The sequence below is a fragment of the Parcubacteria group bacterium CG10_big_fil_rev_8_21_14_0_10_36_14 genome (assembly GCA_002772895.1).
Lineage (GTDB): Bacteria > Patescibacteriota > Patescibacteriia.
In genome coordinates this window covers 1-57,671 of the sequence record PFCS01000050.1, presented here as the reverse complement: position 1 = coordinate 57,671, position 57,671 = coordinate 1, and the positions used below count along the sequence as shown (strand labels likewise).

Below are 57,671 nucleotides of genomic sequence, written 5' to 3'. Positions count from 1 at the left end.
CTGGACAATTGGATAGAATCCAGAAGAAAAAATGCAAGATTATATAGAGAGAATCTATCGGGCTTGCCAGTGGAAATAATTAAAGAAGAAGAATACAATAAGCATAATTATCATTTATTTGTGATTTTGACGGAAAAAAGAGATGAGCTTGTGGATTATTTAAAAAAGCATGATGTTTTTTCCGGAATTCATTATCCAATACCGGTACATTTGCAAGAAGCTTATGCAGATTTTGGTTGGAAGAATGGCGATTATCCGGTTTCGGAAGGGCTTGCGAAGAAGATTTTGTCTTTGCCGATGTATCCTGAACTTAGAGAAGAACAGATAAAATATGTTGCCGGACTTTTAAAAGAATTATATCAAAAGTAACTCATGGATTTGCAAGTAGAAAAAAATCATTATTTTAATAGACGCTATAACCATAAGGCACGATGGCTTTCTTATTGGTATCAGATAGATTTAGCATTAGAGATAGACGCAAGGTCTGTTTTGGAAGTTGGCATTGGTAATGGGATTGTAAAGGATTATTTAAAAAAAGCCGGCAAATCGGTTTTGGCTCTGGATATAGACAAAGGACTTGAACCGGATTTTGTCGGGTCGGTAGAAAAAATACCAATGGAAGGAGAAACGGTTGATTGCGTGCTGGCGGCTGAGGTTTTGGAACATTTGCCGTTTGAAAAATTTGACGCTTGCCTTAAAGAAATGGCAAGGGTTTCCAAAAAATGGGCGATTATTTCTCTTCCTGATGCAAGGAGAACACTTTGTAATTTTTATTTGAAAAAACCGTTTTTACCGCCGTTAAAATTATTTTTAAAAATGCCGGCAATGAAAGCGCATAAATTTGACGGTCAGCACTATTGGGAGCCGGGTAGAAGAAGATATCCGTTAAAGCGGGTAGAGAGTCGGATAAAAGCGACAGGCTGGAAAATAGAAAAAAGTTTTACGCCATATGATGTGCCGACAAAACATTTTTATCTTTTAAAAAAATAATCTATTTTTTTATGTCGGGAATAAAAGAACTTAGAAAGATTTGCCAAAAATCAGAATACGCGCCTTCATGGCAAACACAAAGCATTGAGGGTAGGATAAACAGGATTTTTTCTATTTATTTTACCCATGTTTTTATCCATACACCTATTACACCAAATCAGATTACAGCGCTTGGAACTATTTTTTATTTGTCAGGAGTGTCACTATTTATTTTTGGAAGAGTGAATTTTTATATAATTGGACTTATTTTGATGTTCATATCATTCATATTGGATGCTTGTGACGGCGAAGTTGCGCGCTATAAAAAATCCGCTCAAGGAGGAAATATAGGTGGCGCTTATGTAGAGCCGGTAAGTCATGACATAATGTATGCCTTTTATTTTTTGCCGATAGGTATCGGCCAGTCATTGATTCTTGGAAACCGTCTGCCTTTAATAGCCACCCTTATAGCGACTGTATCAAAGCTTTTATTTCGGCTTGCGGAGTTTAGGTATGACGCAATGCAGAGGATTGTCGCGGAAAAACAAGGCAAGACTTACGGTTGGCTCCAGTATAAAAAGGCACCCACAAACATATTTTATTTAATATACAGAAATTTTTTTACCGGCACGGGAATGTTTTTTGTGCTTATTATAGCCGTTCTCATAGGGCATATAGACTGGTATTTATATTTTTACGCATCGGGATTTTTTATGATATGGATATATAAAATGTTGAGGCAATGGAAACGAATAAGAAAATTATAATATAATCAAAATGAAGATTTTTTATATCGCTAATGTCAGGATGCCGACCGAAAAGGCGCATGGCGGACAAATTATGAAAATGTGCGAGGCCTGGGGCAAAAAGCACCAGGTTGTTTTGTGGTCGCCTTGGCGGATTAATTATATTAAAAAAAATCCATTTGATTTTTATGGTGTAGAAAAGAATTTTAAAATTAAAAAAATATTTTCTTTGGATTTTTTGCCGATGCAATGGCTTTTTGGTAGAGCTGCCTTTTATTTTCAGAATATTTCTTTTGCGATTTTTGTTTCTTTAAGATTGGCTTTTTCTCAAGCTGATTTATTTTTTAGCCGTGATTTTTGGTCAAGCTTTTTTCTATCTTTATTTGGAAAAAAAGTAGTGTATGAAATACACGATTCTCCAAATCAGCATCAAATAACAAGATTTGCATTTAAAAAAATTTATAAATTTATCACAACTAACGCTTTTAAAAAGCAGGAGTTGATAAATAGCTTTGGCATTAATGAAGGAAAAATATTAGTAGCAACAAATCGAGTTGATTTTGATTTTTTCAATATTAAAGAAAATAAAGCTGAAGCCAGAAAGATATTGAATTTACCAGAAGATAAAAAAATAGTTTTATATACAGGACACCTGTATTCTTGGAAGGGGGCGGAAACACTTGGGAAGGCGGCAAGAAAAATGAGCAGAGATGTTTTGACTGTCTTTGTTGGTGGCACAAGGGAAGATGAAAAAAAATTTCGTGAAGATTTTGGTAACGATGATGCTACTTTGATATTAGGGCACCAAGAATATAAAAAGATACCTTATTTTTTAAGAGCGTCAGATGTTTTAGTTTTGCCAAATACTGCCAGAGAACGTATTTCTTTACGCGAGACTTCACCTCTAAAACTTTTTGAATATATGGCTTCTGGTAAACCGGTGATTGCGTCTGATTTACCATCCATAAGGGAGGTGGTGAGTGAAAAAGAGGTTGTTTTTTTTGAACCGGACAATCCAGATGATTTGAGTAATAAGATAGAAGAAGTATTATCAAATTATGAAAAGTATTCAGGCTCGGTAAGAGATACTGAGACATTCGCAAAATGGTTTTCTTGGGATAATAGAGCGGAAAATATTTTAAAATTTGTGGAAAATTAGACAAATATTGACTTTTTGCCCTTTTTCCTCTATTATATTATAATAATAATTTTTTCGAATTATGAAGAAAATCCTATTTATAGCTGGAGCCAGACCTAATTTTATGAAGATATCTGCCCTTACAAGGGCGGCTTCTTTATATGCGGATAAGTTGCAAATAGGAATAATACATACGGGACAGCATTATGATGACGAACTTTCGGAAGTATTTTTTAGAGAGTTCAAAATGCCAAGACCTTTGGCAAACTTGGGCATAGGCTCTGGATCGAGAAGGGAGCAGATCGGTAAGACCTTAAAAATGCTTTCTTTATATATCAGAGCATTAAAACCGGATTTGATAGTTGTTGTCGGAGATGTTAATTCTACTTTAGCAGGAGCCTTGGCTGGAGCCAGTGAAAATGTTCCAGTCGCCCACGTTGAAGCAGGACTCCGTAGTTTTAATTGGAAAATGCCGGAAGAAGCAAATAGAGTTATGACAGACCATCTGTCAGATTTTCTTTTTGTAACCGAAAATAGCGCTGTTAATAATTTGAAAGCAGAGGGCATTACAGAGGATAAAGTATTTTTTAGTGGTAACGTGATGATTGATACACTTTTACATTTTGGTGATTTATCTGAGAGGTCTGATGCTCTTGTGAAAAATTCTTTAACTCCGAAAGGTTATGCTTTGTTAACTTTGCATCGCACGGAAAACGTAAGCGATGGTAAACATCTGGCAGAATTACTTTTTGCTATCAATGAAATAAATAAAAGTATACCCGTTATTTGTCCGCTTCATCCTAGAACAGAAAAAGCGTTAAAAGATTTTAATTTGACTGCAAATTTTACTATTCTAGGACCTCAACCATATTTGGATTTCATAAATTTACAAAAAAATGCCGAATTCGTTTTAACTGATTCCGGCGGAATACAGGAAGAGACGACTATTTTTAATGTGCCATGTATTACTTTACGCGAAGAAACAGAAAGACCGGTAACTTGCGAACTTGGAACAAATGAAGTTGTGGGAAGAGATAAAGAAAAAATATTTGAAGCTGTGGGAAGAGTTTTGAATGGTGAGTGGAAAAAAAGAGAAGGAGAAATAATGGGCTGGGATGGTAATGCAAGCAAAAGGATAATGGGCATATTAGCCGAACATCTTAATATATGAAACTTTTATTTATAACCACAAAGATACATGAGCGAGATGATGATTTTGCATTCGCTTCTCTTTGGGTGAAAGAGTTTATACGCCAAGGCTTTGACATAAGTGTTATTTGTCATGAGAAAGAGGTTTATACTGACAATTTTCCAGTTTATTCTTTAGGCCGTGAAAAAGGATTTAGTAAGTTTAAGTCAATGCTGATATTTTTAAAACTTATTTTAAGCCTTGATTATGATAGGGTATTTGTTCATATGAATCCAAAATGGATTGTACCCGGTGCTTTATTTTGGCGGATAAAAAATACCCCTGTTTATTTATGGTACACCCATTATACAATGCATTTTCCTTTACGAGTTAGTCATTGGCTTTGTAAACGTCTTTTTTGCGCAACAAAAAATAGTATGCCTCAGTATGAAGGAGATCCTAAAAAGATAGTTACTGGACATGGGATAGACATGCGTTTTTGGGATTTTAATGCTACGCCTCAGAACGAGAGAAGGGCAAAGACAGAACTCTTATCGATACACAGGGTATGTCGCTCAAAACGTCTCGACTTGGTAATAAAAGCGCTAAAATTTTTACCTGATGAATACACCCTAACAGTTTATGGTCGTGAATTAGAGGATAACTATGCAAAAGAAATAAAGGATTTAATTAAAGAATTAAATCTTGTAGATAGGGTAAAACTGATGGGTTCTGTGCCAATGCCCGAACTTTTAAAAATATATCCTCAATATCAGATTATGGTAAATATGGCTTTAGAAACTATTGATAAAACAATGATAGAGGCGATGCTTGCCGGACTGCAAGTAGTAACAACGTCAAACAATGCCAGAGCGATTGGATTACCGGATTTTCCAAAAGAAGAAACGCCGGAAGCGATTGCAGAATATATAAAAAATATTAATTTTTTATCGATAGAAGAATCGCGCAAAATTGTTAAAGAAAATCATTCTTTAGAGTCGCTTGTTAAAAAAATGGGAGAATATATAAAAGCAGGAAATTAATATGGAAGATTTTAAAATAAAATTAGAAAAATCGTATCATGATTTATCGCCTCTTTCTAAAAGATGGAAAAAAGAGGAGAAGGAGCACTTGAATACACTGTCTTTATTCAAGGAAAGGATGGGTAGTTTTGAAAATAAAAAAATATTAGAAGTTGGAAGTGGTCTCGGTATCTTGGTACATACCTTAAATTTATTAGGAGCAAAAACAAGTGGGATTGATAAGTACATTTTGGAAGAATGGGGGATAGAGGGCGTAGAAGACTTGTGGCAAAAGTTTGGATTGGATATAAAAGTGGAAGATCTTTTTGATTGTAGTTTAGAAGAGGGAACTTATGATGCGATTATTTCTGAAAACGTTATAGAACATTTAGGCTATAGTCAAAAAAGATTTTTAGAAAAAATATATAAAACTCTTAAGCCGGGCGGGATCTTGGTTTTATCAACTCCTAATTTGGCGACTTTTTTAAAACAAGCAAGATTTTTGTTTGGAAAAAGCGTATATTGGGATTTTGATGATTTTTTCGTGAACGGTCAGCCGTATGGACATACTAGAGAATTTACTGCGGATGAATTAAAGAAAATGGCAAAGATTGTTGGATTTAAAGACATGGAAGTCCATATGCATAATACTTATTTTAAAAAACAATGGATGTTTAATTTTAAAAAATTTCCAAAATTTTTAAGTTGGTTATTGTCAGAGATTTTTCAATCGAGAAGAGACACTCTATATTTAATTACAAAGAAATAAGGCGCGTGGAATAGGTGGAGTTTCAAGAGAATTTTTGTAAAATCATAAATTATGAAAAAAATAACTTGTGCGATTTGTAACGATAGTAGTTCGGAGCTTATTTACAATAAGGGTATTTTTAAAAGAGGGGAAAAGCTTGTGAAGTTTAATAATGTTATTTGCAAAGAGTGTGGCTTAGTTTATATAAATCCGAGAAAGGCGCCGAATGATGTAATGGGTTTTTCTAAAGAAAATTATGTTGCCAGTTGTTTCGCGTTAGATACTGAAGAAAAGATAGAAGAATATATGCAACACGTATTGGAAAAGAATAAGGGTGAAAATATTAATTTGACTTTTTTATCAAAATTTTTAAAACCAGAATATAATGTATTGGAAATCGGTTCCGGTTTTGGTTTATTTTTGAAAGACATTAAAAATAGCTATGGTTGCAAAACTAAGGGGATAGAGCCGGCTACTTCAGCCTGTTACGCGATAGCCAAGTATGGTCTTGATATTTATCATGGCACTTTTGAGGAATTTTATGATAAAGAAAGAGGCGCGGAAAAATTTGATATTATCTTAATGCATCATGTTTTTGAACATTTTTCTGAGCCAGTCCAAATATTAAAAAAGATTAGTACTTTTTTAAATCTGAATGGATTTTTATATATAGAAGTTCCGAATATTCTAAATTTTGAGCGGCGAGTAAGGCATTTTTTCGATTTTTGGCATTATTACAATTATTCGCCAGCTACATTAAGTAGGGTTTTAAAAAATGGTGGGTTTAAAATAATTAGTAGGAATGTTAAAAAACCCTCTCGTATTCAAGTAATTGCTACTAGAATAGAAAGTAATATTTTAGAATTAAATTTAGAAAACGAGAATTCTTATAAAGAAATTAAAAAATATATTAGAAAAAGGATAATTTCTGATTCTTTTTATGTAATTCCCGCATACACTAAAAAAATTTTAAAATTTATTTCACAAAGAATATTACAGAAGAAGTAAACTATTCTATTTGTGTTTAAAATAATATAAAGGTAGTTTTTAAAAAATTGAATCTTAATAAAGTCGGAAATTTTTTCGGCAAGGAGAGATATTTTATATTTAATTGCAAAAAAATAAAATGTGTGGAATAAACGGTTTTAATTGGCGCGACGAAGACTTGATAAAAAAGATGAATACAAAAATTACTCACCGCGGACCTGACGGCGGGGGTATTTTTTTGGATGAAAATATTTCTTTAGGACATAGGCGGTTAGCTATTATTGATTTGAGTGATAAGGCCAGTCAGCCAATGAAGAGCGCTGATGGAAGATTTGTTATTACCTATAACGGCGAGTTATATAATTTTAAAGAAATAAAAAAAGAATTATTAGAATTTAATTTTAAATCTGATTCCGATACGGAGGTTGTTCTATACAGTTTTATAAAATGGGGGGAAGATGCGCTGAAAAAATTTAATGGAATTTTTTCTTTTGCTATTTGGGATAAGCAAAAGAAAGAGCTTTTTTTGGCGCGTGATCAATCTGGCGTAAAGCCACTATATTACTGGCATAACAATAGAAAATTTATTTTTTCATCAGAAGTAAAAGCAATTTTGGAATATGAAAATGTAAGGAAAGATTTAAATATTGATGCATTGAACAAATACTTGCGTTTTTTATATTGCTTAGGTCCAGAAACGATGTGGCAAGGAATTATGAAATTACAGCCCGGACATTTCGCAATTGTAAAGGATAATAATTTAAAAATAGAAAGTTATTACGATTTAGAAGAGGGGACATATCTAAAAGAGAGTGAGGCTGATCTACGGATATTGATTAGAGAACAAGTGGAACGTGCAGTAGAACGTCAGCTTATTTCTGATAGGCCGGTTGGACTTTTTCTTTCAGGCGGGCTTGATTCAAGTATTATTTGCGCGGCAATGACAAAGAGCGCAAAGGGACCGATAAAAACATTTTCAGTTGGATTTGAAACAGAGATTGAAAAAGAAAAATTTAATGCGGATTTTAACTTAGCGAAAAAAACTGCCGAGTATTTTAATACAGCGCATACTCCAATTACTATTACGGCAAAAGACGTTAAGGATAATTTTGAAAATTGTATTATTGCTATGGATGAACCGGTCTCCAATCATATCCAAGTAGCAACTTATATTCTTGCGAAAGAAGCAAAAAATCAGGTCGCAGTTGTTTTAGGGGGAGACGGGGGAGATGAAACTTTTGGGGGTTATGATAGGTATTATTATAACTATTTTATAGAAAGAGCGCGAATGTTTTTCCCGTTGTTAATGAATAAAAAAATTGTTCAATCTATCGGAGGAATTTTTGGTAAAGAAGAGTTGGCAAAAAAGTTATCTAGTGAACACGGATTGGACCGTTTTTGGCTTTTTATGGCGCAGAAAGAAGATGTTATATCAAGATTTTTAAATAATGATTTCAATAATGCTTATTCTGTAAGGAATGCTTATACCAGGTATTTTGAAAAAAGTGTAAAAGATAACGTTAATCAAATGATATTGACTGATTTAAAAACTTGGCTTCCGGATGAGTCACTTATTCGTAGTGATAAACTGACAATGGCTCACGGACTTGAAGAAAGAGTGCCTTTTTTAGATAAAGAACTTGTGGAGCTAGCTTTTAGGATACCGTCAAAATATAAATTAAATAGTAGATATCAAGGAAAAAAATGTTTAAAAAATGCCTTTGCGGATATTCTGCCGGAGTTTGTTTTAGAAGAGAGGAAGCGAGGATTTTTCTCGCCTGCGGCAAAGTGGTTGCGTACTGATTTGAAACCGATGGTCTGTGAGATTCTTTCTCCCGGTTATTCTTCAAAAACTGCAGAGTTATTTAATTGGGAGGTAATAAATGATATACTAAATAATCATATTGATAAAAAAGAGTATGGATTGAATACTATATGGTCGCTTATGACATTTCAAGTCTGGGCTAGAAATTATCTATAAAAAATATGCAGCAAAATATTTATATAAAATGTCCGCTTTGCGGAGAAGATAATACTGAGACGATTTATACGAAGGGAAATCTAAGTAAAGGTTTAATTAATGTTATCTGCAAGAATTGTTCGCTTGTCTATATAAATCCACGCCCCTCGGAGGAGGAATATTTAGAATTCCATAAAGAAGAATTTCTACGCGATAGCCATGGCTTGAAAGATGTATCGCAGTTTGCGGAAAAACAAGAAAGCAATTTGCGCTTAAAGGGAAAAGTATATGATTTTTTGGAAGAGTATCTAAAAGAGGGAGATAATGTTTTGGACATCGGATGTGGGTTTGGGACGCTTCTCCATATAATACAAGAGAAGAAACATTGTAATATTTGGGGTATAGAGCTTTCGCAACTTGATGTTGAAGCCGGAAAAAAATATTATAATTTAAACCTCTTGAATATCAATTTTGATGATTTTGCCAGCCAACCGGAAAACAAAAACAAGTTTGATTTTATTGCCATGCACCATACCTTTGAGCATTTCCCCGATCCTTTAGAAAAGCTGGAATTCATCAAAAGCATATTAAAAGATTCCGGAAAAGTTTATATTGGCGTGCCTAATATACTGAACGTCAAAAAGCGGCCTGATGTATTTTTTCAAATAGGTCACCCTTTCAGCTATTCTTTATATACTATCGGTAAGGTTTTAGAAAAGTCTGGATTTAAAATTATAAAATTCAGCAATCGTGCGGCTTTTCCTGGCGGAATGGAAATGATAATATCTTCTAGCCCTGCCGAAAAAGGCATTGTATTTAAAAAAGACGATTATCGTAAAGTGGTAGAATATGTGAAAGAAATTGAAAATAAATTTTCCCTTTTTAGGAGGTTGCGGGATAGGCTTTTTTTCTGGTTGCCGGCTAGATTGAGGCTAAAGCTTTCTAGGGCGATAAACAGATTGCTTAAAAAAATATAATTTTTGCTAAATTTGGCTAAAATATCTTAGCAATTCTTTACATTTTTTGATAAATCGGGTAATATTGATATTATAATTAATATTGATACTATAATATAGTATTTATGCGTAGATATGCTTGATAATTTTTATAATAAAGCATCGAAAAAATATTCTATTTCCCATGCGCTTTGCAGGGTGTGGGAATATACTGAAATGGTTGGTAAGGATTTTTCTTATCCGATGCTTGATTTAGGCTGTGGCGATGGCAGTTTTTTGAAAATGATTTTAGAGGGCAAAGAACAGGAAGACAAAGGTGTGCTCAGGGAAATTTATGGACTGGACATATCTGAGAGTGCATGCCGAGGAGCGGAGAAATCCGGTATATATAAGGAAGTAAAATGTGTCCCTTCGCATAAAATGCTTTTTCCAGACAACCGTTTTAGTATGGCGATATCAAATTGCGTCATAGAACATATTCCCGCGGTGGAAGAAACAGTAAGAGAGGCGTACAGGGTGTTGGCTCCGAGAGGCGTGTTCTTTTTTACCACACACTCTAATTTTTATATGACGGATTTATTTTATCCAAAAATTTTTAACAAGCTAGGGCTTGGTTTTTTGGCTAAGGCTTATATGAATTCTGTAAATAAGATTTTTAAGCATTATAACCTGTTTACAAAAGAAAGATGGGAAGAGCTTTTAAAATCAGCCGGTTTTGAAGTGGTGGAAATAAAATATACTCATTCGCCAAAGCATATGAAGTGGTATGACGTTTTAATGCCACTTTCAGCCCTTCAACAATTTTTTATAAAAACAATCGGATATGTTCCGTTTAGCTCTTCAAACAAAAGCATGCTAAAGGCAATAATTAAAAGGACAAAGCAGCACGAAGCTGGACTTAACAATGGCACTAATTATACGATTACAGCAAAAAAGTTATGAGTAAAATATTAATTACCGGCGGAGCGGGATTTATTGGTTCAAATGCTGCTAAAAAATTTATACTTGACGGACACGACGTCGTCATTTTTGATAACCTTTGTCGAGTAGGGGTTGAAAAAAATCTTGAATGGTTAAAAACTTTTGGGCAATTTAAATTTATTAAAGGCGATGTTCGAAATTTTGAAGAACTAAGTCATCTTTTTTCTGATTATCGGTTTGATGTAGTTCTACATTTAGCCGCTCAAGTAGCAGTTACTTCATCAGTTTTGAATCCGCGAGAAGATTTTGAAAGTAATGCACTAGGCGCCTTTAATCTTCTTGAAGCAGTAAGGATTTCAGCTCAGAATCCAGTTATTATATATTCTTCAACAAATAAGGTTTATGGTGGAATGGAAAATGAAAAGATTGAGTTAAGCGGTGATGCTTACAAACTCACTGATTATCCAAGGGGTATAAAAGAGGAGTATCCTTTAGATTTTCATTCGCCTTATGGATGTTCAAAGGGCTCGGCAGATCAATATTTTAGAGATTATTCCAGAATATTTAATTTACGGACAGTTGTTTTTAGGCAGTCCTGTATTTATGGTTATCGTCAATTTGGCAAAGAAGATCAAGGCTGGGTCGCTTGGTTTATTATTGTGGCTATGACCGATCAACCAATGATGATATATGGCGATGGTTTTCAGGTACGAGATATATTATTTGTTGATGATCTAATCAGGGCATATGATATGGCGATCAAAAATATTAATATAACTGCAGGACAAATTTATAACATTGGCGGAGGAGTGGAAAATTCGTTATCTTTAGTTAGCTTTGTTAGACTACTGGAAGAAAAAATGGGGACAAAACTGAATTTTGGTCATGGAGAAATGCGTATTGGTGATCAGAAGATTTTTATAAGTGACAATTCTAAACTTAAATTGAATTTGGGATGGGAACCGATAACTAATTATGAGGATGGAATTGATATTTTATATAAGTGGATTAAAGATAATATACATTTTTTTAAAAAATAGCAACCGAATTAGACATTTTGTTGCCATATTGTCAAGGTGCGAGTGAAAAATTTAATTTTGATTATTTAGTATGAAAAAAATATTTATAATTATCCCTGCCTATAATGAGGACGAGAATGTCGTTGATTTATTGTCTAGCATTAAGAATATAAAATTAATTTTTGATAAAAAAGTAATTTTAGTTGACGATGGAAGCACGGATAAAACAAAAGAACTAGCAATGAATTTTAAAAATCAGATGGATTTAGAAATTCTTGTTCACGCTAAAAATTTGGGCGTACCAAGGACTTTTTTTGATGGTATTACGGCGGCTTGTGTTAATGCGGAGGACGACGATATCGTTTTGATTATGGAAGCGGATAATACGAGTAAGCTTTCCTTAATGCCTGAGATGATAGAAAAAATAAATTTAGGAAGCGATATAGTTATAGGTTCCCGCTACATAGCGGGCGGAAGTTATAAAAACTTTCCGTTGTACCGCACCATTGGTAGCAATGTAGTAAATAGTATTGTCAAGTTATTGGTCCACTTGCCAAATGTGACGGACTATTCTATTTTTTATCGCGCGTATCGGGCAGAAATTCTAAAAAAAGCATTGGCATTTTATGGGAATAATTTTATTACTACAAATTCTTTTGCGGCCAATTTAGAGATTTTATTAAAATTAAGAAAATTTGTTAAGAAAATTGATGAATGCCCTCTTGTTTATAATTACGGATTAAAAAAAGGGAAGAGTAAGATGAATTTAATTAAAACTCTAAAAGAGTACGGAATGGTAATAAATAAATTTAAAAAGTAATGATTTTTTATGAAAGAGCAGAAAATTTTATTTGTTAAACCCTTTAGCACTCTTGGTTATGCAATAACTCCGCCTCTTTCTTTGGGCTATCTTGCTTCATATTTAAGAAAAGATGGATGGAGTAATATTGAAATTCTTGATTGTACCCTAAAACAAGTATCGCCAGAAAAATTTAAAGAATATGTTTTGGAAAAAAAGCCGGATGTCATAGGGGTTACGGTGTATTCAAACAATATAAAAATAGTAAAAGAGCAAATTAATGTAGCAAAAGAAGCTAATCCAGAAGTCCTTGTGGTAATTGGTGGTCCGCATGCTTCAGCTATAGATTCAAAAGAATTGATGGGCTACTTTGATAAAATTGACTTTGCTTTTAAGGGTGAAGGAGAAAAAGGTCTAAAGATGCTCCTTGAAAAATTATTTCAAAATAAAGACATACCCCTAAGCCATATTCCCGGACTTGTTTATAGAAGCGAAGGGGAAGTTTTTTTTAATCCCGTTTATTTTGAAGAAGACCTAGATAGTCTTCCGTTTCCGGCGTGGGACTTTATGCCACCCGGTGAATATCCCGAGGCACCAGCCGGAAGTTTCTTTAAACAGCTCCCTATCGGCTATTTGGTAACTTCGCGAGGATGCCCTTATAATTGTACTTTTTGCGCCTCAAAGTCGGTGGTTGGTAGAAATATGAGGATGAGAAGCGCGGATAATATTATAGAGGAAATGAAATGGGCGATAGAAAAATATGGTATCAAGGAATTTCATATTATGGATGATAATTTTACAGCCCATAGGGCGCGTGCAGTAGAGGTACTTGAGAAAATAGTGGCTAATAATTTTAATATTTCGCTTTTTGGTGCAAATGGTCTTCGCTTGGACACGCTGGATGACGAGCTTTTGAAATTAATGAAAAAAGCTGGGTTTTATGCAATTCATGTAGGAATTGAGTCTGGTTCCCAGAGGATTATGGACCATATGAATAAGCACATAAAAAAAGAAATGGTTGAAGAAAGAATAAAAGCCATTAGAAAAATGGGATTTAGGACTGGTGGTGCTTTTATAATCGGTTATCCCGAGGAAAATGAGGATGATTTGAGGCAAACTTATGAATTTTCTAGAAAGCTTATGCTGGATAGGGCTGGGTTTAATTTTTATCTTCCACTCCCAGGATCGGAAATGTATACATGGCTCAAAGAAAGTGGGCGGATTGATGGCGTTGATTGGGACAAGATACGCTTTGATAATATTACTGTTTGTCCAAAGGGTATTAGTAGAGAAACTTTAAAAAAATGGCATAGGAAGATTTTTTTGGGGTTTTGGTTAAGGCCAAGAATTGTTTTTAACGTTTTACGGGATTTAAGATCGCCCGCGCATTTGAAGCTTATATTAAAGCGAGTTTTTAATTATTTGCGCCCAACAAAGTAGAGCAGTATGGATAAAAAAAAGAAAAAGACATTACTTATAGTAGCAGTATTATTATCCGCCATAGTTGCGGGTTGTATTTTTGATTTAACTAAAGCGTCAGCTTTTTTCAAATTGAAAGAATATGGTTTACCTTATAGTGATTTTGTGCCAGGAGCGCCTGATCCAATCACTTTTATTGCTCCGCAAATAAGGGATCTTTTGGATGGGCATTGGCTGGGGTCTGACGGCGCAACATATGAGTATATGCACGCGCCTGCGCTTTGGAGTACATATTATAATGCATGGCTTCTTTTTCCTCTGGTTGCTCTATTTGGCTCCCTGCAGTATCTTTATTTGGTGGGATATTTTATTGTGGGTTTTTTTACCTTTTTAATTTTTTATTTGATTATAAAAAATATAACCGGCAACCGATATTTTAGCATTTTTTCTTCTCTTGTTTTTACTTCAGCCGCAAATATTTTTTATCTGATATTTCCCATTACATTGGAGCAGATAAAGATTTCTGTAAGAACGCTGACTTTTTTGGGTAGCCCGCCAATCCACATCCTTACGAATAAATATGACAGCGTATCGGTATTGCCGGGGCTTATTCCTTTTTCTCTAACCTTTCTTTTTACATATTTAGCCATAACAAAAGGAAAGAAGTTGTATATAGCCTTAGCCGGAATATTTAGTGGTTTGCTCGTTTATTTTTTTCCAACAAGCGCTATGTACATTTGGACTGCTTTGGGGATAATGATGATATTATTTTTATTATTTAAAGACCATTTGGTGGCAAAAAGAATTTTTTGGATTTTAATGCTGGCCATGCTGATTTCATCGCTATTTTTCTTTAATTTCTTTGCTCTTAAGTCCCTTCCGTGGTCAACGGACATATTCTTGCGTTTAGGGGGCGAATTTGGCAGGACGCTCCGCTTGGGACGGCATGTTTTCGAATATCTACTGTATGTTGCTTTTGCTTTGCTTATTTGGAAAACAATAAAAGAAAAAAAGACTGCCATATATTTAATAGGCTTTGCATTGGCGCCAATATTCCTGCTTAATATCCAGCTTTTTGGAGGATATTCGCCTTTTGCTACAAATTGGTATTACCATCAATTTTATTACGGATTTGCTTTGGCTTGGATAGCCTTTGCCTATACTTTATATAAGTGGTTGGAAGCGAAATATCCGACGAGGCGAAAGATTGTGACCGGATGTTTTATTTTGTTGGCGCTTATAATAACAGCACGCGCAGTTCATGTAAATATATATAGGGGGATAATGGATTATCCGGCTCATACTATCCCTAAAAATATTAGTAATTCGCTGGAATGGATGGATAAAAATATAGAAAAAGATGCGGTCGTTGTTTCTCCGTCGCTTTTTATAAATTTTTTGGTGCCCGTATATACTTCTGGCAAAGTAATGTACGGAGACCCAATGATGTTTCCTGGATCTTCCGAAGAGCTTTATGACCGGTGGATTATTGTCCATAAGCTGTTTAATGTTTCGCAAGATGTTTTTGATGGGATAATAAATAAAGATTCGCTGTATTTATTTGGAGATTATTTTAGTGATACAAGAATTGGTAGCCAATTCAAAAAAGATCCAGAATATGAGAAAACAGCAGAAAAGCTTATTGCGGAAAAGCTTGGCGACATATCGAAATTGTATATGGCGTATCCGCGCAATATCCATTATTTGATCAATAAATATAAGATTGATTATTTGTATTTTGGTGCCTATAAAAGTGAAGGCATTTATGATTTTATAAAAAATAGCAGTCTGGAAGGCGAAGACTGGTTAATAAAAGTATATGATTCAGATGATATTAAGATATATAAAGTTATTAAATAACAAATTAAGAAGCCCTGTATTTAGAAAGATATTTTTCAGGTGCCTTTTTGTGGCCAATCTGATTGTTTTGGTTGTGCTTGTATCTCTTTTTTATGATTATGGCATTAAAAAAAGATATCTTTTTAGCATACTTCCAGCACCTTATTCAAAATGGGCCGATAAAATTGTGCGCAAGATCCAAGATGCGCCGTATTTGATTTATTCTTTTAAGAAACCAGACCTGCCTGTTTACGATTTGATAATAGACGAGAAAGATTGGAAGAAAATAAATGATTCGTTGCCAACCGAAGAAGGTGCGATGTTTGTTGAGGAAAATCAAAAGTATATAAATGCCAAGTTTTCATATGGGGGTAAGAGTTATAATGTTGAGGTAAGATATAGAGGCAATTCTGATTTTCATTGGAGATATGATAAAAAATCATGGCGCATAAGATTTAGTGATTCTGCGATTTTTGAAGGGACGAGTGCGATAAATCTTATTGTGGGCGGTGATTTACTTGAACCGTTCAATAACTATAGAGCGGAAAAGATTGGATTAAAGGTGTTGGACAGCGATTTTGTGTTGCTTAGGATAAATGGCAAGGCATATGGAGTTTATTATAAGATAAATCAATGGAGCAAAGAGTTTCTGGAAACAAACAAACTTTCTGGAGATACTGATTTTTTTACGGAAAGGTATATAAATGAAAAATATATTTTTGAAGATCCTTATTATTGGGATAAAAGAGTTGCTGATCCGGGCGAGAGACCGGATAATTACGTGGCAATTGCTCGCCTTACATATTTAGTAAACCAGGCAGACCAAGAAGAATTTCATGACAATATTTTTAATATTGTAGATAAGAAAAGTTTTATGGAGTGGTATTTGCACACACTTTTAATTGGTGGAAATCATGAGGACTGGAGACATAACATGAACTTGTATTATGATAATACAAATGGAAAATTTAAATTTTTTACTTGGCAATCAGAGGGAAATGACCTGGCTTCAATCGGTTCTCCTTATCTTTTCTTTAATCCTCTTATAACGCGCGTTTTAGAATCTCCAGATTTTGCCACTGAAATAAACCAAAGGGCTTGGGATTATGTTAGCGACAAAGATAATCTTAAAGATGATTTAAAGTTTATAGATGATTTATACAACAGCGTCCGCATTGAATTTTTTAAGGATTCGAAAAAGAATTTTTCAAATAGCACTTTTATCAAGGGTTATAAGGAAACAAGGAGCTTGATAGAAAGTAATTTTAATTTCATAAAAGAATATCTTAAAAAATCGGAAGCCTTTACAAAGGTTATCTATAACAAAAATTCATTCTTAAACTATGAAATTGCAGAGGCTGATATAACGGTAAACAGCGCGGTGGATATGACGATAAAAGAAATAAAAATAAGCGGGCTTGTTCCTGGTTTTCTGGTAAGCGCTTATTATGACAGCGATATGGATGGAAAATTAACCTCGGCCGATATTCTTTTAGAAAAAGACACTGTTAACAAGGACGGAGAAGCTAAATTTGGAGAACAGAAAATAGTGCTATCTTCCAAACTTGTTCCTCCTGCTGATAAGTATGACGATGAATATGTAAGAACAGGCTTTATTCTACAGCCTGTAACCCATAAAATATTTTTTACCGCAGGCATTGGAACCGGATTTTATTCGGATGATTTTGCGGTTGACATGGAGCTGGATAATTCTTTAACCGGTAAAAAAGTGGGTTCGGAAGTAATTTATATAGATAATAGTAATTTTAATAATTTAGATGATATCAACCTATCTCTTAATGAGTTTATATCTAAAAATCCTTCGTTTAAAGCTACGGGAAATGGAGACGCATATGTTTCGGCGGGTACGTATTATATTAATAAAACGCTAATAGTCCCGAAGGGGATTCATCTAAAAATAGAGCCGGGTGCAATTTTTTATATGGCAAAAGGAGTATCAATCGGTTCTTATAGCCCAGTTATTGCTAAAGGAAGTAAGGACTATCCGATTAAATTTTTATCGGCGAACTCCAACGATTATTGGGGAAATTTTGGCATAGTGGATGTGCCGGAGAAGAGTGAATTTGAATATGTTGAATTTGAATATGGCGGGGATACTCGCGTAAATGGAATTCATTTTTCCGGTGCCCTGGCAAGCCACAGTTCGGATATCTCAATAAAAAATTGTCAATTTAAATATGCCGGCGGGGATGACGGATTGAATGTTAAAAATGCAAAAGTAGAAATAGTGGACTCTTATTTTTATAAAAATGGATTTGACGGTTTGGACGGCGATTTTATAAGTGGTAAGATCTATGACAACATTTTTGATGGTAACGGTAATGACGGAATTGATATTTCCGGTTCCAGCGTGGAAATATCGAATAATGAAGTAAAAAGTTCAGGCGATAAATGCATCAGTTTGGGAGAAAACTCTAATCCGGATATTTTTAGTAATAAGCTTAATGGATGCGTTATGGGTATTGCTGTGAAAGACTTGTCTGAACCAAAAATATATGACAATATAATTTCCGGCAACCAGACGGGAATATCCGTCTATCAGAAGAAAGAATTTTTTGGCGGAGGATTTCCAAAGCTTGGAAAGAATACTTTTGAAAATAATGGTCAGGATATAGCGACTGACGTTTTGTCTAAAATTACAAACTTATGAAAATTTTAATTAGTGAACCCGGCGATTACAGTAAGGAGGCGCTTGCAATTTATCAAGAGGTGGGAGATGTTTTTGCAGAAAAGAAATTATCGCGAGGTGAATTACTGGCAGGCGTAAAAGACGCTGATATTTTAGTTATCCGTTTAGAACATAAAATTGATAAAGAGATTTTAGATGCAGCGGAAGATTTAAAAATTATTGCTTGTCCGACAACCGGGCTGGACCATATTGATATGAAAGAGGCAGGGAAGCATGGCGTGCAAGTTGCAAGCTTAAAGGGGGAGACGGAATTTTTAAATACAATAACAGCTACTGCAGAATTGTCTTGGGGACTGTTCTTGGCTTTAATCCGGCATATACCTGATGCATATGAGTCGGTGAAAAAAGAAAATTGGGACCGTGATAGTTTTAAGGGTATAGAGCTGCGTGGTAAAACTTTAGGAATAATTGGTTTTGGACGGCTAGGAAAAATTATTGCTCAATATGGAAATGCGTTTTTTATGAATGTTGTTGCCTATGATCCGTATGTTAACCAAGAGGAAATTGAGCGTGGCGCGGCAGAGTCAGCAATTTTTGAAGAGCTTCTGTCGCGGGCTGATTTTATTAGCGTGCATGTGCCTTTGGATGAAGAGACGGTTGATTTAATAGGTGAACGGGAATTTAAGATGATGAAAGAAAGCGCATATCTAGTAAACACTTCGCGGGGAAAAATTATAAATGAAAGCGCGCTTTTAAATGCCTTAAAGGCCAAGAAAATTGCCGGAGCAGGGCTTGATGTTATGGCAGAAGAAACCGCTGGTGGAGAATTTTTAAAAGGTAATTTGCTTCTTGAATATACTAAGTCGCATAATAATCTAATAATTGTTCCGCACATCGGTGGTGCAACTTATGACTCAATGAAAAATACGGAAATTTTCATTGCTGAGAAAGTGAAAAAAATATTATAAAACATCCTGCGATATCGCAGGATGTTTTAATTAATATAGTTTTTTATCAAGTGAAAGCCCTTTTCTTTATTAAATTGTTTTTGTATCTGGACGTTATGGTTTGCTAGAATTTCGGCAATACGCTTGGCGCTCTGTCCGTCGCCGAAAAAATAATCGGGATTATATTTTCCGTATGCCAGCTGTCCTTTTATGGCGTTTTCTATTTCTTCTCTACTATATCCTGTATTTACAACGTTGATACATTTCTCGCGTCCTTGCTGACGGGTGCCGATATTTACTGCGGGTGTACCGAAAAATCCGCCTTCCATTATTGCTGATGATGAGTTACCGACAATGCAGGAGGCGTTTTTTATTAAGCTCAAATAATCTTCATTGGCAAAGCTTCTGTAAAAGTGGATTAGTGATTCCGGATTTTTTTCTCTAAATACTCTAATTCCTTTTGAAAGCATATCTGTACCGGCGTCAGGATTTGGCCAAAGCATGATTGTTTGTATATTTATATTTCTCAACGCTTCAAGAGTAGTAATAATTTGTTTATATGCATCTTGATATTCGGTAGTTACTGGATGTTGATAGCAAAGAATATATGGTTTAGAAAAATCTATTGGGGATCCTGTACCTCGACTAATATCTATAAACTTTTCAATATTTATTTTTTCAGAGATTGTTTTTGCAATATCCAAAGAAGGGTTTCCGACTATAAATATATTATTTGGATCTTCGCCCATGCTGGCAATTCTTTCTGCCGCCGGTTTATGCGCAGCGAAATGAATATGCGCCAGTTTTGTAACCGCATGGCGCACAGATTCGTCAATTGTGCCGGTTATTTCTCCGCCCAAAGTATGTGCTAAGGTGATGTTCATATATGCGGCGGCAATAGCGGCTGGCAGAATTTCAAATCGGTCTGCATTAACTAAAAAAATATCAGGATTAAGTTGTTCTAGGATAGTTGGCAAATTCATAAGCCCTAAACCGGCAGATTGGGCCATTGTTGTTGGTGTGCCACCTTCAATAATCATGTTGAATTTAGCTGAAATTTTAAAGCCGTCTCGCTCAATATAATCAATGTCATTTCCAAATCTGTAAAGCAACATTGATGAGCCGACTATTAATTGCAATTCTAAGTCCGGATGTTCTTGAATTGCTCTTAACACCGGTTTTAGGCGGCCATAATTGGCTCGGTTGATGATTAAAACGGCAATTTTTCGCTTATTTTGCATAATTTTTGATGTTATTATATAATATAAATTTACACCTATATAAATTTCTTGTCAAATTGGTCAGATTAGTGTATTTTATAAGAATATCATATGAATACTACATTATTATAATATGTTCAAAAATAAGACAATTTTAGCTGTAATTACAGCACGTGGAGGGTCTAAAGGAATACCACGGAAAAATATAAAAGAGTTGGCGGGAAAACCGCTTATTGCCTATACGATAGAGGCGGCTAAAAATAGCAAATGTTTGGATTATTTTTTGGTTTCAACCGACGATAGTGAGATTGCTGGAATTTCGCGCGAATATGGTGCGCTTGTGCCATTTATGAGACCTGATGAATTGGCGACCGACAATGCAAAAAGCATTCCTGTAATTCAGCACGTTGTAAAATGGCTCCAAGAAAATGAAGATAGAACCTTTGATTATGTAATGATTTTACAGCCTACAAGTCCACTTCGCACAGCAGAAGATATTGACATGTCAATAGAAAAAATAGTTGAAACGGACGCGGATTCTGTTATGGGAATGAAAAAAATGGAAGATATGTCGATTGCAAAATTGAAGGTTTTAGATGGCGATAAAATTTTTCCTTTAATGGAAGACGAAGGAAACAAAAGCGCATCTCGTCAATCATTAAAAAACGTTTATAAAAGAAATTGCGCTATTTATTTGACGCGAACAGATTTAATAATGCGAGGAGATTTATTTGGTAAGGACAGTCGTGCTTATATTATGTCAGAAGAGCGTTCTGTTGATATAAACGCACCAATTGATTTTGAGTTCGCGGAATTTTTAATGCAACAAAAAAAATAAAATGAATGATATATCACGATGTCCATTGTGTGACGACCGAAATTTCAAAATTATAAGCACATGGGGTATTTTAGAAAAAGGCGCATCACCCATTAAGTTTAACAATGTAATTTGCAAGAAGTGCGGGTTGGTATTTTTAAATCCACAACCCAGCATGGAAGAATATGCGGATATCTATAATGAATATGAAAGAAACTGTTATGGCCTTCAATATTTAGATAAAATTAGTAAGTTACTTGATTTTAAAGATAACGAAAAAGGCAGAACGGTATACGAATTTATAAAAGATTATTTAGGAGAGGAGAGGACGGTTTTGGATATAGGGTGCACTACTGGGCAGATTTCACATTATTTAAAAAAGAATGGTGGATGTACAGTACAAGCAATAGATCCTTCAAAATTATTTTCAGAAGTCGTAAGTAAAAAATTAGATATAAATGTTTTCAATGGACTTTTTGACGATTATTATAAGCTGAGTCAAGATAAATTTAATATTTTGATATTGCATCATGTTTTTGAACATTTTGTCGATCCTTTAGAAAAGTTAAAGCAATTTAGAGGCCTGTTATCAGAAAAAGGAGTTGTATATATAGAGATACCTAATGTATCATCTTTTAAAAAACCAGTTAATGCATTCTTTAATTATATGCATCCTTTTAGTTATTCTCCGAAAACTTTCAAATATTTAGTATCTAAAAATAATTTTAAAATAATTAAAATAAATAAAAATAAAAGATACCGTTTGCAAGTACTAATTGCGCCACAGGATGCGAACTATCCAGATGTTGGAGAAGACGCTTTTTGGGAACCGGGCAGTTATCGTCAAGTATATTTTTACATTAAACAAAGAAAATTAATTGATTTATTCAAGCAAATAAAAAAGAAGATTTATGGACATTAGAGAAAAAATAATATCCGGAACAATGGTGCTTAGTGCGGCAAATGTTTTGATGCGCATTTTTTCTTTTTTTACCATCCTTATTGTCGTAAGGGTTGTAAGTGTTCATGACTATGGAATTTTTACGCTAATTATGTCTTTGGCCGGGCTTTTGGGTGCTTGGTCAAATATGGGTATAGATAGCCTTGTCTTATCTGATGTTTCCAGAAATTTTGGCGAAAATAATCTCTCAAGAGCAAAAAGTTTGCTTTATAATTTTTGGATATTAAGGGCAGGGCTACTTTTTATAATGCTATTGGTATTATTTATCATTAAGGCGTATTTAAAATCGGATTATAGCATGATAGCCGAACAATATTTTTGGCTGGTGGTGTTATTGACATTGGCGCAATATATGCGCGGTATATCTTCTCTACTTATACAAATTAATGAAAGATTCAAGCTTTTATCAATAACTAATATATCGGAAGTTGTTGTAAAATTTATTTTTATTATCATTTTTTTATTGTTTGGAAAATTAAATATTATTACACTGATTCTTTGTTATATTTTTGGGACCTTTTTTGCCGCAATTATTAGTTTGCCACAATTTAAGAAAACTTTATTGTTATTTAGAGATATTCCAATGGAAAAAATGAGGTTTATATATGAAATTTTTAGAGCTCATGGTAAATGGCAGATTGCAAATAACGTTATTTCCAGTTCTACAAATACAATAAAATTTTGGTTGGTAAAAGTTATAATTTCTACCGAGGCGGTCGGCTATCTGGCACTTGCGCAAAATTTATATTCAGTTCTCGCCTCGCTTATTCCGCTTGGGACAGTAATCTTTCCGATTATTGCCAGAAAGTTGCACGATGTAGTCGTTTTAAAAAAAATATTGCAAAAGGCTACAAAATATTCTTTAGTTTTGTATATTTTGATGATAATTAGCTCCTATGTTGTCATCTCTCCTCTTATACCGTATGTTTTTCCAAAATATATTATTGCAATACCGCTTTTTAATCTTTTGGTTTTACGTCTTTTATTTAATGCTTTTTCAATATCGCAAACGCCTATTTTATTTGCTTATCGTGAACAAAAATTTATGTTTTTATGTGCGGTGATATCTTTCTTGTTAACTTTTATTTTGTCACCCGTTCTTATGTTACGATTTGGTATTATTGGTACAATAATAGAAGCAATTATAACAATATTTATTGTTTCAATAATACGGGAAATATATCTAAGAAAAAAATACGGACTGAAAACTATAGGATGGAAATCGTTTTTTTCAGTTGACGAAACGGATAAAGTAATAATTATGGAAATGATAAATAGATTTTTTATAATTTTTAGGAAAAAACCATTGTCAATAAGCAAACATTAATTTTAAATAGTATGCTTGACGTTTCATTGTCGGGATTTAGATACGGAAAATTTATTTTTGATGAATTTAATTTTAAAAAAATTCAAAGCTTAAAAGATAATTTTGATTGTCTTCATATTGTATGCTATGAAAGGGGGCCGTCGTTGACTGGATTCGAAATGCAAGAAAAACAAGATGCGATTATCAGTTTAAAACAAGGGTTGGGAGATATTTTTAAGAGTTTTAATTCTACAACTCGAAATGAAATTAGAAAAACACAAAATATAGAGGGGCTATCTTTTGTGAGAGAAGATGAAAATATGGAAGAGGCTTATAATTTAAGTAAGGAGTTTGATTTAATTCGCGGTTGGGCGCCTGAACCGAAAGAACAATTTGGGAAAACTAAACTTTTTTCAGCTTATTTTGATGGACAGACAATCTCGGGCATAACATGTTATGATGATAATAATTTTTTAAGAATTGAAAAAATATTTTCAAGGCGATTAGAAAATGAAAAAAACATAAAAAATGCAATAGTTGGGTATGCCACAAGAAGGTTAGTGTATGAAATCTGTGAATATGCTAAAGAAAAAGGATATGTGCATTTCGATTTAGGTGGTATAAGTATTAAAGAAAAGAATAAAATGGGGATTGCTAAATTTAAAATGTGTTTTGGTGCCAAAATAAAAGACGTTGGCCTTTATAAATACGAAACGACAGGATTTACTTGTTTTCGTGATGAATGCAGGAAAAATGAAATAGATATTGCTTAAAATATGCAAACAAAAAAAACAATTTTTATAACTATTTCACGCGGTTCTATCGCAAAGAATTTTTTACATAACGAGTTTTATGAGATTCTTAAAAAAGAGGGCTGGAAAATTATAATTTTGAGCCCTGCTTTTAGTGACGAAGTCTTTAGGAAGGAGTTTGGCGAAGAAAATATTTTTTTTGAACCGCTTTATAACCATAAATGGAATCTACGTGATTATTTTTTTGCCGGTCTCAATAAGGCCTTAGTTTACAATGAGAGTACTGTTCTGCGTGATAAATATGGCATTATGGACAAAAGCGAAACTAGCGCCATGCGTAGAATATTAAAAAGAATTTTTTTTAAGCCCCTTTCCAAATTTGGATTTATTAAAGAGGTAATTCGCTATATTGATTTTCTTTTTTGTCCCGGTAAGGAGTATTACGTTTTTTTTCAGAAATACAGTCCGGATATAGTTTTTTCTACAAATCCCATGGATGATGCTGATTCTTATGTGTTAAAGGCTGCAAAAAGATTTGGCGTAAAAATTATAGCTATGCCTAAAAGCTGGGACAACCTTTCCAAGATGAGCTTTCGAGTAAAGCCAGAGAAATTATTTTTATGGGGAAGTGGTCTTATAAAAGAAGCAAAAAAGTATCAGAATATTGATAGTGACGATATCTTTGTTGTTGGGATTCCGCAGTTTGATGTTTATTCTAAGCCGATGAGTTCTTTTTCGCGAGAAGAGTTTTTTAAGAAAATAGGCGTAGATCCGAAAAAAGAAATTTTAGTGCTTGGGTCAGATGCCAAATATTCCTCGACTGATATAGAGATTGCAGAAATGGTTCGGGACTGGATAAATAAAGGCGAGCTTGAAAAAGATTGTATTTTATTTATTCGTCCTTATTTTTCAGCAAGAGATGGTGAAAAGAAATTTGAAAAATTTTTAGGAGAAAAAAATATTATCATTGACCATTGGTTTAAACGAAATAATATTTTTCGCGATTCCTGGGATTACTCGTATGAGCATATGGAATATTTTTCTGCATTAATGATGCAGATGACAATAATGATGAATTATTCTTCTACATTGACTATTGATGCGGCTGTATGCGACAAGCCGATAGTAGGGATAGCTTTTGATGGCTATAAAAAGAAAGAGTACGGGAGTTCGGTGGCGCGTTGGTATGACTCGACTCATTTTAAGCCGATTGTAGCTTCAGGAGGAATAGAAATTGTTAAATCTCCTAATGAATTGAAGATAGCAATCAATGGATATCTGAAAAATTCCACCTTAAGAAGCGAGGGTCGTGAAAAATTGAGGAATAATTTTTGTTATAAGGTAGATGGACAATCAGGAAAACGTATTGCCGAAGCATTAATAAGTTTATAAAAAAATATTTATGAAAGAAGGACAAGAAAAAGAATTGGCTATAATAATGTATCATTATGTGCGAGATGCGGATAAAACGCCCTTTCCAAAGATAAATGCTATAGGGACAGACTTATTTAAGAATCATATTGAAAGATTTAAAAGCGAATATGAAATAATTTCTTTAGAAGACGTGCGACAATCCGTATTAGGACAAAAAGAGTTACCATCAAAGGCGTGTGTTTTTACTTTTGATGATGGATTGAGTGATCATTATGACAGTGTCTTTCCGATTTTAAAAAAATATGGAATAAAGGGTGTATTTTTTCCTATCACGATGTCTTTAGAGGGAAAAGTAGCCAATGTACATAAGGTGCATTTTTTACTTGCTAAAATAGGTACAAAAAGATTAGCGGAAGAATATTATGAGTTTATTAAAAAACAAAATAAAACGATACAAAAAGAATTTGCTTTAAGTGATAAAGAAAAAAGAGACGATAGGTATATATATGATGATGTGCTTACGGTTAATTTGAAAATTATTTTACAAACTTTGCCTGAAGAAAAGAAGATGGAGTTTTTAGGCGCAGTTTTTCCGAAATATATAGGTGATGAAAGAGAATTTTGCGAAAATCTTTATTTAAATAAACGCGAAATAGCGGAAATGGCGGAGGCGGGAATGACAATCGGGACGCATGGCGATAGGCATTTACGTTTAGATGAGCTATCGAAAAACGATATGTATGAAGAAATAAAAAAGCCAAAAGATATATTAGAAAATATTATAAACATTCCTATTTATGCCATTTCTTATCCTCATGGAAATTATAATGCGAATACCATTGCTATTTTAGAAGAATTAGGCTATGATGTGGCATTAAGCACTAAGTTGGGGATTAATGGCAAGAATTTGGAGAGGTGGGCATTAAAACGTCTTAATGCAAAATTAATATAAAGAATTATGTTATCTAATAAAAATACAATTATTTTTGATTTTGACGGTACATTGGCTGATACGATGCAGATTTTTACTGACGTAGCGAGCTCCCTTATATCGGAGCATTACGGAATGGATAAATGCGAGGCGCGGAAGATGTATTTGAAAACTAGTGGTTTTCCGTTTTATCAACAATTAGAAATAATTTTTCCGGGAAATGAAAAAAATAAAATTGTTGCGCCGATATACGAAGAACAAAAGTTATTCGCAACATCTGATGTTGAATTGGAAGATGGGGCGCTGGAAGCTCTGAAACAGCTAAAGGAAGTTAATTATAACTTGGTGATATCTTCAAATAATTTTCAGTATAATATTGATAAATTTATTGATAATAATAATTTACATAGTATTTTTGATTTAGCATTAGGTTTTAAAGACGGTTTTGCTAAGGGGAGGAATCATTTTGATTTTACTATAAAAGAGTTGGGCTTAGAGAAAGATAAAATAGTCTTTATTGGCGATTCTTTGAACGATTATTTTTTAGCAAATGCCGAAAATATTGATTTTATAGGAAAAGTCGGAACTTTTAAAGAAGATGATTTTAAGGCGCTTAATAATGAAATTCCAATTATTAAAAAAATTAGCAATTTAATTATATGAGCAAATTAACAGGTGTTCTTTTAGCGGCCGGAATTGGTAAACGTCTGGGTGCCGGTACAACAAAGGCGTTGGTAGAAATTGAAGGAAAGCCCTTAGCGCATTATGCTATTGATTTTTTGCGTGCGGTTGGTGCAGATGAAATAAAAATTATTGGCGGATGCGATTATGAAAAATTGAAAGAAAAGGTTATTGGCTACGACAGTGAAGCGGAGGTAATTGAAAATCCGGAATATTTGAAGGGTAATTTATACACATTGTTAAAGGCTTTGCCAAAAATAGAAAATTCTTTTTTGATTTGTAATGCTGATCATATATATAAAAAAGCAATCGCTGAAAAAGTAAAAAATCAGTTAAAGGGGATTACGGCTTTCTGTGATTTTGATCGTCCCTTAGGAGATGATGATATGAAGGTTGAACATGAAAGTTTTATTTTAAAAAAAATTTCTAAAAAACTTGATAAATTTAATGGCGGATATGTTGGGCTTACTTATTGTGATATTGCTATGTTAAATGAATACAAAAATTGCATAGATGAACTATTGGCGCAAGGAGAAGAAAATTTGGTTGTGGAAGATGTTGTTCGGAAGCTGTCGGAATCCAATGAAATATTAATTGGAGATATCTCCGGGCATGGTTGGCTAGAAGTTGATTTTCCGGAAGAGCTAAAGAATGCCAAAAAAATAATCGGAGAAAATAAAAAAGACTTTTTTGGGGTTTAACCATTTAAATATGCAAAGTATAAAGTTTGAAGATAAGTGGAAATTAATATCAGAAAAGAGTAGTGATGATGAATTTAGTTTGTTTGTGCCAAAGGGAATGAAACCGAGAACGCAGAGGCAGATAAATTTTTTTTGGTATTATAAATTTTTTGAAAATTTAATAAAAGATAAAAATTATAAAAATGGATTAGAGCTTGGATGTGGACGTGGAACGATGTCGTTATTTTTGAATAAATACGATGGGATTGAAGTAGCGCTTCTTGATATATCTGAAGACGCAATAAAATTAGCAAAAGAAAATTTTAGCAAGTATGATGCACGAGCGGAATTTTTTGTTGGTTCGAGTGATTCCATTCCTATGCCGGATAGTTCTGTTGACATTGTTTATTCAATAGGTCTTTTGGAGCATATAGATAATTATGATGTAACGATTAAAGAGGGTTATCGCGTATTAAAATTGGGTGGCGTAATGATACACTTGAATATTCCTGAAAAATGGTCAGCACAAAATATTAATAATTTGTATAAGTGGTTTTTGAGGTTACTTTCCGGTAAGTTCTATCCACCAAAAGATTATTATCGGAACAATGATACGCCGGAAGATTATATTGAAAAGGTAAAAAATATGGGTTTTAAAAAAGTTTATGCGGTAAACGTAAATCCTTTTCCGATATTTGTGCCGATTTCTATGAAAACGGATAAAGCTATCGCAAAATTATATAATTTTACGCTTTGGATTAGAAAAATTTTCTTAAAATATCCATTTAAAACTAACTATACTTTGTCGCAAGGACATTTTTTAGTAGGGTATAAATAATTTATGAAAACAATTTTTATTATTATAAGTAGAGGAATCATTGCGAGAAATATATTAAGAACAGGAATAATAGATCATTTATTAAGAGACGAAAATATCAGAATTGTTTTGATGCTTCCTTCAGAAGCACCTCAATATCTTAAAGAAGAATTTAATCATTCGAGAATTATTATTGAAAATACTGGAGAAGGTGAGTTATCAAGGATACAAAGAAAATTTTTTCTTCCATTGATTGATAATCTTGTTTATACGAAAGGTTCGCGGCTATTGTCGCGTTATGGAACGTACAAAAAAAAAGGTAAAAATACAATTATATATTTTTTGGAGGCTGGTATATTTGGGGTTTTATCACAAAGCACCGTTTTAAAAAAAATTTTTAGATGGCTGGAACTCTATCTTTTTAAAGAAAAAAAATATGAACACTTTTTTGATAAATATAAACCAGACCTAATTTTTTCTACTACTATTTTAGGGAAAGTAGATATTGCTTTTCTAAAGATTGCTAAAAAAAAGAAAATAAAAACAGTTGCTATGGCAAAAGGATGGGATACGGTTGATCGTCGGCTTTTTAGGGTAGAACCAGACAAAATGATAGTATTTAATCAATCAATGAAGGAGACGGTTAGTAACTTGCAGAATATATGTGCCGAAAAAATTTTAGTTACAGGATTTCCGCAGTTTGATATTTATTCCAAAAAAGAATTAATTATTTTGAGAGAAGAATTTTTTAAAAAAAAGGGGCTTGACCCCAATAAAAAATTAATTTTTTTTGGTTCAGAAGGTCTTTGGGGTCGGGCAGATGAGGGAGTGGCTAATATAATATGCAATTTTATAAAAAATAAAGAATTATTGCACGATGCTTCTTTGGTCATCCGTCCGCATTATTCGGACATAGAAAAAAAACGTTTTCTCGAATTTAATAAATACGATTTTGTTTATATAGACAATAAACACAGAATAACAAATCTATTTTTAGATTCGTGGGATGCGTCAAAAGAAGAAATGATTGATTTTTTTAATATGCTTTATCATTCGGATGTAATAATATCTACCTGTTCAACGCTTTCTTTGGACGGATCAATGCTAGATAAGCCACTTATAAGCATAGCGTTTGATGCTGTGCCACAGGCAGATTTTAGGCATTCGGTAAATTATTTTTATTCTTTCAGTCACTTTAATGACGTGGTTGAAACCGGCGGAGTTAGCATGGTGAGTAGTCCTGAGGATTTAAAGAATCAGATTAATGAATATTTAGAAAATTATAGCCTGCATAGTGAAGGAAGAAGAAGGATAGTGGAACAATTATGTTATAAAAATGATGGGCAAGCTAATAAAAGAATTGCCAATTCTTTATTGGAAATTTTAGTTAAATAGGCTATTTTTTAATTTTTAACCCTCTTGATTAAAATTTAATAATGTGTTAAGCTTTATGTAGTAATATGTCTTGACAGCTTGGTCAAAAAAGAGGAGGAAAGGCAATGGAAAAGCGTGAAGAAAATATAGAACATAGGTTGCTACGAAAAAAAGTATGTCTTATCGCTTGTCCATGGCTCTTTTACAATGAGGTAGAATTTAGATCACAGCAACTCGGGTTAGGGTATGTTGGTGCTTATGCAGAAGAAAATGGGCACTTAATTATTGCCTTTATTGATCCGATGATGGAGGGTGGAGAAGCAATTAGCGAAGAGGTTTATAATTTAAGGCAGCAACCAATTAGGCGTTTTGGACATTCTGATGAATGGATTATTGGTCGTATTCCAAAAGAGACAGATATTATTGGTATTAATGCACCGTTTACTGATTCTCGATTGGCCTTGTATCCGCTGGTTAAAAAGATAAAATCTATTTTTTCCAAAATAACAGTTGTTGTCGGTGGCGTATTGGCAACTACTTTGCCACGAGAGGTTATTGAAGAGTCGGGAGCTGATATTGTGGTAAGAGGCGAGGGTGAAATAGCCTTTACGCGCATATTGAATGACGAACCTTGGGAAAACATTCCGGGGTTAGTGTGTCGTTTGCCCGATGGGACAATTAAAGATACGGGTTTGCGTGTAGAGCAATTTAGAGACATAGATAAGCTACCTTTTCCAAGTTATAGATTTAGACCCATGGAAGAATATGTAACATTGTCTACATGGGGCAATAGAGTTGACAGAACCCTTCATTTAATTAGTTCTAGAGGATGCCCCTTTGATTGCCAATTTTGTTCATCTCCAGAAAAGGGTCAGCGTTTTCGGGCATTTTCCACAGAGAGAGTATTAAAAGAAATAAGGTTTTGTATTGAAGAATTTGGCATAAATCGGATAGAGATTGCCGATGATAATTTTACGTTTAATAAGAAACGTGTTCTCGAAATTTTAGACGGTATTGCAAAAATTCGAGAAAAAGGACATGATCTGAAATGTACCTTTCCAAATGGTGTTATGTTGGAGAAGATGGACAAAGAAGTTGTTTTTGCAATAGCGCGAGCAGGAGTGGAAATTCTTTATTTGCCAGTAGAGTCTGGTGATGAGCGAATACTCGTAGCCATGAATAAGTTTAATGCTTTTCAACATTTAGATCAGGCGCTTCAGGTAGCTGATTGGTGCAACGAGGCGAAACTTCCGTTCAGTTGCTTTTTGATCGTTGGTTATCCGGGTGGAAAAATAAAAAGATCAAGTTATCGAAATGTACCAAAATACGAAGAGTTTTATTTTAGAGACAGTAAAGGGAACTCTTATATTCAAGGTGAAGACGAGAGAAGCTTTGAGAAGACATTAAAATTTTTAGAAAAGTTTCATTATATGGGGTCTAAGGGTATAACCCCATTGATTACTACGCCACTTCCTGGTACAGAACTTTATGAATTTTGTGAAAAATTTGGGTATCTTGTATTTCCTGATAGCACAGATACGTTAGTGACCGTTTCTTATGCTGCCGTGACACCTGAGGTTGTTCAGATTAATACACCATGGTGTTCGCGTGAAGATTTATATAAACGGTGGAGAATTTTAATGGAGGCTTTTCCTACTTATCATAATGTAAGAAAATTAAAATTAAATGGGGACGAAGGTATTCTATCTGGAACCCAGATGAAAAAATAATTTTTTAAGCCCCATCCATGACGGGGCTTTATTTAAAAAAGATGGATATATAAAATTTATGAAAGATATAAAATTTGGAAATATTATTATTGGAAAAACTACCCCAGTTGTTGTTATAGCTGAAATTGCATGCGAACATATGGGAAATATGGAAAATGCTAAGGAGCTTATAAGGATGGCAAAAAATGTCGGGGCCGATATTGCCAAATTTCAATTACATATTCCGGAAATAGAAATGGTTCCCAATGTTATTAATTTTTGGGCAGGGTCATTAGACAAAATTTTGGCGAAAGTTAACATTGGTGAAAAAGAACAGCACAAAGAATTAATGAAGTATTGTAATGAAATTGGGATACAATATTTATGTACACCCTTTTGTATTGAAGCATCCGATATTTTGGATGAAATTGGAGTTAAAGCATTTAAAACCGGTTCTGGTGAAATGACAAATCTTACGATGATTCGTCATATAGCCAAGAAGAGAAAACCGATGATTGTTTCAACTGGTATGTGTACAATGGATGAAATTAGGGAAACGGTAGCTGTACTTAAGGAAGAAGGTGTTGATTTTGTTCTAACCAACTGCACATCCGAATATCCTGCTAACTATGAGCATTTGAATTTGAATTTGATTAATATTTTAGAAAAAGAATTTGGAATTTTAATTGGTCATTCGGATCATACTAAAGAAATTTATAGCTCTATAGCTGCAGTAGCGTTAGGTGCGCGAGTGATTGAGAAACATTTTACAATTCGTGATTTACATGGACCAGACGACCTCGTGTCATTAGATCCGGAAGAATTTAAAGAATTGGTCTCCGCAATAAGAAAGGTAGAGAAAACACTTTTTTCAGAAAAAAATATAACCAAAGAAGAGCAGGACGTGCGCGATTGGGCTCATCACAGCGTTATAGCCAAGGACGACATAGGAGCCGGAGAAGTAGTTGGTGCGCATAATTTGAGGGCTGCGCGTCCGGGTACAGGCATACCAGCAAAATTTTTAGATAAAATATTTTCAGAGGGTTTGTTTGGTCGTAAAACTAAACATGATATTGCAAAAAATGCTATTTTGCAATGGAATGATTTGGAGTAAATATGTATAAAAATAAAAAAATCGTTGCTGTTATCCCAGCGCGTGGAGGCTCAAAAAGAATACTTGAAAAAAATATCATCGATTTGAATGGTAAACCGCTTTTAGCATATTCGGTTGAATTAGCTAAAAAAATTTCTATAATTGATAAGATTGTTGTTTCTTCAGATAGTGAGAAAATTTTGTCTATAGCGTCCGCTTATGGAGCGGAAGCATTAAAGCGTTCAGCAGAGCTGTCTGGAGATATGATAAAAACAGAACCGGTTTTAATAAATGTTTTAGATGAGTTTTTAATAAAAGGCGAGATTTTTGATTATCTTTTATTGCTTGAGCCGACTTCTCCAATGCGAGAACAGCATACGATTGAGAAGATGATATATAAGGTTATTGATGAAGGATTTGACTCGGTAGGTACTGTTATTGAAGATAGAAGCTACTTTTGGCTGATTAATAAAGATAGCCACTGGGCGCCGCTTTTTTCTAATGCTTCGCGTAGAAGCCAGGAAAGAGATCCACTTTACAAAGAGGCGGGAGTAGGGTATATTATTAAATCAAGCGTTTTAAAGGAAAGTGGCAAAATTTTAGGAGGAAAAAGTGCATTTATAGTAGTTGAAGAAAAAGAGGGCGTAGATATAAATACACTGTTTGATCTAGAAATCGCCCGTTTTTTATTGAAATAAATTATGTCACGAAAAATAGCTATAATTACGGGGTCAAGAGGAGAATATGGATATATTCGCCCAATTATTAGAAGGATTGAAAAAGATCCGGATTTAGAATATGAAATTATTATAACAAATTTGCATCTTTTGCATGAATTCGGATATAGTGCGCAAGAAATAAAAAAAGATGGTTTTAAAATATCAGAATCAATACATAATACTTTTGATGGCTATAATCATCAAACGATGGTAAAATCTCTTGGAGTATTTTTGATGCAAGCTCCAGAAGCTATTGATCGTCTTAAGCCAGATATTATTCTTCTCGCAGGTGATAGAGGGGAGCAGTTAATGGCGGCTATAACAGGATCGCATCTCTATATACCCGTTGCGCATATTCAAGCTGGTGAAGTATCGGGGAATATTGATGATGCTACTCGCCATGCAATTGCAAGATATGCGCACGTTCATTTTGCTGCTAGCCAACAAGCGGCTGATCGCTTAATTAAAAGCGGGGAACAGGATTTTAGGGTTTATAATACTGGTGCGCCAATGTTGGATGAGCTAGTTGATGGTTCGGAGATTGCTCCAAAAGAAGAAATTTTTAACAAATTTGGTTTTGATTCAAGTAAGCCCATTTTTCTTTTGGTTATGCATCCAGTAACCGAAGAATATGCAAGTGCTGCAGAGAATACTGTAAAAGTTTTGCAGGCAGTGAATTCTTTTGGTGCACAGGTTGTAATTATTTTTCCTAATTCTGATGCCGGAAGTAAAGAAGTGCGCAATGTTATAAATAAAAATCGTTCGCCTTTGACGAAAATTTTTAGAAATTTACCTCGGAGAGAATATGCTGGAATTATGAATGTTGCCTCAGTAATGATAGGCAATTCTTCAAGCGGGCTTATCGAATCACCTGTTTTTAAGTTGCCAACAGTTAATGTAGGTAGACGACAGTTGGGTCGCGAGTATGCTACAAATATAATACATTCTAGTTATGATACCAACGAGGTAGTGTCTGCAATAAAAAGAGCATTGTCGGCTGAATTTAAAACGATTGTTTCCCAAGCGGTGAACCCATATGGGGACGGTGCTTCGTCAGAACGTATCGTGAATATTTTAAAGAATTTAAAAATAGATGACAAACTTTTAATAAAAAGGATAACTTTTTAATTTTATGTTTAAAGATAGCGATCTTGTTATTAGTGAAACTGCCAATATAATGGAAGCTATGGAGGCAATAAACTCTAATCAGAAGGGGGCAGCTTTTATTGTAGATTCAAACGATACTTTACTTGGAGTTGTGAGTGATGGCGATATTAGAAGGGCGTTACTCCAAGGTGCTATTTTAATAAGTCCGATTGTAAAAATTATGAATATTAATTGTATCTCTATTGACAGAGACGGTGATGCTTTATTGGTTGAACAGGTATTTGTGGCTAATCCGCAAATAACTATTTTACCGGACATAGATCAGAGTCGTAAATTAAAAAATATTTATTACAAAGATTCTAAAAATGATAAAATTTTATCTATAATATGAACGATAGCGAAGTAGGTGTAGACAACCAAAAAATTAAAAATAGATTCCAGAGGTTTGAATTTAAATATTTTTTACCTAAAAGAGAAATGGGTCAAATGTATAGCGTTCTACTTAGAAATCATTTAGTGCGTGATCCATTTTTAGAATTGGGACAGGATGGGTATTCTGTAAATAGTATATACTTTGACAGCCCAACACTTAGATGCTACAATGAAAAAATTAGCGGAATGAAAAATAGGGCAAAACTTCGCTTAAGAACTTACGGTGAGCAGTTAGATAATCCACAAACAATTTTTTTAGAAATTAAAAGGAAGTCGGATGCTATCGTTGTAAAAGATAGAACTTTTTTAAGCATAGACAATTATAGAAGAGCGATAAGCGGTGAGGTATTGCATTTTGAAAAAAATGATAGAGATAGTGATATTCTTGAAGAATTTACGGTAAGACAGCGGAGCTATTCAATGCTGCCATTAGTGTTAGTTCGCTATAAGAGGAATCCGTTAGTTTCGCGTTTTGATAATAATTTACGCATAACCTTTGACTATGATATTGAAGCGGCTGGCGCGGGAAGTTTTACAGATAGAAAAAATTTTAATCCAATTTTTCGTGATTTAGCAATAATGGAAATAAAGTATAATAATATTTTACCAGGGTGGTTGCATAAGGTTATCCAAAAGCATGAATTAAATCGTGAAGCGTTTTCAAAGTATTGTTACGGGATAGATACAATTAAAAAAAATAATCAATTAAAATACTAAAAATATGTTTGATATTTTACAAGGAGCAGGAGGGGGTTTATCAATTAATCCAATCACTATTGTAGTAAACATTGGATTGTCTTTTGGTTTAACGGTACTAATAGCGCTAGTATACAAAAAGACACATTCGGGTCTTTCTTATTCGCGTTCGTTTGTATTTACGCTTATCTTGATGAGTATCCTCATCTCTATTGTAATGATGGTAATAGGAAACAGCATCGCCGCCGCGTTTACTCTATTAGGTGCTTTTACTATTATTCGTTTTAGGACTGCGATTAAAGAAACTAGAGACATCGCATTTGTTTTTTGGGCATTAGTGACGGGCATGGCAGTCGGTACCGGGAACTATACAGTTGCTATTATTGCAACCATTCTTATAATGATTGTTGTGTTAGTTTTGTCTAAGATAGACTTTGGCTCAATGAAGAATTATGATTATGTTTTAATGTTTAATTTGAACAGCTCCTCGGACAATAATGCATATAAGCCGATTTTTGATAAATATTTAAAATATGCCAACATAATAAACATAGGAACTCGTGGAGAAGGGAAGGCACTTGATTTCACATTCAACATTAGATTTATTGATGATAAAGAAGCTACAAATTTTGTAAAAGAACTACAAAATTTGATGGAAGTTTCTAATGTAAGCTTAATGAGTTCAAAAAATGATATTGAGTACTAATTGATTTTAGCTTAAACTTTTTAATTATTAGGAGATTAATATGCAAAATTATAAAATTGGAATAATGGGTGTAGGGATGGTTGGAGGAGCTATGGCCCGTTTTTTTGAAAAAAATGGTGAGATGCCAATTTTGTATGATCCGCCAAGAGGATTAGACTCAAAAGAAGAAATCAATAAGGCTGATATAATTTTTGTTTGTGTGCCTACTCCTTATGATGAAGAAAGGGGTGGCTTTGATTTATCCTATGTAAGACAGGCTTTTTCTATCTTAATAGGCGAAAAAATAATTGTTTTAAAATCTACGATTTTACCCGGTTCTACCGATATGTTACAGGAAGAATTCCCTCAGCACAAGATATTATTTAATCCGGAATTTTTAACTGAAGTTACGGCTGACCAGGATATGAGTTATCCGGACAGACAAATTGTGGGTTATACGGAAAAAAGCTTTACAGTTGCGAAAGATATAGTACTTATGTTGCCTTTGGCTCCATTTGAACGGATTGTTCCGGCAAAAGTTGCAGAACTCATAAAATATTTTAATAATACATGGTTTTCTACAAAGGTAATCTTTGCAAATCAGATGTATGATGTGTGTGAAAAATTAAATGCCGACTATGATTTAGTTTCTGAGTGCGCGGCTGCAGATAAGCGAATAGGCCCTTCTCATCTAAAAGTAATGCACAAAGGTTACCGTGGTTATGGAGGCAAATGTCTTCCAAAAGATACAAGAGCATTTATTCAGCTTGGTGATCGGCTTGGTGCGGAGCAACGACTTTTAAAAATCGTAGAAGAAATTAATAATAATTTAGTTGGTAAAGAAGGAAAATAAAAAATATGTCAAAATTTTTAGTCACAGGAGGGGCTGGTTTTATCGGATCTAATTTTACACAAAAGGCGCTGGATCTTGGGCACGAAGTTTTGATATTGGATAATTTATCAACCGGAGTGCGCGAGAATATTGATCCGCGCGCAAGCTTTTATGAAGTTGACCTTTGCGACTATGAAATAATGAAACACTATTTCAAAGGAGTAGATTATGCCTTTCATTTTGCGGCTTTGGCGCGCGTGCCCCTTTCAATAGAAAAGCCGAGAGAGACTAACCGCAATAACGTTGAGTCGACGATTAATGTTTTAATGGCGGCCAAAGAAAATGGATTGAAGCGCGTTGTATATTCAGCATCATCATCTGCATATGGCGCACAAACTAAGATGCCCTTAGAAGAAAGTATGCCGGTAGCGCCCCTTAGTCCGTATGGAGTGCAGAAATATGTTGGAGAGCTTTATATAAAAAATTTTTATGACCTGTTTGGTTTAGAGGGCGTTTCCTTACGTTATTTTAATGTTTATGGTCCAAAGATGGCTTTCCACGGAGCATATACAACTGCAATCGCTACGTTTATAAAACAAAAAAAAGAGGGAAAAGCATTTACTATTTTTGGTGATGGTGAGATTACCCGTGATTTTACTTATGTTGATGATGTAGTGGAGGCAAATTTAAAAGCTGCAATGAGTTCTAAAGCTGGAAAAGGCGATGTTATAAATATTGGAGCGGCCAATAATCAAAGTATTAATAAAATAGCCGATTTGATTGGCGGAGAAAGAGTGTACCTGGAAAGAAGAAAAGGTGATCCGCAAGACACTATCGCGGACGTAACAAGAGCAAAAGAGTTGCTTGATTGGGAACCTAGAATAAACATTGAAGAAGGAATAAGAAGAGTAAAGGAAATCTATTTATAAAAATTTAAAATCCCCGAAAGGGGATTTTAAAAATACAAAAATAGAATATAAGAATTAGCCGCTGATTATTTTTCTAATATTTTATCCGTCCAATAAAAATAGAATAATGCAAGAACTCCAGCCAACGCAAAAGTAAAAATCATTTCTCCTGTAAAGAGAACTACCAAAAATCCCAATATAGCTGTGAGCGTTTTACCTAATGAAAGTGCCATCTCTCGAAAGATTAAATAATTCAAAAGGCGTTTTCTATTTGGTCGACTGTAAACTAATGCCTGAACCGGCACATCAAGTGTCCTTTTTGAAGTTTTATATAAACTATCGCTAGCAAAAAGTGATAACCAGTTAAAAGAAAAAATACGCGCAAACCAAGCAAGGGAAACAATTGCTGTAGTTGTTTTGATTAGGCGGGTTCGTGTTGGTTTATTTGCTAGTTTTCCTACAAAAATAATCATTATAAAGGCAATAAATAAAGAGATAGTAGTGAGTATTCCTATGTCTTCATAATTTGTGAATATAGTTAAGAGGAATATTGGCCAGATTGATTGTGCAATAACATCTTCCCCGGTTCCTAAATTGGCAATGACATCATTTCTGTAAAGAGGTGAGATGAATTTTTTTAGAACTCTTTTTATTGAATATTCTTGTTTTTCGTATTTTTCTTTGCTTATTAAAAGAGGAATGATAGAAATAAAAGATAAAGCGACAACAATAATAAATAAGGCGTTAAAACCGATTTTCATTAAAATAAAACCGCCAATCGTCGGGCCTAAAATGCTTGTGATACCTACTATAACTTTTAATGAGCCTATCTCTTCTCCCACAGCATCAATATTACCGTAATTTGTAAAATCAGCATGAAATGCCGGCCAATACAATGACTTATAGATTGCCCAGGCGATTGCGGAGATATAAAAGAGTATTGGAAATTGGCTTATTCCGAAAAGTGAAACGAGAAAAATAGTATAAAGAGGCATAGACCAGCCAATTGATGATTCATAGCCAATTCGAGAAATTATTTTTCCAAAAAAAGGCAATATTATACTGTATATAAAATAATGAACAGCAAAAAACAAAAGTATTTTTTTGGCGTCATACCCTAGCTGGTATAAATAAATCGGTATAAAAAGCAAAATCATTGATTGTCCAAAAGAAAAAATAACCGTACTCACGTATAGTTCGTTTAATTGTCGTGATAAGTGATGGTTGAGGTAGCGAATATATGGCATGTAAATACAAGGCTACAGTTTGATTTTTATCTTCCTTTAAATCTTAGGATAATGTTGAAGGTTTTGAGAATTATTGTTGCATCCAAAAGGAAAGAACGGTTTTTTATATAGTATATATCATATTGTAATTTTTTTACATTTTCTTCAATGTTACCAGCATAAGGATAGTTGATTTGCGCCCAACCGGTTAGTCCCGGTTTTGAAAGATGACGCAAAGGATAGAACGACGCTTTTTGCGATAATTCTTCTACAAATTCTGGTCGTTCCGGACGCGGTCCGATGAAACTCATTTCTCCGCGTAGAACATTTAGTATTTGTGGTAGTTCGTCAATTCTTGTTTTTCGCAAAAATTTTCCAAAAGGCGTAACACGGCTATCGGATTTTTGTGCAAACACCGCATTTCCGTTTTCAGCATTTTTTATCATTGTCCTAAATTTATATATTTTGAAAGGCCTTCCTCCTCGTCCTATGCGATATTGAGAATAAAAGACAGGACCCCTATCTATGAGTAGTGTTATTATTGCAACAAAAGGAAAAAGAACAATAAGTATTACGCTACAGAAAAGAGCTAGAATAAAGTCGCCCAAAATTTTTATTCGGTCATATATTTTTTTTTCAGATTCCATTAGGTTTTCCAGAAACCATCCTCGAGAGAGCGTTTCCAAGGGAAGCTTGCCGGTTATTTCTTCGTAGAGATCTAATAAATTAATAAAAGATAAGTCACAGAAAATAAGTTTGTAGAGTTTATTGGCTGTGTCGTTATCAAGATTTTTTCCATGGTGGATTACTACAGTATTAACGCCGAGTTCTTTGACACTATTTAGAAGCTCATGCATTGATACTTGTTTAAGAAACGTGTTGATTATTTCATCATGAATAACACACACGGCTTTATATCCAAGTTGAGGTTCGGCTTCAAAAGCTTTAGCAAGTTCTTCCACCTCTTTAGAGTATCCCAAAAAAGCAATTTTATTTACAAATAAATATTTTGCAGTAAAAAGGTTGAAAATTCCTCGCCAAACAAAAACAAGACAACCTGCTAAGATGACGTTTAAGAATAAATTTGTTTTCGGCGCAATTCCGAAAAAAGGAGTAAAATAAAAGAAAAAAGTCGCTATGAAAATATTTATTAAAAATGCTTCAAAAAGTGTTTTAAAAAAGAAGAGATTATTTTTAGCGAAATTCAAATTGTATAGATTTTGCGAATAAAATACTAAAAGCCAGATAAAATAAATAATAGCAAAAGGATAAAAATGCTCTTGCCAGTGATCTACTGCTCCAGTTTGACTATAGCGGACAATCAAGGTAAAATAAAGAGAAGCGAGAAGTATTAAAAAATCGCCAAAAAGTAAAGTTAATTGTTTAATTTTAGTTAAAATAAGCATACTCTAATGAATAGATATTCTTTATTTAGAATAGCTTATTTTAAATAAAAAATCAATAGTAACATAAAGATAGCCGATAATCGTAAATAATAAATTTGCGGTAGAGGCAATTTTATAAATTTTTATGAAAAAAGTACTAATTTTATTAATAGTTTTGATTATTGTCATACTTTTGACGGTCGGTGGATTTTATGGATATTCGTATTTCGAAAAACAAAAAGAAGCAAAGTTCTTATCGGAAAATCCCCAGACGAAGGATGCTTATGCTCTTATAGTCCAACGTGAAAAAGAAGTTAAGAAAGACCCTACCTTTTATGACGGTTGGATGAGTTTGGCGTTTAACTGGAAAGGAATTGGCGAGGTGCTGAAAGATGAAAAATATTTATGGCGTTCCGCAAAGCTTTATGATGAAGTTATAAAACGTTGGGGAACAAAGGCTTATTTACCATTTTTAAATCAAGCCAACGTTTATATAGAGTTGGAAGAGTATGACAAAGCAGAAAATGATTTGAAAATTGCGCTTGAGCAAGATATTGGAGAGCAAAATCTGTATATCGCATTGGCTGACCTTTATCGTTTATATATGAATAAAAGCAAAGAAGACGTTATGGCTGTTTACGAAAAAGGACTAGTAACTGTTGTAAGTGGAGGCAATTTAGTGAATAGCTACGCCAGTTATTTGAATAGTGTAGGAGAATATGAAAAAGCCCTTAAGTACTATAAGATGCTTTCTCAAGCTTATCCAAATAACACCGGATATCAAAATTTAATTAAAGAACTAGAAATTAAAGTTGAGCCAGCTAAGAACTAGTTTATGCATAATTTTTCAAAAAAATTAGTTTTTGTCCATTTATTTATTTTTGTATTTGGTTTTTTTACGCCCGTTTGTCAAGCAGAAGAGTCTCCTGCAAAATTTTATCTTGCTGGATTAACAGTTAGTGATATAGGAGTAGAATATCAGTGGCATTTACAAAAAATTGGCGCTCCAGATGCTTGGATAGAAACACAAGGAAGTAATGACATAGTTGTTGCCGTTATTGACTCCGGGGTTCAAATGGATCATCCGGATTTGAAAAATAATATCTGGATAAATCCAAATGAAATTTCGGGGAATGGGTTAGATGATGATAATAATGGATATATAGATGACGTAAAGGGCTGGGATTTTATAGAAAATGATAATGAGCCAGAACCAAAATTAGAAAATTGGCATACAGAAATAGCAATTCATCATGGAACAGCTGTTGCCGGTCTAATTGCGGCAGAAGGCAATAACGCTTTTGCCGGAGCAGGTGTTGCTTGGAAGGCAAAAATAATGGTTTTACGGGCTTTTGATGAGTTGGGTGAGTCAGATACGGTTATTGTGCAAAGAGCTATAGAATATGCTATGAAAAATGGAGCAGACATTATAAATATGAGTTTTGTCGGACTGGGGTATTCCAGAGATTTGGAAGAAACAATAAAAAAAGCTTATCAACAAGGTATTTTATTGGTGGCTGCGGCAGGAAATGAAAGCGGTAATAATCATGGGACTAATTTGGATAATATAAAATCTTATCCTGTTTGTTTCGGTGAGAATGGCGAGAACTGGGTTTTGGGAGTTGCCGGAGTAGATAAAGACGATAAACGCGCAGAATTTTCCAATTATGGAAAAAGTTGCATAGACTTGTCAGCTCCAGCGACAGATATCTATAGTTCTTTATTTTATAGTTCAAAAGATAGTGATTTTAATAAATTTTTTGGTGGAAAGCTAAACGGCACATCAATGTCAGTTCCACAAGTAAGTGGCGCTGCTGTTTTAATCAAAGCCATTCATCCAAATTATACAAATAAAGAGATAACAGAAGTTTTGATAAATAGCACGGATAATATTGATGGAGCAAACCCGTATTTTGCAGGACTTTTGGGAAGCGGAAGACTGAATGTGGCAAAGACTGTAGGATATGAGCCGATTTCAATGGAATTAAATAAAGAGCAGGAAGTAAAGTATGTTTTAGGTTCTAATCCAGGCGATGAGCCAAAAATTTGGCTTTTAGACGGAAAAGGGGATGTTAAAAAAGAATTTTATGCTTTTGCCCCTAGCTTTAGAGGCGGAGTTAATTTGGCATTGGGAGATGTTGATAATGATGGAATGACAGAAATTGTAGCCGGCGCAGGCGCAGGCGGTGGTCCACATATACGAATTTTCAATTTATCCGGAGAATTGGAATATCAATTTTTCGCTTATGATACCAACAACCGCAATGGTGTCAAAGTGGCAATTGGTGATTTAGACGGTAATGGAAAATCAAAAATAATTACAGTGGAGGCGAGGAATGGAAAGAGAGTAAGAGTATATAATCAAAATGGAATAGAAGCGGGTAAAGAGATAGATATTGCGGGAATAGCTTCGCAAATAGCTTTGGGCGATATGAACAAAGATGGAAAAGATGAGATAATTGTTGCAATCGGAAATAATATAAAAACTTTAAATAATAAAGGCGAACTTTTAGGAGAATTTGTTTATGTATATAATAAAAGTATGGCAGTCGCAGATATGAATAATGACGGATGGGCGGAAATAGTTTTAACAAATGGTAAAATAGTTAAGACCTATACATTAAATGGACGTTTATTATCTCCCGGATTTAGTGGTGCGGACTTTGTTTCTTCCGGAGATAGAGATAATGATAATGAATATGAAATATTGACTAGAACGGGCAGTGAAATATCCATTTGGGATAAGTATTTCAATCGTACAGCAACTCTATATCCGCTTGGAAAAGACAGTAAAGTAAAATTTAACGCATATATTATTTCAAGATAAGTTAATTTAATTAATTTTTTAATAAAAAAATAATTTTTATGAAAAAAAATGTGCTTGTTGCCGGCGGAGCCGGATTTGTTGGTTCGCATTTATGTGAACGATTGCTAAAAAAATATAATGTTATCTGTTTGGATAATTTTTCTACCGGCAGTGAGAAAAATATAAATCATTTGGTTCAGAATTCTGATTTTGAGTTTATAAAACATGACATAAGCCAGGAATTTGATTTAGAAAAAATGACCGAACTCCAAAGGTTTCAGATTAATGTCAAGGGATTATACGCTATTTTAAATTTTGCCTGTCCGACATCGGCTAAAAATTTTGAAAAATATAAAATAAGTACACTCGATGCAAACGCTAAAGGAATGAAAAATATAATGGAGATGGTTTTGAAATATAAATCAAAATTTGTTCACGTTTCTTCATCGGTTGTTTATGGCGGAAGAGAAAAAAATGCAGGCAAAGTTTTGGAAGATGCCGAAGGCATAGTTGACCATCTTTCTCCTCGCGCTTGTTATGATGAAGGAAAGCGTTTTGCGGAAACAATTGTAGCAACATATCACCAGGTTTATAAAACCGATTATAAGATTGCTCGTCTTTTCCGTGTTTATGGTCCTCGCCAACGCCTTTTTGATGGAGAAATGATAATTGATTTTATTGTTTCTGCTACCCAGAATCAAAACTTAGAAATATATGGAAATGAAAAATTTAAGACCTCTATGGTTTATGTTGCCGATGTTGTTGATGCTTTGGAAAAATTAATAGATGCAAAAAGTAATATAGGCCCGGTAAATATTGGTTCTGATGTCGATATGAGCCTTGTAAGCGTCGCAGAAAAAATTATGAAGCTGACTGGTTCAAATTCTAAAATAGTTTATAAAAAAGAACTGCCATTTATAACCGAGCTTGCTTTGCCAGATATTAAAAAAGCAAAAGAAGAGCTAGGGTGGTTGCCGTTAGTACGCCTTGAAGATGGACTTAAGAAGACGGTTGATTACACATTGGCACATAAAGAACTTTTTGGAATTTAGAATATCTATGCAAACTTTTGTCATCATTCCGGCTTATAATGAAGCGTCTGTTATTGCAGATACGATTAGAGACGTGCAAAAGTTTTATAAAGATATAGTAGTCGTTGATGATGGTTCAAAAGACAAGACAAGCAAAATTGCAGAGATTGCGGGTGTAAAGGTTTTGCGTCATATTTTAAATAGAGGTCAGGGGGCAGCTCTGCGCACAGGAATAAATTATGCCCTAAAGCAGGGCGCAGATGTTGTCGTAACATACGACGCCGATGGTCAATTTGAAGCAGAAGAAATTTCAAGATTGTGCCACCCGGTAATTAACGGAAAATGTGACGTAGTTTTAGGTTCGAGATTTTTATCTGGGAATAGAATACCTCTTTTTAAAAAAATAATTCTTAAATCCGCAATTCTTTTTACTCGCGCTATCACCGGACTGAGATTAACGGATACACATAATGGTTTTCGTATAATGAACCGCAAAGCAGCGGAACAAATTAAAATCCGTCAGGATAGGATGGCTCATGCGTCAGAGATTGTTCATGAAATTGCTCGATTAAAATTGAGCTATAAAGAGCTTCCTATTACCGTGAAATATACGATTTATTCAAAACGCAAAGGTCAGCGTCTTTCTGGCGCTTTCCATATCTTATTTGATTTAATTTTTAAATAATTATGCTGATTCAGTACGTTATATTAATAATTATTGTACTTATAGTTTTGCAGACGGCTCGAAAGTATAAAGAACGAAAAATAAGTCTGCGTGAGTTTTTATTTTGGATTATTTTTTGGTTGGTGGTTGGCGCAGTCGTTCTTCTTCCGCAAATTACAAGTCTTCTGGCGGAAAAATTGGGTATTGGGAGAGGGGCGGATCTTGTGGTCTATAGTTCGCTTATTTTTGTTTTTTATATGATATTCAGGTTATTCGTGAGGCAGGAAAAGATTGAAAGGGACATTTCTAAAATAATAGAAAATCTTGCAAAAAAAGAGTAGCGCTTTTAATAAAATAAGCATAGCAAACGAAAGTTTATTATGAATCCAAAGATAGGTATAATTATTGTTTCCTATAATAGTCGCCCATATCTTGACGACTTGTTTTTTTCTTTATCGCGAGTTAAATATCCTAATTTTTTGATTCTATTTATTGATAATGCCTCAACAGATGGGAGCGCGAATTATGTAAAAGAAAAGTTTGGAAAACAATTTTCTAATTTGACTATTTTACGATCTTATAAAAATCTTGGTTTTGCCGAAGGGAATAATGTTGGATTTAAATATTTGGAAGAAAGAGGGTTTGACTATGCATATCTTTTAAATCAGGATACTGCTGTAAATTTTGATTTTTTGGAAAATGCGCTTAAAAAAATGGATGAAAAAATAGGTTCAGTTCAATCGTTGATTTATTTATATCCAAAAGATGCCACAGGACTTCCTGTACCCAATGTTATGAATACAATGGGAAATGCGATACACTATCTTGGTTTTGGATATTGTTATGGCTATGGATGGAGCAAAGAAAAAGCGGACAAATATTTATTAGATTGGTACGCGCGCGAGGAAGAATTAAATATTGCTTATGCAAGTGGAGCGGGAACACTTTTTAATATGAAAGCGCTGAAAAAAGTTGGGTATTTTGATGAAGAGTTTTTTATGTATCACGAAGATACTGATTTGGGCTGGCGCTTAAGCTTGGCAGGATATAAAAATATTTTGGCGCCCGAATCAACTATTTATCATAAATATGAGTTTTCAAAATCAATAAAAAAGTATTATTTTATGGAGAGGAACCGTTATCTAACGGTTTTGAAAAATTATAACGCTTGGACATTGATTCTAATTTTTCCGGCGTTTATTGTTATGGAGGTAGGATTATTTTTCTTTTCATTATTTTCCGGTTTTTGGCGGGAGAAACTTCGTGTTTATGAATATTTTTTGTATCCAAATAATTGGAGAAAAATTTGCGCCAAAAGAAGGCAAACACAAAAATTACGGAAAACAACAGACAAAGAAATTGCCCAATACTTTGTCGGAAAAATTTTATTTCAGGATGTGGATAATTGGATTTTAAATAAAATCGCTAATCCGATATTTGCTCTATATTGGAGAATGGTTCGAAGAATATTATAATAAAAAATATGAAAATTGCTCAAATCGTTTGCACATTTCCGCCGTATAGAGGAGGCATAGGGAACTCTGTTTATGGTTTTTCACGTGAGCTGGCAAAGGGAGGTGCTCGCATAACTATTTTTACGCCCAATTACAGTAATATCAGTCCTGATTTTAATGAGGATTTTAAAGTAAAGAGGATAAATTCCGTCTTAAGCATTGGCAATGCCGCATTGATCCCGAAGATAATTTTTGAATTGAAAGATTTTGATATTATTCATCTCCATTTACCATTCTTAGGCGCGAGTTTTCCGGTTTGGTTTTATTCTATTTTTCATCCTAAGAAAAAATTGGTTTTGACTTATCATATGGACTTGGTGAGTAATGGATATAGAGGGGTTATTTTTCAGCTATATAAAAAATTTATTATCCCTTTACTCCTCAAGCGCGCGAATAAAATAATTGTTTCTTCGTTTGATTATGTAGAAAGTTCTGACATAAAAAAATATTTTCATAGTAAAAGAGAAAAATTTTTTGAATTGCCATTTGGAGTTGATACTCAAAAGTTTTTTCCAAAAGAAAAAAATGAAGATCTTTTGAAAAAATACTATATTGATAATAATGATAAAGTCATTCTTTTTGTCGGAGGTCTGGATAAACCACACAACTTTAAGGGTCTTGCGATTTTATTAAAATCAATAAAAGAAATTAATAACGAAAATATAAGATTAATTATAGTTGGTGAAGGAGATCTCAAGCAGGATTATCAAAATATGGCAGAGGGCTTGGGTATTGCGCAAAAAGTTATTTTTACTGGCGGAGTTGTAGATGCAGAGCTTCCGGATTATTATCGCTTAGCCGACGTTTTTGTTCTGCCGTCAATAGATAGGGCAGAGGCTTTTGGCATTGTTCTTTTGGAAGCAGGAGCTTCTGGAATCTCACTTATCGCATCAAACCTTTCTGGAGTAAGAACCATTATAAATGATGGAGAAAATGGATTTTTGGCAGAGCCTGGGGATGCAAAAGATTTGGCAGAAAAAATTCGTAAAATTATTTTTGATGAAAATTTAAGAAAAAGAATGGGAGGAAAAGCTCGTCAATTTGCAGAAGAAAAATATAATTGGAAAAAAATAGTGGAAAAACTGATTGAGGAGTATAAAACTATTATTTATGATTAATTAGCATAGCTATGTTTCGATTATTAATCGCAGCCTTAATTATAACAGTTGCTTCGGTAACATATTATGGCGGAAAGACAATTGCAAGTAATGCTGGCATAACGCCGGACAGTCCATTATATTTTTTTGATACTTTAGTTGAAAAAATAGATATTTGGGGAACTAAGGAAAAAAGTGAAAAAGTAGAAAAATTGACAAAGTTGATTGGAGAGAAAATAAGCGAAGCCGGAACTTTGCTTGAAAAAGGAGATATGGCTTTAGTGGAAAAGGCTTTAAAGGCCGGGGATGACTATTCTTATGATGCGATGAATTTTATAAATAGTCTAAAAAGCGAGGGCGGGGACACAGCAAAGTTGACTGAGGATTTGGGTGATGCAATTTTAAAAAAGCAAGAGATTTTGGCAGATACATATGCAAATGCTCCAAAGGCGGTTCAGTCTATTATTGAAAGCAAATTAGAAGAAAGTAAGGATGAAGTAAGAAAAATAATAGAAAATTTGGATGATGAAGCAAATGAAAAATTAACTTTAAAAATAGAACAAACTGCAATCTTGGTTGATGATAAAATTGAAGAAGCAAAAGAAAATTCGGAAAAAAAGGAGCTTGAAAGCCTTACGGCAGAAGAGAAAAAATATAATATTTGGATTGAGCATTTTTATAGCCAGACTGAAAATGGTGAGACTAGTATTTTAGCGCATATTAGTCGTCGTGATCCGCAATGCAGTGAGTTTCAGGGTGTGTTAAAGATTTTTATAAATAATACTTTTTATAGAAGTTTTAAAGTGACTGCAAGGGGTTATGACGATATTCGTCGGAGTTTTGATAAGTTTTATTTAGAAAAAGGAGAATATATAATCAGAGGACTATTAGAGGATATGAATGAGAATAAGATTTCAACCCAGCAGTTTAAGATAATAATATAAATCTAATTATTATATCCCTAGCATTTCTTTGAGATGACCGAGGCGCTTATAAAATCCCGAGCTGTGGATTGAGTTTAATCCCAATTTTTTGAAATCATAATGATGTAGCCATTCATGGAGAAGGGTATCTAAAAATGTTTTTGGCGCCAAGTTTTTTCCTTGTACGGCCGTGCGGTTATATATAAATATATAATTAGCATTTGGTTTGTAGTATCCATATTGTTTGGATACTATTTTATTTTGGTAACGTTTGTGGTATTGCTTGGTGTTAGAAATTTTTAGCTCTACAATATCAATTTTTGCCAAATCGGACAACTCATCTAAAAGCGCTTCGCCAAATCTTTGCCGATCAAATTCATTTGAGCTCTCTAAAAGAGCATTCACGAAAAGCCTGGCATTTTTTGAAATATTCAGGTCTATTTTTAGTATGTGATTGCTTTTTAAGTAATTACGATCCATAGGGCTAAAAACGCTTATTTTTAGAGTATTTGTCCGCCATTTCGTTTATTTCTATTATATCATAGAAACTATCTTGCATATTTAGCTAAAATATGTTTATATATAAGTAGGAACGCCCCGCTCTTTGAAAATGGAAGAGGTGAAAAATGACGAAGCAAAAGTCTGTTTTCCCTGCTGTTTTTATTAATGCCAATTTTATTCCTGTGGATCAATTGCAAAGAGCAATATTTTTTGAAACCAATGTGAATATTGCGACTTTTAAGGCAGTATTAAAAAGTGGCTTAGACTTGGGAAATAACAATGTATTAAGCGATTTTCATACAAGGTTTGTCTTAATTCCGACTTATGATGAAAAAGATCCTACTAAAAATTTGGAAACCTTTGATGGATTGGGCGTAAAAGTCAAGCTTATGTCGTGTAAAAAAGAAGGGTCAAAATATCAGTGCGCTTTTATTACAGAAAGAAAGGTACATATTAAAAGCTTCACCAGTTCAGTCGCGCCTTTTTTTGTAAACGTAGAGTATTACAATTTGTATGGTGTTGATTCGCTTTTGGTGGGACGGCTACTTCGTGACTGTAAGGAAATCTTGGAAAAGCTTGTAAGATTAGGAAAAATAGAAAATCAAATTATCAAAGAAGTCAGCCAAGCGAGTAACGTCCATACTATGGTAGACATTATGATTTATGAGCTTGTGAAGTCAAATATTTTGAGTTCAAAAGAACAGCGAGAACTATTCAATGAATTTAGTGCGCTCAAGCTTCTTGAAAAGATATACGAGTGTTTTTCTAATACTCTCGTTGAATTAGAAGTAGATGAAAAAATTGACGGCAAAGTTAAAGACAGTATTATTGAAAGCCAACGACAGTATCATTTAATGCAGAAAAAAAGGCAGGTTTTGGATGAATTGAGGAAAACGACCGGTGCAGATGAAGAGGATGATACGGAAGAACTTGCCCGGCGCATTGAACTGGCTGATATGCCTATTGGGGTAGAGAAAGTTGCCCAGCGCGAACTTGAACGTTATAGTCAAATGCCGAAGGGTATGATGGAGGCTAACGTTTCGCGTGATTATATCATTATGCTTTGTGATTATCCTTGGAATAAAAAGACAGAAGATATTATTGATCTAAAATTGGCAAAGGAAATTTTAGATAGAGATCATTATGGTTTGGAAAAGCTCAAGCGGCGAGTTATCGAATTTTTGGCAATTTTTAAGCTTAATCCTAAAAAGCGTGGAATGATTCTCTGTTTTGACGGACCTCCGGGAACAGGCAAGACATCAATTGCCAAGGGCATTGCTGAAGCGATTGGCAGAAAGTTTGTCAGAATTAGTTTGGGTGGAATTCGTGATGAAGCGGCAATCCGTGGGCATCGTCGAACTTATGTTGGCACAATGGCCGGACGGATTGTAAAGGCAATGATTGAGGCTGGCGTTAATAATCCAGTTTTTGACTTAGATGAGATTGATAAGCTGACGCAAGATAATAACAAGGGCGATCCGGCTTCTGCGCTTTTGGAAGTTTTGGATCCGGAACAAAATTATGCTTTTTTTGACAATTATTTTGGACCAGAGATCCCTATTGACTTGTCTAATGTAATTTTCATTTGCACATCAAATTATAGGGATAGAATTCCTGCTACTTTGCGCGATAGACTTGAATTTTTGAATTTTGACGGTTATATCGGCAGTGAGAAGTTTCATATTGCAGAGCGCCACCTTATTCCAAAGCAAATAAAAGAGCATGGACTTGAAGATTATGGAGTTGAATTTTCTGAAGCGGCAGTCAAGAAGATTATTAGGCAATATATCCGTGAAGCAGGTGTTCGCGAGCTAGAAAGAACGCTTGCCGATGTTTTGCGAAATCGAGCTGTTCTTATTGCTCAAGGCAAATCGTTTGAAAAAGTCATTCAGGCGGAAGAACTGTCAATTATTCTTGGTCCAGAAATATTTGAGGTTACAGACAGAATTCATGTTGATGGTCCCGGGGTTGTGACCGGTCTTGCCTGGACACCTTATGGTGGGACAACTTTGACAATAGAGGCACTGAGACTACCGATTTTGCACAAAGGTGCGGGCAGTAGACTTATGATTACAGGGAAGCTCGGAAAAGTAATGACCGAGTCGGTCCGAGTTGCTGCTACGACAGCTTTTAAGTGTGCTACAACTGCATATCTGGAGTCTCAAGGAATGGATCCAGAATACCTTGATAAGTATGATTTTCATGTCAGCTGTGATGAATATGGTATTGGCAAAGAAGGGCCTTCTGCCGGAACAGCAATCACTCTTTGTTTATTGTCCATTATTCTTGATAAGAAGGTACGTGACGATTTGGCACTTACCGGCGAAATCAATTTACGTGGACAGCTTCTGCCTGTTGGCGGAATCAAGCAAAAGGTTCTGGCGGCTTATCGCTCCGGATATACTCAAGTTATTATTCCCAAGTGGAATGAAAAAGATTTGGTTGATATTCCAGAAAGAGTCCGCCAAAATCTCAATATCAAAACTTTAAGCAGAATTGAGGAAGTTGCAGAGTTCGCTTTTAGCGAATAATTATAGTTTATGAGGCCTACAATAAAGGTCTCTTTTTAATTGGCAATGTTGAACGGATGGAATAAAGCTCTATATTTGAAAGCATAATATATTTATGATAATATAGATTTATATGTTAATAACACTTTTGATATTTTTAATTGTTTTAGGATTAATTGTCTTTGTCCATGAATTTGGGCATTTTATTTGTGCTAAGAAATTAGGGGCAAAAGCGGAAGAATTTGGTTTTGGTTTTCCGCCGAGAATGATAGGTATTTATAAAAAAAATAAAAATTGGAAAATTTGTTTTAGAAAAACACCAAAAGCCGACAACACTATTTATTCTTTAAATTGGATACCGCTCGGCGGATTCGTAAAAATAAAAGGAGAAGATGGGAGCGATAAAAATGATTCTGATAGTTTTGCCGGATTAAAAATTTGGAAAAAAGCGGTAATATTGGTAGCAGGTGTAGTAATGAATATTATTTTAGCAATGTTTTTGTTGGGAGCGGGTTATATGATTGGTCTTCCGCAAGCGCTAGACAGCACTATCTCTAAGTCAGCAATTATAAGTGAAAAAAATGTTCAGATTGTAAGCGTTTCGTCCGGTTCGGAGGCAGAGCACGCCGGGCTGAAAACAGGCGATGAGATTTTGTTGATTGATGGAAAAGAAATTGTATTTAGCAGTATACAAGATTATTTAACACAAAATGTGGGAGAAGGTGTTGTTTATACAATAAAAAGAGGCGACCAACAATTTGAAAAAACTATTATTCCACAAATTTTGCAAGAAACAGGCAGGGGTGGAGTTGGCGTTGGGCTTGTTGAAACCGCTATTGTTTCTTATCCGTGGCATATAGCAATATGGAAAGGTATAGTTGAGGCTCTTTATTATTTTAAGGAAATTGCGATTGCATTTATCATTCTTCTTAAAAATTTAATTATTGGCCGAGGCGGAGCAGAAGAAATATCAGGGCCTGTCGGCATTGCCGTTATTACGGCGCGTGTTGCTAAGCTCGGATTTATCTATATTTTGCAATTTACGGCTTTATTATCAATTAACTTGGCAATTTTGAATATTTTTCCTTTTCCTGCGCTTGATGGCGGTCGGCTTCTATTCTTAGCCGTAGAAAAATTGCGAGGCAAACCAGTCAGTCAAAAAATAGAAAATATTATTCATAATTCCGGTTTTGCATTACTGATGATATTATTGATAGTCATAACATATAGAGATTTTGTTAAATTTGGTTCGAAGTTTGTGGATTTATGGCAGAGTATAATTCATTAGCATATAGCGACAATTAGTATTTAGTTAAAATTAAATAAAAACCATATGGAAAAAAAATTAATGCCAGAGGAGGTAATAGAATTAACAGGAGAGGATATTGAAGAGATGACTGACGAAGAGCATCCAAAGGGGAGTTTGGATGATGATATGCAAGGGACGGGGGTTGACGAACCGGATTTGGATAGCGCGCGTTTTGACACAGAAATAGAAGATCAGGATAAAGATGATACGCATTTGAAGAATTTGGATTTTGATAAACTTACGCCAGAAGATAGAGATTTTTATTTAGAAATGGTTGGTTTGCGTAGAGAGTATGAAGAAAAGGGAGAATCAAAAGGATTGATGGCAAAAATAGATCGTTTAGCGAATGAAATACGCATATCTTCGCGAGAATTAATTAGCGACGAAGGCACAAGGAAAAAATTTTTGGCAATGATAAATAATAAGCTAACAGTTGTCAGCATGCAGATGCAAATGGACTCAAGAAAAAAGAAATAAAATATAAGTTGTAAAAATTACAGCAATCAATCGCCCGCTACTATCATAAGCGAGCGGAGCAAGTCGAGGAATACTATTTATGAAAGACAAGCTTCAACAATTAAAAAAATCCGCTATGGCGGATTTGGAAAAAGCAAAAAATGCAGAAGCTTTGCAGGATTTTGAAGTTAATTATTTTGGAAGAAAAGGAAAATATACTTTTTTAGTTAAGGAATTGCCAAAGCTTTCTACAGAAAATAAAAAAAATATAGGACGTTTGGCGAATGAGATAAAAACAGAAATACAAGAAGCTATAAAAACAAGACAAGTAGAACTGCAATCAGAACGGCTTGGAAATTTTGCTAAAGAAGAATGGATTGATAGAACGTTGCCAGGTGAAAAGCCAAGAGTTGGGCATTTGCATATAACAAGCCAGGCAATAGAAGAAATCGTTTCTATTTTTACACGTCTTGGATTTGTAAGGCGTAAATATCCGGAGATAGAATGGGATTGGTATGCATTTGAAGCTCTAAATATGCCGGCATCGCATCCGGCGCGAGATGAATGGGAAACATTTTTTATTGATTTACCTGTTGGAAAAAAAGGAAAGATTGTCTTGACGCCACACACATCAAGCGGACAGGTTCGCGAAATGGAAAGTGGAAAATTGCCAATTAGAATGATGAATATTTCAAAGACATATCGCAGGCAGTCCGATGTATCACATACGCCCGTTTTTCATCAGTTTGAAGGGCTTTTTATTGATAAGGATGTAAGTATCGCCAACTTAAAAGGCGTGCTCGATTATTTTGCCAAAAGTTTTTTTGGGGAGGGTAGGCGTACACGTCTTCGCCCGTTTCATTTTCGTTTTACCGAACCGTCGTTTGAGATTGATGTGAGTTGTGATGTTTGTGGAGGAATAGGAAAATTGGAAGACGGCTTAAAATGCCGACTTTGCAAAGAAGGCTGGCTTGAACTTGGTGGTGCGGGAATGATTCATCCCAATGTATTGAAAGCTGGCGGAATTGATCCAAAAATATATAATGGGTTTGCATTTGGTTGGGGTGTTGAGCGGACATTTATGATGAAAGAGGGGATGAAAATAGACGACATCCGTTTGCTTTATAAAAATGATTTAAGATTTTTAAAACAATTTTAATTTTTAAAATTTATATAACTAATTAGGAGAAAAAATATGAAAGAGAAACCAATAATATACTCAGGACAAACGTCCGAAGTATCAGGAGAAATAAAGACAACAAATAAAAAATTACTGGAACGGAAAGAAGAAGACACTGTAATCATAGAAAAAGACAAAATTGCAGAAAAGGGTCGTCCGACTGAAGATGAAATACAAGAAAAAGTAGGATTGATGCGCACGAAAAAAGAAGTAGATCCAAAATATTTTGAAAGTACGGAAGATGATTTGGAAAGTCTTTCGCAAGGACGTGATTCATCCGGAATAGGAAAAGAATTTTATCCGGGTTGGAAACCGGAAGATTTCAAAAAATTATTAGAATTAATAAAATGAACATTTTAGTTTCTTATAATTGGCTAAAAGAGTATTTAAAAACCGGATTAAAGCCGGAAGAGTTTGCGTCCTGCGTTTCTTTGTGCGGAGTGGGAGTTGAACGCATTTATCCACAAGGAGAGACTTGGGATAAAATTGTATTAGGAAAAATTTTGGAAATAAAAAAACATCCTAATGCCGATAAATTAAAATTAGTTTTAACTGATATTGGAAAAAAAGTAGAGATTGTTTGTGGCGGGTCAAACTTAGAAGTGGGAATGAAGGTTGCTGTAGCATTGGAAGGCGCAAAAGTCCGTTGGCATGGCGAGGGAGAACTTGTAGAACTAAAGACGACAGAAATTCGCGGAGTAAAAAGCGGAGGAATGATTTGCGCTGCGTCGGAAATTGGCCTTGATTGGCAGTTTGAACAAAAAGACAGCCATGAAATTTTGGACTTGTCAGCTATTTCTGCAAAATCAGGGACATTGTTGGCAAAAGCTCTTAATTTGCAAGATACTATTTTTGATATTGAGGTAACAACTAACCGGCCTGATGAGCTTTGTATTTTGGGAGTAGCTCGTGAAGCAGGAACAATATTGAAAGCACCGTTTGAATTCCCAAAAATAACTTCAATAAACGGGAAGAAGGGTAACATATTGAAAGTGGAGAATAAAGAGCCAGAGCTTTGCTATCGTTATCAAGCAGTTGTTATTGAGGGCGTAGAGGTGAAAGAATCGCCCTGGTGGTTAAAACAGAAGTTAATGACCGTAGGCTCGCGGTCCATTAATAATATAGTAGATATTACAAATCTGATTTTATGGGAAATGGGTCAACCTTTACATGCTTTTGATTATGATAAACTTTTGGATAAAAAAATAATAATTCGTTGCGCTAAAAAAGGCGAAAAAATAAAAGCATTGGACGGAGAAGAGTATAAGTTAGGAGAAGATAATCTTGTGATAGCTGATGGTAAAAATCCTTCAGCAGTTGCCGGTGTTATGGGTGGAGAATCTTCTGGTGTGAGCGAAGAAACCAAAACTATTGTTTTAGAAGCTGCAACGTTTAATCCTGTAACAGTGCGAAAAACTTCGCGCGGACTTGGACTTCGGAGCGAATCGTCAAATCTTTTCGAAAAAGGACTTTCTACCGAAGCGACGACAAATGCTCTATACCGCGCAGCAGAATTGATAAAAGAAATAGCCGGTGGAAAAATTGTAAGCGAAGTATTTGATTTGCGCAGTAAAAAATTTTCTCCAAAAGAAATAACTTTGGATACGGAACGAGCCAAAAAAATTATTGGCGCAGATATAAAAATTGCAGAAATGGCTGATATTTTATCTCGATTGGGATTTTTCGTTAAAACAGATGGTAAAAGGATAAAAGCCAAAGCTCCGTATTGGCGCGAATGTGATATAGAAATAGAAGAAGATTTGATAGAAGAAATTGCTCGCATATTTGGTTATCATAATTTGCCGAACACTCTTCCAAAAGGAGAGTTGCCGGACGAGGTATTGGATAAGAGTTTTGTTTGGGAGAAAAAAATAAAACAATTTGCAGTGTCAGCCGGATTTTTTGAAGTAATGCCATATACCATGGTAAGTAAGAAGGCGCTAGATACTTTCAATCTAAAGGATGCGGTGAAAATTGCTAATCCGCTTTCCGAAGATTTGGCATATATGAGACCTTCGATTTTACCATCTCTTGTGGGTATCTCGCGTGAAAATGAAAACAGGTCTAGCGAAGGAGAAATATTTGAGTTGGGCAGGGTTTATAAAAAATCAGGCAAAGGCGAACTGCCAAAAGAAGAGATACGTTTCGCCGGAGCGGTCTGGGGAAATTCTCCAGAAGGGCAATTATTTTATAAAATAAAAGGATTTTTGTCGGCATTATTAAAAAAATACGGAGTTAGTTATACTTTTGGAGATTGTGAAAATAAAAATTATCATCCTACAAGAAGTTTTGTTGTTTTGGTAGGAAAAGAAAATCTGGGATGTTTTGGCGAACTCCATCCGGCAGTTCTTTTAAAAGTCGGAGTAGAGACAAGGGTTGCTGTCTTTGATTTGGATTTCGGAAGACTTTTAGAACATCTAAAATCTCATAAACCATATGAGTCATTACCTGAGTTTCCGGGTATTTTGCGTGATGTTGCTTTTATTGTGGATAAAAAACAGGAATATGAAGAAATAAAACAAGCGATTTATTCGCAAGATGCGCTTATACGAGATGTGGATTTTTTTGACGCTTATGAAGGTAAAGGTGTGCCAACAGGAAAAAAATCTTTAGCGCTTCATATATTTTTTTGTTCTTCGCACAAAACATTAGAAGCAAAAGAAGCAGAAAATGTTATGGGCAAAATTGTAAATATGCTGAAGAATAAGTTTAAGGCTGAAATTAGG

General features: G+C 34.4%; 54 protein-coding genes (1 of these 54 running past the window's edge). 50 read left to right on the top strand and 4 right to left on the bottom strand.

Translation table 11 applies throughout. The features are described 5' to 3' along the window. The 17 genes from COU51_04110 to COU51_04030 all read left to right on the top strand — a co-directional run. A protein-coding gene (locus COU51_04110) for an erythromycin biosynthesis sensory transduction protein eryC1 (GenBank protein PIR66438.1) crosses the window boundary here: on the top strand, positions 1-369 show its 3' portion. Its footprint begins 735 nt before the window's first position; only the last 369 of its 1,104 coding nucleotides appear in the window; the start codon falls outside the window, past its left edge; it ends in the stop codon at positions 367-369. Between the two features lie 3 nt (positions 370-372). Next, the gene (locus COU51_04105; protein ID PIR66437.1) at positions 373-990 is read left to right on the top strand and encodes a methyltransferase type 11; all 618 of its coding nucleotides are present in this window, start codon (positions 373-375) and stop codon (positions 988-990) included. 11 nt (positions 991-1,001) lie between these two features. After that, a complete protein-coding gene (locus COU51_04100) occupies positions 1,002-1,736 on the top strand; it encodes a hypothetical protein (protein ID PIR66436.1) in 735 nt (244 codons plus the stop codon). Between the two features lie 10 nt (positions 1,737-1,746). Beyond that, positions 1,747-2,874 carry a hypothetical protein gene (locus COU51_04095; protein ID PIR66435.1) on the top strand — a complete coding sequence of 376 codons (1,128 nt, stop codon included), beginning with the start codon at positions 1,747-1,749 and terminating at the stop codon, positions 2,872-2,874. A gap of 61 nt (positions 2,875-2,935) precedes the next feature. Next, positions 2,936-4,024 carry a UDP-N-acetylglucosamine 2-epimerase (non-hydrolyzing) gene (locus COU51_04090; protein PIR66434.1) on the top strand — a complete coding sequence of 363 codons (1,089 nt, stop codon included), beginning with the start codon at positions 2,936-2,938 and terminating at the stop codon, positions 4,022-4,024. After that, positions 4,021-5,025 (top strand): hypothetical protein, encoded by a 1,005-nt coding sequence (locus COU51_04085; GenBank protein ID PIR66433.1) that lies wholly within the window; start codon positions 4,021-4,023, stop codon positions 5,023-5,025. The genes COU51_04090 and COU51_04085 overlap by 4 nt, the downstream gene beginning before the upstream one ends. A gap of 1 nt (position 5,026) precedes the next feature. Next, complete coding sequence (locus COU51_04080; protein ID PIR66432.1) at positions 5,027-5,773, top strand: hypothetical protein; 747 nt, start codon at positions 5,027-5,029, stop codon at positions 5,771-5,773. A gap of 51 nt (positions 5,774-5,824) precedes the next feature. After that, complete coding sequence (locus tag COU51_04075) at positions 5,825-6,760, top strand: hypothetical protein (protein ID PIR66431.1); 936 nt, start codon at positions 5,825-5,827, stop codon at positions 6,758-6,760. A gap of 118 nt (positions 6,761-6,878) precedes the next feature. Then, positions 6,879-8,720: an asparagine synthase (glutamine-hydrolyzing) gene (gene asnB / locus COU51_04070; GenBank protein ID PIR66430.1), complete on the top strand. Its 1,842-nt coding sequence runs from the start codon at positions 6,879-6,881 to the stop codon at positions 8,718-8,720. Positions 8,721-8,725: 5 nt separating this feature from the next. Further along, on the top strand, positions 8,726-9,676 hold the full coding sequence (locus COU51_04065; protein ID PIR66429.1) for a hypothetical protein: 951 nt from the start codon (positions 8,726-8,728) through the stop codon (positions 9,674-9,676). Between the two features lie 114 nt (positions 9,677-9,790). Further along, the gene (locus tag COU51_04060) at positions 9,791-10,597 is read left to right on the top strand and encodes a hypothetical protein (protein PIR66428.1); all 807 of its coding nucleotides are present in this window, start codon (positions 9,791-9,793) and stop codon (positions 10,595-10,597) included. Continuing rightward, on the top strand, positions 10,594-11,616 hold the full coding sequence (locus tag COU51_04055) for a CDP-paratose 2-epimerase (GenBank protein ID PIR66427.1): 1,023 nt from the start codon (positions 10,594-10,596) through the stop codon (positions 11,614-11,616). Before COU51_04060 ends, COU51_04055 begins: the two co-directional genes overlap by 4 nt. A gap of 70 nt (positions 11,617-11,686) precedes the next feature. After that, complete coding sequence (locus tag COU51_04050; protein PIR66426.1) at positions 11,687-12,415, top strand: hypothetical protein; 729 nt, start codon at positions 11,687-11,689, stop codon at positions 12,413-12,415. 9 nt (positions 12,416-12,424) lie between these two features. After that, positions 12,425-13,834: a hypothetical protein gene (locus COU51_04045; protein ID PIR66425.1), complete on the top strand. Its 1,410-nt coding sequence runs from the start codon at positions 12,425-12,427 to the stop codon at positions 13,832-13,834. 6 nt (positions 13,835-13,840) lie between these two features. Beyond that, positions 13,841-15,673: a hypothetical protein gene (locus COU51_04040; protein ID PIR66424.1), complete on the top strand. Its 1,833-nt coding sequence runs from the start codon at positions 13,841-13,843 to the stop codon at positions 15,671-15,673. Next, positions 15,633-18,323: a hypothetical protein gene (locus COU51_04035; GenBank protein ID PIR66423.1), complete on the top strand. Its 2,691-nt coding sequence runs from the start codon at positions 15,633-15,635 to the stop codon at positions 18,321-18,323. The genes COU51_04040 and COU51_04035 overlap by 41 nt, the downstream gene beginning before the upstream one ends. Further along, positions 18,320-19,270, top strand: a complete 951-nt coding sequence (locus COU51_04030; GenBank protein ID PIR66422.1) for a hypothetical protein — start codon at positions 18,320-18,322, stop codon at positions 19,268-19,270. The genes COU51_04035 and COU51_04030 overlap by 4 nt, the downstream gene beginning before the upstream one ends. A 26-nt stretch (positions 19,271-19,296) precedes the next feature. Here the strand turns inward: COU51_04030 and neuC (COU51_04025) are convergent, their stop codons facing one another. Then, positions 19,297-20,490, bottom strand: a complete 1,194-nt coding sequence (gene neuC / locus COU51_04025; protein PIR66421.1) for a UDP-N-acetylglucosamine 2-epimerase (hydrolyzing) — start codon at positions 20,488-20,490, stop codon at positions 19,297-19,299. Positions 20,491-20,602: 112 nt separating this feature from the next. On the opposite strand from neuC (COU51_04025), the gene COU51_04020 reads away from it, so the two are divergent. The 19 genes from COU51_04020 (at position 20,603) to COU51_03930 (ending at position 38,364) form a co-directional block, all read left to right on the top strand. Beyond that, the gene (locus COU51_04020) at positions 20,603-21,307 is read left to right on the top strand and encodes an acylneuraminate cytidylyltransferase (protein PIR66420.1); all 705 of its coding nucleotides are present in this window, start codon (positions 20,603-20,605) and stop codon (positions 21,305-21,307) included. Between the two features lies 1 nt (position 21,308). Continuing rightward, the gene (locus tag COU51_04015) at positions 21,309-22,208 is read left to right on the top strand and encodes a hypothetical protein (protein ID PIR66419.1); all 900 of its coding nucleotides are present in this window, start codon (positions 21,309-21,311) and stop codon (positions 22,206-22,208) included. Further along, positions 22,198-23,574, top strand: a complete 1,377-nt coding sequence (locus COU51_04010; protein PIR66418.1) for a hypothetical protein — start codon at positions 22,198-22,200, stop codon at positions 23,572-23,574. The genes COU51_04015 and COU51_04010 overlap by 11 nt, the downstream gene beginning before the upstream one ends. A gap of 11 nt (positions 23,575-23,585) precedes the next feature. Further along, positions 23,586-24,326: a hypothetical protein gene (locus COU51_04005; GenBank protein ID PIR66417.1), complete on the top strand. Its 741-nt coding sequence runs from the start codon at positions 23,586-23,588 to the stop codon at positions 24,324-24,326. Positions 24,327-24,329: 3 nt separating this feature from the next. Further along, a complete protein-coding gene (locus tag COU51_04000; protein ID PIR66416.1) occupies positions 24,330-25,697 on the top strand; it encodes a hypothetical protein in 1,368 nt (455 codons plus the stop codon). 10 nt (positions 25,698-25,707) lie between these two features. Next, a complete protein-coding gene (locus tag COU51_03995) occupies positions 25,708-26,631 on the top strand; it encodes a hypothetical protein (protein PIR66415.1) in 924 nt (307 codons plus the stop codon). A gap of 6 nt (positions 26,632-26,637) precedes the next feature. Continuing rightward, positions 26,638-27,273, top strand: a complete 636-nt coding sequence (locus tag COU51_03990; GenBank protein PIR66414.1) for a hypothetical protein — start codon at positions 26,638-26,640, stop codon at positions 27,271-27,273. After that, positions 27,270-27,992 carry a hypothetical protein gene (locus COU51_03985; protein PIR66413.1) on the top strand — a complete coding sequence of 241 codons (723 nt, stop codon included), beginning with the start codon at positions 27,270-27,272 and terminating at the stop codon, positions 27,990-27,992. Before COU51_03990 ends, COU51_03985 begins: the two co-directional genes overlap by 4 nt. Positions 27,993-28,002: 10 nt before the next feature. Then, positions 28,003-28,809, top strand: a complete 807-nt coding sequence (locus COU51_03980; GenBank protein ID PIR66412.1) for a hypothetical protein — start codon at positions 28,003-28,005, stop codon at positions 28,807-28,809. A 3-nt stretch (positions 28,810-28,812) separates the two neighbouring features. Further along, on the top strand, positions 28,813-30,183 hold the full coding sequence (locus COU51_03975) for a hypothetical protein (protein ID PIR66411.1): 1,371 nt from the start codon (positions 28,813-28,815) through the stop codon (positions 30,181-30,183). A gap of 104 nt (positions 30,184-30,287) precedes the next feature. Then, complete coding sequence (locus COU51_03970; protein PIR66410.1) at positions 30,288-31,892, top strand: hypothetical protein; 1,605 nt, start codon at positions 30,288-30,290, stop codon at positions 31,890-31,892. A gap of 58 nt (positions 31,893-31,950) precedes the next feature. Continuing rightward, positions 31,951-32,985, top strand: coding sequence for a CMP-N-acetylneuraminic acid synthetase (locus COU51_03965; protein PIR66409.1), 1,035 nt, complete (start codon positions 31,951-31,953; stop codon positions 32,983-32,985). A 2-nt stretch (positions 32,986-32,987) separates the two neighbouring features. Beyond that, positions 32,988-33,662: a CMP-N-acetlyneuraminic acid synthetase gene (locus tag COU51_03960; protein ID PIR66408.1), complete on the top strand. Its 675-nt coding sequence runs from the start codon at positions 32,988-32,990 to the stop codon at positions 33,660-33,662. Continuing rightward, entirely contained in the window at positions 33,663-34,811 is a 1,149-nt protein-coding gene (gene neuC, locus COU51_03955; GenBank protein PIR66407.1) for a UDP-N-acetylglucosamine 2-epimerase (hydrolyzing), read from the top strand. 4 nt (positions 34,812-34,815) lie between these two features. Then, a complete protein-coding gene (locus COU51_03950) occupies positions 34,816-35,181 on the top strand; it encodes a hypothetical protein (protein ID PIR66406.1) in 366 nt (121 codons plus the stop codon). Next, a complete protein-coding gene (locus COU51_03945; protein PIR66405.1) occupies positions 35,178-35,939 on the top strand; it encodes a hypothetical protein in 762 nt (253 codons plus the stop codon). The genes COU51_03950 and COU51_03945 overlap by 4 nt, the downstream gene beginning before the upstream one ends. 4 nt (positions 35,940-35,943) lie before the next feature. Next, entirely contained in the window at positions 35,944-36,624 is a 681-nt protein-coding gene (locus COU51_03940; protein ID PIR66404.1) for a hypothetical protein, read from the top strand. A gap of 40 nt (positions 36,625-36,664) precedes the next feature. Next, a complete protein-coding gene (locus tag COU51_03935; protein PIR66403.1) occupies positions 36,665-37,456 on the top strand; it encodes a hypothetical protein in 792 nt (263 codons plus the stop codon). A gap of 5 nt (positions 37,457-37,461) precedes the next feature. Beyond that, a complete protein-coding gene (locus COU51_03930; GenBank protein ID PIR66402.1) occupies positions 37,462-38,364 on the top strand; it encodes an LPS biosynthesis protein WbpP in 903 nt (300 codons plus the stop codon). A gap of 65 nt (positions 38,365-38,429) precedes the next feature. Here the strand turns inward: COU51_03930 and COU51_03925 are convergent, their stop codons facing one another. Continuing rightward, positions 38,430-39,590 carry a hypothetical protein gene (locus COU51_03925; protein ID PIR66401.1) on the bottom strand — a complete coding sequence of 387 codons (1,161 nt, stop codon included), beginning with the start codon at positions 39,588-39,590 and terminating at the stop codon, positions 38,430-38,432. A 26-nt stretch (positions 39,591-39,616) separates the two neighbouring features. Next, a complete protein-coding gene (locus COU51_03920; GenBank protein PIR66400.1) occupies positions 39,617-40,975 on the bottom strand; it encodes a hypothetical protein in 1,359 nt (452 codons plus the stop codon). A 124-nt stretch (positions 40,976-41,099) separates the two neighbouring features. Between COU51_03920 and COU51_03915 the strand changes: the two genes are divergently transcribed. From COU51_03915 to COU51_03880, 8 genes are read left to right on the top strand one after another with little or no spacing between them, the layout of a single operon-like run. Beyond that, positions 41,100-41,786, top strand: coding sequence for a hypothetical protein (locus COU51_03915; GenBank protein ID PIR66399.1), 687 nt, complete (start codon positions 41,100-41,102; stop codon positions 41,784-41,786). Between the two features lie 3 nt (positions 41,787-41,789). Next, positions 41,790-43,781, top strand: a complete 1,992-nt coding sequence (locus COU51_03910; GenBank protein PIR66398.1) for a hypothetical protein — start codon at positions 41,790-41,792, stop codon at positions 43,779-43,781. 38 nt (positions 43,782-43,819) lie between these two features. Then, the gene (locus tag COU51_03905) at positions 43,820-44,812 is read left to right on the top strand and encodes an NAD-dependent dehydratase (GenBank protein ID PIR66397.1); all 993 of its coding nucleotides are present in this window, start codon (positions 43,820-43,822) and stop codon (positions 44,810-44,812) included. A gap of 7 nt (positions 44,813-44,819) precedes the next feature. Continuing rightward, on the top strand, positions 44,820-45,476 hold the full coding sequence (locus COU51_03900; protein ID PIR66396.1) for a glycosyltransferase family 2 protein: 657 nt from the start codon (positions 44,820-44,822) through the stop codon (positions 45,474-45,476). 2 nt (positions 45,477-45,478) lie between these two features. Continuing rightward, a complete protein-coding gene (locus COU51_03895; protein PIR66395.1) occupies positions 45,479-45,796 on the top strand; it encodes a hypothetical protein in 318 nt (105 codons plus the stop codon). 39 nt (positions 45,797-45,835) lie between these two features. Beyond that, on the top strand, positions 45,836-46,930 hold the full coding sequence (locus COU51_03890) for a hypothetical protein (GenBank protein PIR66394.1): 1,095 nt from the start codon (positions 45,836-45,838) through the stop codon (positions 46,928-46,930). 8 nt (positions 46,931-46,938) lie between these two features. After that, entirely contained in the window at positions 46,939-48,087 is a 1,149-nt protein-coding gene (locus COU51_03885) for a hypothetical protein (protein PIR66393.1), read from the top strand. Between the two features lie 11 nt (positions 48,088-48,098). Beyond that, on the top strand, positions 48,099-49,010 hold the full coding sequence (locus COU51_03880; GenBank protein PIR66392.1) for a hypothetical protein: 912 nt from the start codon (positions 48,099-48,101) through the stop codon (positions 49,008-49,010). 9 nt (positions 49,011-49,019) lie between these two features. Here COU51_03880 and COU51_03875 read toward each other — a convergent pair whose 3' ends face one another. Next, positions 49,020-49,469: a hypothetical protein gene (locus tag COU51_03875; protein ID PIR66391.1), complete on the bottom strand. Its 450-nt coding sequence runs from the start codon at positions 49,467-49,469 to the stop codon at positions 49,020-49,022. A 146-nt stretch (positions 49,470-49,615) separates the two neighbouring features. Here COU51_03875 and lon point away from each other — a divergent pair, with 146 nt between their 5' ends. The 6 genes from lon to COU51_03845 all read left to right on the top strand — a co-directional run. Next, entirely contained in the window at positions 49,616-52,021 is a 2,406-nt protein-coding gene (lon, locus tag COU51_03870) for an endopeptidase La (protein ID PIR66390.1), read from the top strand. Positions 52,022-52,133: 112 nt separating this feature from the next. Beyond that, on the top strand, positions 52,134-53,288 hold the full coding sequence (gene rseP, locus COU51_03865) for an RIP metalloprotease RseP (GenBank protein PIR66389.1): 1,155 nt from the start codon (positions 52,134-52,136) through the stop codon (positions 53,286-53,288). Between the two features lie 45 nt (positions 53,289-53,333). Next, positions 53,334-53,786: a hypothetical protein gene (locus COU51_03860; GenBank protein ID PIR66388.1), complete on the top strand. Its 453-nt coding sequence runs from the start codon at positions 53,334-53,336 to the stop codon at positions 53,784-53,786. A gap of 79 nt (positions 53,787-53,865) precedes the next feature. After that, the gene (locus tag COU51_03855; protein ID PIR66387.1) at positions 53,866-54,924 is read left to right on the top strand and encodes a phenylalanine--tRNA ligase subunit alpha; all 1,059 of its coding nucleotides are present in this window, start codon (positions 53,866-53,868) and stop codon (positions 54,922-54,924) included. A gap of 36 nt (positions 54,925-54,960) precedes the next feature. Then, on the top strand, positions 54,961-55,296 hold the full coding sequence (locus COU51_03850) for a hypothetical protein (protein PIR66386.1): 336 nt from the start codon (positions 54,961-54,963) through the stop codon (positions 55,294-55,296). Then, positions 55,293-57,671, top strand: a 2,379-nt coding sequence (locus COU51_03845; protein ID PIR66385.1) for a phenylalanine--tRNA ligase subunit beta, incomplete at its 3' end; no start/stop codon positions are given. The genes COU51_03850 and COU51_03845, both read left to right, overlap by 4 nt.

Bases quoted from the DNA above. Each gene is read 5' to 3' on its own strand.
- COU51_03975 (PIR66411.1), top strand. From the start codon at position 28,813: ATGAAAACAATTTTTATTATTATAAGTAGAGGAATCATTGCGAGAAAT.
- COU51_04065 (PIR66429.1), top strand. From the start codon at position 8,726: ATGCAGCAAAATATTTATATAAAATGTCCGCTTTGCGGAGAAGATAAT.
- COU51_03915 (PIR66399.1), top strand. From the start codon at position 41,100: ATGAAAAAAGTACTAATTTTATTAATAGTTTTGATTATTGTCATACTT.
- COU51_04050 (PIR66426.1), top strand. From the start codon at position 11,687: ATGAAAAAAATATTTATAATTATCCCTGCCTATAATGAGGACGAGAAT.
- lon (PIR66390.1), top strand. From the start codon at position 49,616: ATGACGAAGCAAAAGTCTGTTTTCCCTGCTGTTTTTATTAATGCCAAT.
- COU51_03850 (PIR66386.1), top strand. From the start codon at position 54,961: ATGAAAGAGAAACCAATAATATACTCAGGACAAACGTCCGAAGTATCA.
- COU51_03940 (PIR66404.1), top strand. From the start codon at position 35,944: ATGTTTGATATTTTACAAGGAGCAGGAGGGGGTTTATCAATTAATCCA.
- COU51_03980 (PIR66412.1), top strand. From the start codon at position 28,003: ATGCAAAGTATAAAGTTTGAAGATAAGTGGAAATTAATATCAGAAAAG.
- COU51_04015 (PIR66419.1), top strand. From the start codon at position 21,309: ATGAATGATATATCACGATGTCCATTGTGTGACGACCGAAATTTCAAA.
- COU51_03945 (PIR66405.1), top strand. From the start codon at position 35,178: ATGAACGATAGCGAAGTAGGTGTAGACAACCAAAAAATTAAAAATAGA.
- neuC (PIR66421.1), bottom strand. From the start codon at position 20,490: ATGCAAAATAAGCGAAAAATTGCCGTTTTAATCATCAACCGAGCCAAT.
- COU51_04035 (PIR66423.1), top strand. From the start codon at position 15,633: ATGATTCAGATGATATTAAGATATATAAAGTTATTAAATAACAAATTA.
- COU51_04020 (PIR66420.1), top strand. From the start codon at position 20,603: ATGTTCAAAAATAAGACAATTTTAGCTGTAATTACAGCACGTGGAGGG.
- COU51_03885 (PIR66393.1), top strand. From the start codon at position 46,939: ATGAAAATTGCTCAAATCGTTTGCACATTTCCGCCGTATAGAGGAGGC.
- COU51_04060 (PIR66428.1), top strand. From the start codon at position 9,791: ATGCTTGATAATTTTTATAATAAAGCATCGAAAAAATATTCTATTTCC.
- COU51_04095 (PIR66435.1), top strand. From the start codon at position 1,747: ATGAAGATTTTTTATATCGCTAATGTCAGGATGCCGACCGAAAAGGCG.
- COU51_03900 (PIR66396.1), top strand. From the start codon at position 44,820: ATGCAAACTTTTGTCATCATTCCGGCTTATAATGAAGCGTCTGTTATT.
- COU51_03935 (PIR66403.1), top strand. From the start codon at position 36,665: ATGCAAAATTATAAAATTGGAATAATGGGTGTAGGGATGGTTGGAGGA.
- COU51_04000 (PIR66416.1), top strand. From the start codon at position 24,330: ATGCAAACAAAAAAAACAATTTTTATAACTATTTCACGCGGTTCTATC.
- COU51_03855 (PIR66387.1), top strand. From the start codon at position 53,866: ATGAAAGACAAGCTTCAACAATTAAAAAAATCCGCTATGGCGGATTTG.
- COU51_04105 (PIR66437.1), top strand. From the start codon at position 373: ATGGATTTGCAAGTAGAAAAAAATCATTATTTTAATAGACGCTATAAC.
- COU51_04010 (PIR66418.1), top strand. From the start codon at position 22,198: ATGGACATTAGAGAAAAAATAATATCCGGAACAATGGTGCTTAGTGCG.
- COU51_04090 (PIR66434.1), top strand. From the start codon at position 2,936: ATGAAGAAAATCCTATTTATAGCTGGAGCCAGACCTAATTTTATGAAG.
- COU51_03880 (PIR66392.1), top strand. From the start codon at position 48,099: ATGTTTCGATTATTAATCGCAGCCTTAATTATAACAGTTGCTTCGGTA.
- COU51_03890 (PIR66394.1), top strand. From the start codon at position 45,836: ATGAATCCAAAGATAGGTATAATTATTGTTTCCTATAATAGTCGCCCA.
- COU51_04030 (PIR66422.1), top strand. From the start codon at position 18,320: ATGAAAATTTTAATTAGTGAACCCGGCGATTACAGTAAGGAGGCGCTT.
- COU51_04055 (PIR66427.1), top strand. From the start codon at position 10,594: ATGAGTAAAATATTAATTACCGGCGGAGCGGGATTTATTGGTTCAAAT.
- COU51_03995 (PIR66415.1), top strand. From the start codon at position 25,708: ATGAAAGAAGGACAAGAAAAAGAATTGGCTATAATAATGTATCATTAT.
- COU51_04080 (PIR66432.1), top strand. From the start codon at position 5,027: ATGGAAGATTTTAAAATAAAATTAGAAAAATCGTATCATGATTTATCG.
- COU51_03930 (PIR66402.1), top strand. From the start codon at position 37,462: ATGTCAAAATTTTTAGTCACAGGAGGGGCTGGTTTTATCGGATCTAAT.
- COU51_03860 (PIR66388.1), top strand. From the start codon at position 53,334: ATGGAAAAAAAATTAATGCCAGAGGAGGTAATAGAATTAACAGGAGAG.
- COU51_04045 (PIR66425.1), top strand. From the start codon at position 12,425: ATGAAAGAGCAGAAAATTTTATTTGTTAAACCCTTTAGCACTCTTGGT.
- COU51_04040 (PIR66424.1), top strand. From the start codon at position 13,841: ATGGATAAAAAAAAGAAAAAGACATTACTTATAGTAGCAGTATTATTA.
- COU51_03990 (PIR66414.1), top strand. From the start codon at position 26,638: ATGTTATCTAATAAAAATACAATTATTTTTGATTTTGACGGTACATTG.
- COU51_03950 (PIR66406.1), top strand. From the start codon at position 34,816: ATGTTTAAAGATAGCGATCTTGTTATTAGTGAAACTGCCAATATAATG.
- COU51_04085 (PIR66433.1), top strand. From the start codon at position 4,021: ATGAAACTTTTATTTATAACCACAAAGATACATGAGCGAGATGATGAT.
- rseP (PIR66389.1), top strand. From the start codon at position 52,134: ATGTTAATAACACTTTTGATATTTTTAATTGTTTTAGGATTAATTGTC.
- COU51_03960 (PIR66408.1), top strand. From the start codon at position 32,988: ATGTATAAAAATAAAAAAATCGTTGCTGTTATCCCAGCGCGTGGAGGC.
- COU51_03985 (PIR66413.1), top strand. From the start codon at position 27,270: ATGAGCAAATTAACAGGTGTTCTTTTAGCGGCCGGAATTGGTAAACGT.
- asnB (PIR66430.1), top strand. From the start codon at position 6,879: ATGTGTGGAATAAACGGTTTTAATTGGCGCGACGAAGACTTGATAAAA.
- COU51_03910 (PIR66398.1), top strand. From the start codon at position 41,790: ATGCATAATTTTTCAAAAAAATTAGTTTTTGTCCATTTATTTATTTTT.
- COU51_04100 (PIR66436.1), top strand. From the start codon at position 1,002: ATGTCGGGAATAAAAGAACTTAGAAAGATTTGCCAAAAATCAGAATAC.
- COU51_03905 (PIR66397.1), top strand. From the start codon at position 43,820: ATGAAAAAAAATGTGCTTGTTGCCGGCGGAGCCGGATTTGTTGGTTCG.
- COU51_03965 (PIR66409.1), top strand. From the start codon at position 31,951: ATGAAAGATATAAAATTTGGAAATATTATTATTGGAAAAACTACCCCA.
- COU51_03970 (PIR66410.1), top strand. From the start codon at position 30,288: ATGGAAAAGCGTGAAGAAAATATAGAACATAGGTTGCTACGAAAAAAA.
- COU51_03920 (PIR66400.1), bottom strand. From the start codon at position 40,975: ATGCTTATTTTAACTAAAATTAAACAATTAACTTTACTTTTTGGCGAT.
- COU51_03925 (PIR66401.1), bottom strand. From the start codon at position 39,590: ATGCCATATATTCGCTACCTCAACCATCACTTATCACGACAATTAAAC.
- COU51_03895 (PIR66395.1), top strand. From the start codon at position 45,479: ATGCTGATTCAGTACGTTATATTAATAATTATTGTACTTATAGTTTTG.
- COU51_03875 (PIR66391.1), bottom strand. From the start codon at position 49,469: ATGGATCGTAATTACTTAAAAAGCAATCACATACTAAAAATAGACCTG.
- COU51_04075 (PIR66431.1), top strand. From the start codon at position 5,825: ATGAAAAAAATAACTTGTGCGATTTGTAACGATAGTAGTTCGGAGCTT.
- COU51_04005 (PIR66417.1), top strand. From the start codon at position 23,586: ATGCTTGACGTTTCATTGTCGGGATTTAGATACGGAAAATTTATTTTT.